A 57,671-nucleotide genomic window follows, 5' to 3' on the forward strand; every position below is an offset into this window, starting at 1 on the left:
TCGATGGAGGCCCTGGAGAAGTCGACCTTGCCTCGCAGGCCCAACTCGTCGAGCAGCCGCTCTTGCAGCTTCTCCCACACGCCTGCTCGGGTCCATTCCTCCAGTCGGCGCCAGGCCGTCATGCCCGACAGGCCGAACTGCTTGCGGGGCAACATCTCCCAGGGAATGCCGCTTCGGAGCACGAAGACGATGGCCTCCAGTGCCGCCCTGTCGTCAGCTCGAGGTCGACCCAGCTTCTTCTTGGGGCGAGGAGGAGGGAGCAAGGGAGCCACGCGCTGCCAGAAGGCGTCGGGGACGAGTTCGCGATCCATGCCCCTCAACCTGGGGCTGGTCCCCACCTGCGACCAGTCCATTCCTGACTTTCGTTAGGGGCTGTTACTTGTGTCTGGCTTGATTATGCCCGCCTCGATGGATGTAGCTTGGTGAAGGTCCAAATGATGGGGGCGAGGCTTGATAATGCCTCGCTCTGTCGGGTCGATGCCAGCAATGCGATGATGCATGGTGTGCGTGCGCGCGGAGCATGTCTTGATGATGCAGTGTTTGATGGTGCCGATATGTCGTCAATGGATTTGACTGGCGCTTTTCTCCGGCGAGCCCATCTCAGAGGCGTGAATCTGAGTCGGGCATCTCTTCAAAACGCTCAGCTCGAGGGGGCTGACTTAAGTCGAGCCGATCTGATTTATGCTCAATTCGAGTAGATCTTCTTTCAGGCCCTGATTGTTGTGCCTACTACGGTGCTCATGGCGGTTGATGCGGGTAGTCGCAGAAGGCGAACCAGGCCGCTGCGTCATGAATGAGACGGCGCTGGCCCGAGGACCCCATCACCGAGCACGGGTTCCAATCGCGGGACGCTCCCGCGTGTGTCGTGCATGTTGGCGACCGTCAAGAGATGGCGGCGAGGCTGATGGAGGATGCCTCGGAGGTGGAGGCGATGCGGTGGCGACTGCACGACCCTCCGCAGTTCAAGCACCTCTCGAAGTTCGAGAGCGGCGGCTGGCCGCAGGGGGGCTCGCGGAGTAGGGTGGGCGCATGCTCAAGGTCTACAGCTTCTCGCGAGTCAACAAGATGGCGCGCGGCAACACGCGTGACCTGCGCGTGCTCTGGGCACTCGAAGAGATCGGAGGACCGTACGAGATCGTCGGCATGGATCACCCCAACCACGATCTGGACTCGTCCGAGTTCCGCGCGAAGAACCCGTTCGGGCAGCTTCCCGTGATCGACGACGACGGCGTCGTGGTCACCGAGTCAGGCGCGATCCTGCTCTACCTCGCGCGCAAGAGCGGTAAGCTGATGCCGAGTGACCTCGCCGGCGAAGCGCAGGTCCTGCGCTGGTCCGTGGCCGCGCTGAATACGATCGAAGTGCCAGTGTTGACGCTGTGGTTCGTCGACCTGAACGGCGGCAAGGGAACCAAGCCGAGCGATGCGCTGAATCAATGGTCCGCGATGCGCCTTCAGCAACTCGATGGGTGGCTCGCGAACCGCACGTTCATCGCGACAGACGACTTCACTGTCGCGGACATCCTGATGACGCACGTCCTGGGCGGCGGCACCGATCCATCGCTGTTGGCACCGCACGCGAACATCCTCGCCTACCGCAAGCGCTGCACCGAGCGCCCGGCGTGGAAGAAGGCGTTCGACGCGTACTCCGAGCGCGTCGAGGCCGCCTAGGGGCTGTCCCTGATTAGTGCAGCCAGAGAAGCATGGCTGCGACGTGCTGGACGGCGAGGTAGCAGGTCGCCGTCTTGTCGTAGCGGGTGGCAACGGCGCGAAAGCGCTTGAGGTCGTGGAAGCAGCACTCGAGCCGATAGCGGAGCTGATAGAGGGGGCGGCCCAACGGCAACCGCCGCTTTCGGCCTGGGTGGGAGTGAATGACCGGCTTCATCTCGAGCTTCCGGACATCGGAGCGGATGTGGTCCGCGTCATAGGCCGTGTCCGCGATGAAGGCATCGCCCTCTGCATGCACGAGAAGCTCCTGGGCCATCGTGGACTCGTGCTGCTGCTGGACGGCGTGTTGACGTCTGAGCTGTTGTCCCGGGCGCCCGCCCATCAGCAGGAGACCGGTCAGAAGCTGGGCGAGTGCCTGGTGCGCCTGGGCGTGGACGAGACGCCGGTACTGCGGCTGCTGGCGCAGGAGTTCCAGACGCGCTTCGTGTCCACGGAGAAGCTGGCCCAGGCGAAGGTCGCTCGGAGTTGCTCGAGCAGGTGTCGGTCCGGCTGGCCGAGGGCTTCGACTTCATGGCTCCTGCGGCGTCCCCACGCAGATGAAGGACTTCCAGTGCACCCGGTGCGAGCTGCTCCTGGTGCGCCACGTGGAGGACCTGCCGCCTCGGGACAACGTCTCCCTGGTGCGCGCGCTGCTGACAGAGCCGGAGCCCCATGGGACGCCCCGCGCCAGGCCCACGGCGGAGGCCACGCGGGTAGCGCCGTCCTCAGCGCGCTCTACAACCGGCTGGGGATGATCGTCCTCAACCACCAGCGCGACTATGCGCGCGCCACCACGTTCTTCCAGAAGGTCTCGGACCTGGAGCCCGAGAACAGCCTCGGCACGATGAATCTGTACTCGGTGAGGTGCCTCATTGCGGACGCCACCAGCGCGGGCCAGAAGAAGGCTCAGCGCTGACAGTCACACACATTCATGCCTAAGCTGAAATTCGAAAATAATATGAAAGATTGACTTCGGTTGGAGCATTGCGCCACGCTCGCGGTACCTCGCCCGGGAGTGCCCCATGCGCAGAAGACTCGCCGCCGCCCTTGCCGGTGTGTTTCTCGGTCCAATGTCCGCCCTTGCCGGTGAGCGCGTCTCCGGCACGCCCGAGACGCTCACCGTCTGGAATTGGATCCACTACGGCTACTTCGACACGCTGGAGGAGTGCATCGCCGCGGGGGAGACCCGCGGTGACCCGCCGCTCATCTGGTGGATTCAATACAACTGTGGCCATGAGAGCGTCGGGGATCCGCGCTGGCTCCTTCAGGTGTACGCCACCTGGTAATCCTTTCTCACCGCAGTGAACCCGCGACATTTCACGTCTGTGGAGCGCACCATGAAACAACTCCTGCAGAGCATGCCCCTCGTGCTGGCGATGATGTTGTTCGGCTGTGGCGGCGAAGAGCTGTCTGCATCCTCGACGGACATGGAACCCACTCAGTCCGAACAGGTGGAAGTCGTGGAGACAGACGTCGAGCGCAATGCCCAGATGTGCATTCCCCTGGGCGCGCAGTGTCTGTACAACAGCTCGTGCTGCGCGCTCTACTGTCGCAAGGTCTCGGGAGCGTCGAGCGGCATCTGCTCCCGCTAGGGGCTGTCCCTGATTAGTGCAGCCAGAGAAGCATGGCTGCGACGTGTAGGACGGCGAGGTAGCAGGTCGCCGTCTTGTCGTAGTGGGTGGCAACGGCGCGAAAGCGCTTGAGGTCGTGGAAGCAGCACTCGAGCCGATAGAGGGGGCGGCCCAACGGCAACCGCCGCTTTCGGCCTGGGTGGGAGTGAATGACTGGCTTCATCCCAAGCTTCCGGACATCGGAGCGGATGTGGTCCGCGTCATAGGCCGTGTCCGCGATGAAGGCATCGCCCTCTGCATGCACGAGAAGCTCCTGGGCCATCGTGGACTCGTGCTGCTGCCCCTGTGTCAGGGCGAGGTGGAGCGGCTTACCGTTCGTCGTTGTGACGGCGTGAACTTTCGTTGAAAAGCCTCCTCGAGAACGCCCAAGAGCATTGCTTCGGAGCCCCCCTTTTCCGCCCGAGGCATCCTGGTGGGCCCGGACGACGGAGGCATCAGCCAGCGAGTCGACTACATCCACGTCGAGCTGAAGATCCTTGAAGATGGCCTCCCAGCGCCCAGTTCGCGCCCAACGGTGGAATCGATTGTAGAGGTCTTCCAGTTGCCGAACCGCTCTGGCAGGTCCCGCCACTGCACTCCCGTCTTCACGCGCCACACCACCGCATCGATGAAGTCACGGTCGCCCCTTCTTGAGGGAGGGCCAGTCCTGGAGCCCAAGACTGGCTTGATGTGGTTCCACTGGGCATCGCTCAGCTCATGTCGGCGCATGGCCCGTGTTCAGCAGGCAGGGCCCCGGCCGGCAATCGATGCATTTGCACCGCCGCGCGTCGAATCGAATCGCCGCGCGGCGGATAGCGGCCTCCTACGCGGCCTCGCGGCCCGTCGCCTCCGCCCCGTGCGCCAGGCGCTTCTGGATGGCGAGGAACAAGGCTTCGTGCGTGGCGGGGGAGGCCAGCTCCACCGGGCCTCCGGCCTTGCCGAACGCGCCCACCGCGTCGCGAAGCGCCTCGCGCACGGACAGCGCGAGCATCAGCGGCGGCTCACCCACGGCCTTGCTGCCGTGGATGACGTTGTGCTGCGTGGCGCGCTTCATCAGTTGCACCCGGAAGTCCACGGGCGCGTCGCTGAAGGCGGGCACCGCGTAGGTGCTGGCCGAGTGCGTGAGCAGCCGGCCCTGCGCATCCCACCGCAGGTCTTCCCCCGTCAGCCAGCCCATGCCCTGGACGAAGCCGCCTTCGATCTGCCCCCGATCCAGGCCCGGGTTGAGAGAGTCACCCACGTCCTCCAACACGTCCACGCGCAGCACGCGCTTCATGCCCGTGTGGCCATCCACCTCCACCTCCGTCACCGCCGCGCCGTACGTGAAGTACAGGAACGGGCGTCCCCGGCCCTTCACCCGGTCGTAGCCGATGCCCGGCGTCCGGTAGTAGCCCGTCACGGACAGGCCCACCCGCGCCGCGTACGCCGCCTCCACCACCTTGGCGAAGGGCGCGCAGACCGTGGGCGTGTCCCGCAGGCCCACGAGGCCGTCCTGGAACACCAGCGCCTCCGGTACCACTCCGATGCCGTGCTTCTCCGAGAGGAGCTTCACCGCCACGGGCACCAGCCGTTCGCGGATGCTGACGCAGGCCTCGCGCACGGCCGCGCCATTCAGGTCCGAGCCGCTGGAGGCCGCCGTCGCGGAGGTGTTGGGCACCTTGTCCGTCGCCGTCTTCGCGATGCGGATGGCGCTGGCCGGCAGCCCCAGCTCGCGCATCGCCACGCCCTGAATCTTCGTGTGCAGGCCCTGGCCCATCTCCGTGCCGCCATGCGACAGCAACACCGATCCGTCCCGATACACGTGCAGCAGCGCGCCCGCCTGGTTGAGCAGCGTCGCCGTGAAGGAGATGCCGAACTTCATGGGCGTCATCGCCAGTCCACGCTTGATGCGCGGAGAGCCGGCGTTGAACGCATCCACCTCCTGGCGCCGTCGCTCGAACTCGGACGACGTCTTCAGCTCCGTCCACAACTGCGGCAGGCGCTCGTCGTCCAACTCCTGGCCGTAGTGCGTGGTGTTCGTCTCTCCCTTGCCTCGGTAGAAGTTGCGCTCGCGCACCGCCTCCGGCGGCAGGCCGAGCGTGCGCGCCACCCGGTCGAGGATCTCCTCGCACACGAGCATGCCCTGGGGCCCGCCGAAGCCGCGGAACGCCGTGTTCGACACCAGGTGTGTCTTCGCCACCCGGCCCGAATAGCTCACCGTCGGTACGTAGTAGGCGTTGTCGAGGTGGAAGAGGGCGCGGTCGGTGATGGACTCGGACAGGTCCAGGGACCAGCCTCCGTTGGAGACCAACTGCGCGCGCAGCGCCAGCAGCCCCCCGCGCTCGTCGAAGCCGACCTCGAACGTCGCGTGGAAGGGGTGACGCTTGCCCGTCGTCGTCATGTCCACGTCGCGGTCGAGCATCCACCGCACCGGTCGCCCCGTCTTCCACGCGGCGAGCGCCACCAGCGCCGCGGGTGCATTGCCCTGGGTCTCCTTGCCGCCGAAGCCGCCGCCCATGCGCGGCGAGCGCACCACCACATGGCTGCGTGGCACGTCGAGGACATGCGAGATGATGGCCTGCACCTCGGAGGGGTGCTGCGTGGACGACGTCACGGTGACGTCGCCGTCGTCCCCCGGCTCGGCGAAGGCCGCGTGGGTCTCCAGGTAGAAGTGCTCCTGCCCACCCAGCGTGACGACGCCGGACAGCCGGTGGGGGCTCGCCGTCAGCGCGGCGTCCACGTCCCCTCGCCGGATGAGGTGCGGCTCGGTGTGGTAGCTGCCCTGGGCGATGGCGTCCTCCAGCGTGAGGACCGCGGGCCGCGGTTCGTACTCCACGACCACCTGCTTCGCGGCGGCGCGGCACGCCTCGATGGACTCACCCACCACCAGCGCGACCACCTGCCCGTGGAAGAGGACCTCGTCCTTCGCCAGCAGCGGCTCGTCGTGGCGGATGGGCCCCGTGTCGTTCGCCCCCGGGATGTCCTCCGCGAGCAGCACCGTCACCACCCCGGGCAGCGCCCGCGCCGCGGAGGCGTCCCGGCGGAGGATGCGCGCGTGCGCGTGGGGCGCGCAGACGGGCCAGACCTCCAGCATGGGCTGCTTCTGCGCGAGGTCGTCCACGTACTGCGCCGACCCGGTGACGTGCCCCAGGGCGCTCTCGTGGCGCAGCTCGCGCCCGGAGTCCGCCGCGGGCGGCGCCTCTCCCACCAGGAAGCGCGGCGCCGCGTCGATGGCCGGGCTGTGTTCGCCCGAGAAGAACTTCTCGAACAACCCCACGATGAGGCCCCGGCGGTACTCCGCGCCGCCGCGCAGGTCGCTGATGGGGGACAGCTCGCCCGCGAGCACCGGCAGCACCTCGGCCACCGTCTCGCGCGTCCAGGGCTTGCCGACGAGCAGCTCCTCCGTGCGGCGCGCGCGGATGGGCGTCGCCGCCACGCCGCCGTAGCCCAGCCGCGCCACGCGCACCACGTCGCCGGCATCCAGGTCCACCCGGAAGCCCGCCGCGACGATGCTGATGTCCAGCTCGCGCCGCTTCGACACCTTGAACGAGTCCGACACCCGCCGCAGGCCGCTGTCCTTCGCGGGCGGGTGGGGGATGACGATGGCGCGCACCACCTCGTCCGGCTGGAGCGCCGTCTTGCGGTAGCCGAGGAAGAAGTCCGACAGGGCCACCGTGCGCTCGCCCCGCACGGACGCGAGCACCATCCGCGCGTCCAGCGCCAGCAACACCGGCGCCATGTCGCCGATGGGCGACGCCGTCACCAGGTTGCCGGAGAGCGTGGCGCGCTGGCGGATCTGCCGGGAGGCGAAGACGTTGAGCATCTTCCCCAGTTCGGGATGCTCGCCACCGAGCGCGTCCTCCAGCTCCACCAGCGACGCGGCCCCGCCCACGTGCCAGCCGTCCGGCTCGCGTCGGATGTCGCGCAGCGACGGCACGCCCTCCGTCGAGAGGAGGAACGGATAGCGGCGGGACTTCTTGGTGATGTCCACGCCCAGCTCGGTCGCCCCGGCCACCAGGACGGCCTCCGGGTGCGCGGCCCTCAACCGGAGCAGCTCCTCCCAGGAGGTGGGGCGCAGGAACGTCTGGCCCCGGGCCTCGTAGCTCAGCGCGGGCAGCGGGGCCGCGGGGCCCCCGAGCGGCGCATGCGGGAGCGCCTTCAGCCCCACGGCCGCGTCGCGCGCGGCGAGCGCCTCCATCATCGCGTCTCGGATGGGGCGGTAGCCGGTGCAGCGACAGATGTTGCCGCACAATTGGTCCGCCACCGTCTCCGGGGAACAGACCGCCGGGCGCGAGTACGCCTCCGCCATGGAGACGATGAAGCCCGGCGTGCAGAAGCCACACTGCGAGCCGTAGTGCTTCACCATGGCCTGCTGCACGGGGTGGGGCTTCTCGCGCGTGCCCACGCCCTCCACCGTCACCAGCTCGCGCCCGGCCACCATGGGCAGCAGCGCGATGCAGCTGTTGAAGGCGCGCAGGACGCGCTCGCCGCGGGCGTCTCGGTCCACCATGGCCACGGTGCAGGCGCCACAGTCGCCCTCCGCGCAGCCCTGCTTCGTCCCCGTGGCGCCGCGCGCGCGCAGGAAGTCGAGCAGCGTGGTGTTGGGCGACGTGTCCTCGACGCGGACCAGGTCCCCGTTGAGCCGGAACTCGAACATGGTGCTCATTCTCCCGACGAAACCTCGCGCAGGCGAGGCGGCTCCGAGCGCGAGGGCCCGGCGTGGTTCTCGATGAAGGGTTGATGGTGGAGCTGGAGCAGGCCCGCGGCGATGCTCACCGCGACCTCCTGCGGCGACTTCCCGCCGATCTCCAGCCCCATGGGACACTGCACCCGGCCCAGCAGCGCGGCGGGCGTGCCGCGCGCCTCGAGCCGCTGCCGGAAGCGGGCCCACTTCGACTTGCTGCCAATCAGGCCGATGTAGCGCGCCGGCTTCTCCAGCGCGGCCGCGATGACGTCCTGGTCCAGGTCGTGCCGGTGCGTCATCACCGCCACGTACGTGCGGCGCGCATCCCAGGCGGCGGCGCCGAAGAACGTCTCCCAGGGCTCCTCGTGCCGCCGCACCGCCGCGGGGATGCGCTCGCCGTGCAGCCACTCCGGGCGCTCGTCGATGAGGTCGATGCGGAAGGGCGTCCCCTCCAGGATGCGGCACAGCGCCTGGCCCACGTGGCCGGCCCCGAACAGGTACAGCCGGGGCCCGTGATTCACGGGCTCCACGAACACGTCCACCACGCCTCCACAGCACTGGCCGAGCTTCGAGCCCAGCGGATAGCGGAACGCGCGAGACTCGCCCCGCTCGAGGCAGGCCCGCGCGTCCGCGAGGACGAGCTGCTCCAGGTGGCCGCCGCCCACCGTCCCGTGGAACGCCCCGTCCGCGCGCACGAGCAGCTTCGCCCCCGGCTCCGCGGGCGTGCTTCCCTGGCAGTTCGTGACGGTGGCCACGGCGAAGGGCGCCTCCTGCCGCGCCCACTCGCCCAACTGGCTGACCCAATCCCACATGGTCCGCGTAAGTCTGCCACACCCGGAGTCCGCCGTGGGTGGCCCTTACCCGGAGTGTGGGTTTCCCGGCGAGGTCCCGTCCCCCGGGGCGGCGGGCTCCGAGGCAGACCCCACGGGCCTTGGACGCGCCGGGGCGCTACGACGCCGGCACGGGGACCCCCGCCTCCGGGGCGCGGCGCATGGGCTGGGCCTTTCCGTAGGTCAGCGAGCGCCACAGCCACTCGGCCGGCCCGAAGCGGAACCGGGACAGCCACAGGTGGCTGAACACCCCCTGGACCGCGAAGACGCCCAGGCAATAGAGGATGCAGACGATGGGGGACAGCCGGGTGATGAGGCCCAGCCCGAACCCGTAGAAGACGAAGACGCTGATGACGGACTGCGACAGGTAGTTGGTCAGCGCCATGCGCCCCACCGGCGCGAGCACCGTCAGCACCCGCTGCCACGCCGCGCGGTGGAAGAGCAGGGTGATGGCCGACACATAGGCCGCGGCGACGCCCAGCTCCCCCAGGTTGCGCAGGGGCGACATCACCAGCCCGACCCAGGGCGGCAGCGTCTCCGGGTTCAGCACCTTCCGGATGATGAGCTGCTGCAGCACCACCGACGCGGAGCTCCCCACCAGCCCCAGCCCGACGCCCCACGCGAGCAGCTTGCGGAAGAAGCCCAGGTGCTGGGCCGCGTCATGGAACAGCCGGCGCCGCCCCGCGTAGAGGCCGAGCAGGAACCGCCCGAAGATGGCGAACGCGCCAATCCCAATCATGGGGAGGAAGTCCTTCAGGTAGAAGGTCGCCGCGCCCCGCACCACCTCCAGCCAACTGCCGTGTTGGAACGCCGCCAGGGTCACCGCCTTGCTCGCGTAGACCCGGTCCGTCTCCGCCTTGGCGATGGCCGCCGCGGCCTCCGGCGTGTCCGCCAGCAATTGGGGCAGCTTGAGCACCAGTTGTCCCAGGAGCGGCCACACGAAGACGAACACCGCCGCCCACACCAGCAGGGTCCGGTCCGTCCGCTTCCGGAACAGCAACAACCCGAAGCCGAGCAACGCGTAGTTGGTGAGGATGTCGCCGTACCAGATGAGGAACAGGTGGCACAGCCCCAGCAGGAACATCACCCCCAGCCGCCGCGAGTACACCCCGCCCACCTGGCCGCCCCGCGCCTCCGCCCGCCCCAACTGCACCGCGAACCCCAGCCCGAAGAGGAACGAGAAGATGGTGATGAACCGTCCGAAGACGAGCACCGTGACGGTGGGCAGCAGCAGCTTGTCCAGCAGCGACATGTTCGCCAGCAGGGCGTCCATCTGCTCTTTCGGCAGGAAGGCCCTGCCGCTGAACCACATGAAGACATTGGAGATGAACACGCCGCAGAGCGCGAAGCCTCGCAGCGTGTCCAGCAACACCAGGCGCTCACCCGCGTCGATGGGACGCGCCTCGGTGGAACCAACCGGCAGGGGGACAGGGGTCATGTCCTGGATTAGGATTGGCCCCAACCTGCGCGCGCGTCTCCGTATTTCCGGGTCAACGAAGGATTGTGGGGTGCCCGGGGATAGCGGGTAGGTCTACACGCCGATGCGTGGGCAGATGTCCTTCACGATACACGTGTCACAGTGTGGCTTCTTCGCGGTGCAGGTATACCGGCCGTGAAGGACCATGGCCGGCCCGAAGAAGGTCCACTGCTCCTTGGGCACCAGCTTCATCAGGTCTTCTTCAATCACGTCTGGTTTTTCATGTTTTGTCAGCCCCAGGCGGTGGCTGACGCGCGCGACGTGGGTGTCGACGATGATGCCGGACGGCAGGCCGAAGGCGGTGTTGAGGACGACATTGGCTGTCTTTCGCGCCACGCCGGGCAGCGTCACCAGCTCCTTGACGGTGCGCGGCACCTCCCCGCCGAAGTCCTCCAGGAGCGCGCGGCTCATGGCCTGCACGGACTTGGTCTTCTGTTTGTAGAAGCCGGTGGGCTTGAGGTCCTCCTCCAGCAGGGCGGTGTCCGCCTCCGCGAAGGCGCGGGGGCCCGGGTACTTGGGGAACACGGTGGCGGTGACGCGGTTGACGCGCTCGTCCGTGCACTGGGCCGCGAGGATGGTGGCGACGAGCAGCTCGAACGGCGTGGACCAGTTGAGCTCGTAGCGGGCATCCGGATGGGCCTCGCGCAGCCGCTCCAGGAGGATGGGGACTTTCTCGGCGGGTTTCATGGTGGCGTGGGCGTCACCCTACCTGGGATGTCTGACATCCGCCTCCGACTCCGGCGCGAGCCCGCGTCGTCCCGGAGGCGGGACGCCCACCGCCCCGCTGCGTGACGCACCCGGCCTCGTCAGCCGCGCGGCGTCAGGCGCTCCGGGCGCGCTCGACGGCGTCCAGGCGGGCCATGGTCTGGGCGTACAGGTGGTCCAGCTTGGCGTGGAGCTGGGTGACCTCCATGCCGGCGCGGATGTTGGCCTCGTACTCCACGTCGGAGCGGATGCGGTCCTTGGCGGCCTGCCGGCTCTGGCTGATGAGCACGAAGCACGACAGGAAGATGGCCTCCAGGCTCACCACCATGGTGAGCAGGCCGAAGGGGAACGGGTCGAAGGCGTGCAGCCCCGGCACCCAGTCCAGGTTGATGGCGATCCACGTCGCGAACCAGGCCGCGTGCAGCATCATGAAGGTGAAGGTGCCGCTGAAGGCGGCCAGGCCGTCCGCGAGCCGCTGGATGGGCGTCAGCCGCTCCTCCACCGTCTCGTTGGGGCTGAGCGACGGGCGGCTGTGCAGCATCTTGTCCGCCTCGCGCAGGCGCCGGCCGATGGCGGTGAGCACGTCCATGGCGCTGGAGGGGTGGCGCTGGAAGAGCATCTGGAGGTCGGCGCGGTCCACCTTGAGCGCGCTCGTGTCCTGGATGGCGCGGGCGTCCGCGCTGCGCGGGTCTCCGTCCAACAGGGATAGCTCGCCGAAGAAGTCCCCGCGCCGGGCCGTCTCGAAGACGATGACCTGGCCGGTGGTGTCCTCGACGGAGATCTGCACCTCCCCGGAGCTGACGATGTAGATGGCGCCCCCGGGGTCGCCCCGGCTGAAGACCTTCTGCCCGGCGGACAGGCGCACCTCCTCGAGCTGGGCGGCGAGCAGCGCGCGCTCCTCGTCATCCAGCGCGGCGAAGAGGGGGACTTCCTGGAGGAGGGAGACGTCGGCGGGCATGAGGCGGCGGACCTCGCGATGGGCGGCACCGTGCGGGCTCCACGCTGGCACCTTCCGGGCTCCACGCCCAGTCCCCTCGTGTGACACCCGCGTGCCCCTCCGGACTTCCGGGGCTGCCGTGCGCTGGGGCTGGATGGTTGAACCCGTGGACGCTCCTGGCCCGCCCCCGTATGGTCCGCGCCCTGACAACCCCCTTGCTCCCGAGTGCGAACGCCATGGTCTCGGCCCTCTTCAACCCCGACCGCTGGAAGCCCGTCGAGGGCTTCAAATTCAAGGACATCACCTTCCACCGCGCGGTGGACCAGGGCACGGTCCGCATCGCCTTCAACCGCCCGGAGGTCCGCAACGCCTTCCGGCCGCGCACGGTGGACGAGCTGGCCCGCGCGCTGGAGGCCACGCGCTTCATGACGGACGTGGGCTGTGTGCTCATCACCGGCAACGGCCCCTCGCCCAAGGACGGCGGCTGGGCGTTCTGCTCCGGTGGCGACCAGCGCATCCGCGGCAAGGACGGCTACCAGTACCAGGGCGAGGAGGGGGAGTCGGACCCGGCGCGGCTGGGCCGGCTGCACATCCTCGAGGTCCAGCGGCAGATCCGCTTCCTGCCCAAGGCGGTCATCGCCGTGGTGCCGGGCTGGGCGGTGGGCGGCGGGCACAGCCTGCACGTGGTCTGCGACATGACCATCGCGAGCAAGGAGCACGCGGTGTTCAAGCAGACGGACGCGGACGTGGCCAGCTTCGACGGCGGCTACGGCTCCGCGTTGCTGGCGCGGCAGGTGGGCCAGAAGCGCGCGCGGGAGATCTTCTTCGTCGGCGGCAACTACTCCGCGGAGGAGGCGTTCCAGATGGGCATGGTCAACGCCGTCGTGCCGCACGAGAAGCTGGAGGACTTCGCGCTGGAGTGGGCGGCGGAGATCAACACGAAGAGCCCCACCGCCATCAAGATGCTCAAGTACGCCTTCAACCTGCCCGACGACGGCATGGTGGGTCAGCAGCTCTTCGCGGGCGAGGCCACGCGCCTGGCGTACGGCACCGACGAGGCCCAGGAGGGCCGCGACGCGTTCGTGCAGAAGCGCAAGCGCGACTTCAAGCGCTTCCCCTGGTCCTACTGACCGGAGGCTTCGCGAGGCCGTCTCCGGCCTCGCGAGGGGGGACACCGCCGCTCCGGAAGTCGCCGGAGCGGGCGGAGCGAGGGCCGCGGCGGCCCCGGTCCCGCGCTTCGCGGGGGCGCGGGACTCCTTCGCGGGCATGAGGTCCTCCGACGCGGTGAGGTGCCCGCGCGGCGCTCACTCAGGCTGGCGTGATGACCACCGACGCGGCGGACTTGCGCGCCGGGCCGTGGTTCACCACCTCGATGTTGTTGCCGTCCGGATCCATCACGAACGCGGCGTAGTAGCCCGGGTGATAGGACCGTTCTCCCGGGCCGCCGTTGTCCGTCCCGCCCGCGGCGAGGGCGGCCGCGTGGAAGCGGTGGACGGTCTCCCGGTCGTCCGCCTGGAAGGCGAGGTGCACGCCCCGGCCCTCGGGCGCGCCCGGGTCGGCGGGAGAGATGAACAGCTCGTCGGCGGTGAAGAAATGCGCGTTCTCCGCGAAGACGGGGACGCCCACCACCTCCAGCACGGCCCGGTAGAAACGCTTGCTCGCGTCGAGGTCCTTGACGCGCAGGTGGACGTGGTCGAACAGTCGGCCTCGATGGAACTCCATGGTGCGTCTCCATGTGGGGGGCACCGTTTTCACGGCGCACGTATGGGGCGCGCGAGACTGCCATGAAACCCCATTTCCTGACCTTCTTCTGCGAGCTGGCCCCCGAGCCGCTGCGCGAACTGTTCGACACCGAAGGCGTGCTCGACGACCTGAAGGCGATGCGCGCCGGGGTGAGCCTGGGCCTCGTCGACCTGAGCCCCGAGCGCGCCGCGGTGATTCGTCGACTCAACCGCGAGGGCATCCCCGTCACCGCGTGGCTGCTGCTGCCTCCCGCGGAGGGCTACTGGTTCCACGCGGGCAACCTCCCGCAGGCGGCAGCCCGCTACGACGCGTTCCGCGCCTGGTCCGCGGAGCACGGCCTGACGTGGGCCGGCGTGGGGCTGGACATCGAGCCCGACATCCACGAGCTGCGCCGCTGGTCGGAGGCCCCGCTGCGCAGCCTGCCCGGGATGCTCTCCCGGCTCGTGCTCCGGGGCGGGCGCTCGCGCACGGCGCGGGCGGGCTATGCCGCGCTCGTGGAGCGCATCCGCGCGGACGGCCACCGCGTGGACACGTACCAGTTCCCGGTCATCGTCGACGAGCGGCAGGCGCGCTCGTCGGTGCTGCGGCGCGTGGCGGGCGTGCTCGACGTGCCCACGGACCGGGAGGTGCTGATGCTCTACACGAGCTTCCTGCGCCCCCACGGGCCGGCCTGGCTCTGGAGCTACGCGCCGGGCTCGACGGCCATCGCGGTGGGCAGCACGGGGGGCGGCGTGGAGCTGTCCGGCGTGCTCGGGACGCCGCCGCTCGACTGGAACGAGCTGTCGCGGGACCTGCGCCTGGCGGTCCGTTGGACGCACGACCTGTACATCTTCAGCCTGGAAGGATGCGTGCGGCAGGGCTTCCTGTCCCGATTGCGGACATTCGACTGGGATTCGCACGTGGATCCGCCCTGGGTGCCGGCGCGGCGCGTGGACGCGGTGCGCAGGGCGGCGCGGACGGCGCTCCGGGTGAGTGGTCGGGTGCTCCGCTGACGGGCATTCCCGCATCCGGGACGCCCCTCGCCATGACGCGCGGCGTTCCCACGACTCGGGGTTGACGCTCGGAGGGCGCGGCAGTGTCATGCGCCCCCGGCATTCCCCCGCGCCGAAGCCCGGACCCCGCCCGGGATGGGAACGACATGAACGACCAGCGTCTGACGTCGAAGCTCCTCGGAGCGCTCCTGCTGTCCGCGAGCGCGCTCCACGCGGCCCCCGCTTCGGCGGCCCCCGCATCCGTCTCCTCCACCGTGGTGCCCAACGGCGGCTTCGAGGTCGCCGGCGGCGCGTCGTCCGTGCCGGCGTTCTGGACCGCGAAGGGGCCGGGCAAGGTGACCGCCAGCTCGGAGAGCAAGGCGGAGGGCGCGCGCGGCCTGCTCATCGAGAGCCCCCAGGGCGGCGGTGAGACGAGCGTCGAGTCCGGCGAGCTGCGGCTGTCCGTGGGCCAGCTCTACCGGCTCAGCGCCTGGGTGCGCACCAAGGGCGTGCAGGCGGACCCCCAGGCCCGCTACCCCACGGCCCTGGGCGCGTGCCTGGCGATGAAGAGCTTCCCCTTCACCAACTGCGCGCCGGCCCAGGGCGTGGACGCCGGCAGCCGCGTCTCCGTCCTCTTCTTCGCGACGCAGTCCACCGACCGCGTCCAGCTCCACCTGGGGCGCAACGGCAAGGCCACCGGCTCCGTCTGGTACGACGACGTGCGCCTCGAGAAGGTGGACGACATCACCCAGTACGTGCCCATGGAGTCCGTCCGCTGGGCGGGCAAGGGCTTCCGCTACGACGACGGCGGGTGGATCTACGTCCACGTCGAGGGTGAGCCGTACGAGCGCGGACAGCAGTTCGGCCAGCTCGTCTCGGGGGAGATCGTCCGCTACATCGAGAAGCTCGGCATCCAGAAGGACAAGGCGGACGCGGCCAAGGGCTGGGCGCACCAGCGGCTGCTCGCGGACTCGCTGTTCCTGCGCAAGTTCGACGCGGAGTACCTGGAGGAGATGAAGGGCATCGCGGACGGCGCGAACAAGGCCGGCGCGAAGTTCAAGGACCGCGACCTGGACCTGCTCGACATCGTCACGCTCAACACCGCGGTGGACGCGGGGCAGTTGGAGGAGGCCAACCGCGCCACGTCCACGTCGCTGTCGGGCCGCACCTTCCTCAAGGCGGATGACGAGGCCGAGCGCGGAGGCAAGGGCGACCACTGCTCGTCCTTCGTGGCCACGAAGTCCGCGACGCCGGATGGACGCGCCATCATCGGGCAGATCTTCATGTGGAGCGGCTACACCGGTGTCCACTGGGACGTCATCCTCGACGTGCAGCCCACCAAGGGCCACCGCGTGGTGATGCAGACCTTCCCGGGCGGCATCCACAGCGGCGCGGACTGGTTCATCAACTCGGCGGGCATCGTCATCGGCGAGACGACGGTGGGCCAGACGCCGTTCGACCTCAACGGCACGCCCCAGAGCAACCGCATCCGCAAGGCCGCGCAGTACGCGTCGTCCATCGACGACGTGGCGCGCATCATGAAGGAGAACAACAACGGCCTGTACACGAACGACTGGACGCTCGCGGACACGAAGACGGACGAGGGCGCGTGCCTGCTGCTCGGGACGAAGAAGACGCGGCTGTGGCGCACCGGCAGCAAGGGCAACGCCGCCGACACCCCGGGCAACCTGAAGGACTTCATCTGGGCCAACAACAACAACCGGGACCTGGAGGTGCGCAAGGAGTCGGTGTCCAACCCGGACAACGCGCCCGCAGACCTGGCCTTCAACACCTGGAACCGGGACATCGCCTTCCAGGAGTACTACGCGCGCCACGCGAAGAAGGGCTTCGACCTGGACGCCGCCATCCGGATGATGGCCTCCAGCCCCATCAACCGGCCGCACGCGTGTGACGGCAAGGTCACCACGTCGGAGATGGCGGAGAAGATGATGTTCCTCGCGCACTACGGGAAGACGACGCTGCGCGAGAAGATGATCGGCAGCCGCTTCATGCCGGACCTGCCGGGCGCCACCCCGCACCTGTCGCTGGGCTACACGACCTTCAGCCCCCTCTTCGTCGCGGACAAGCTGAAGGAGGCGCGCAAGACGTGGAAGGCCCCCGAGGAGCCCGCGGCCCCCAAGCGCGACCTGGCGAAGGTGAAGGAGGCGGTGACGTTCGACGCGAAGCTGCTCTGGGCCAACACGCTGTTCCCCGCGTCGGACGCGGAGAACTGGCTCGTCAGCGGGACCTCGGCGTACTGGAAGCTGCTCAAGGACGTGGCCGCGCACGAGGACAAGCTGGACAAGGCCTTCGAGCAGCAGCGCGACGTGCTGGCGGACCTGAACGACCGCTACCTGTTCGTCTCCTCCCGCGAGGCGGACGTGGCGCCCGCGGCGGCGAAGACGGACTACGGCCGGTATGGCACCTACCTGGTGCCGCGCATCAAGGGGACCTTCGCGCTGCACCAGCTCCGGCTGCTGCTGGGCAACGCGGACTTCTCCAAGGTGATGAACGCGGTGCACTCGCGCTACGCGAACAAGGACGTCACCACGGCGGACTTCAAGCGCGTCGCGCAGGAGGTGTCGGGCAAGGACGTGGGCGCGTTCGTGGGCCAGTGGCTGGAGCGCACGGGCCTGCCCCAGCCGCGCTTCCGCGCGACCGCCTCGCAGGTGAAGGACGGATACGAGGTGACGCTGAAGGTGGAGCAGCCCGGCGGCAAGCCGTGGCACTTCGTCACCCTGGTGGAGGTGCGCACGGCCAAGGGCTCCACCTTCGAGCGGGTGGAGGTGAAGGGCGCGAGTGAGAGCGTCACGCTGCGCTCGGCGGAGGCGCCGGTGCGCGTGGTGTTCAACGCGGGCAACGACGTGCCCGTGGCGCGCGAGAAGTTCCAGGTGCTGGCGAACCAGACGGACGCCTGGGAGAAGCTGCTCATGGTGCACGGCACCGCGCGGCAGACGGAGTCGATGCGCACGCTGGTGCTGGGCTACCGCGAGCTCCTGGCGGACGTGTTCACCGAGCGGCTCGTCCCCGTGGCGCCGGACTCCGAGGTGACGGACGCCGTGCTGGCGGACCGGGACCTGGTCGTGTTCGGTGGCGCCGAGGACAACGCGCTGCTGACCCGGCTGGCCGAGGAGAAGAAGCTGCCGGTGGAGCTGGGCCGCCGCTACTTCCGCTGGCAGGGCAAGACGTATGGCCGGCCGGATGACGGCATCGCGCTGGCGCTGCCCAACCCCTGGAACCCGAAGCGGTCCATGTACCTCTTCGTCGCCAACAGCGGCATCCAGTTGTGGCAGATGACCCGGACCTATCAGCGCAACCTCCAGGGGTGGGCGTTGTTCCGGGGGGGGGACGTCACCACCAAGGGCTTCCATGACCTGGACGCGCTGTCACAGGACGTCGTGGTGACGCCCGCTCCGGCCGCGCCGGCGCAGCCGCCCGCGCCCGCGCCGGCGGCGCCCGTGCCCGCTCCGGTGCTCGGCATGCGGTGAAGGGGCAGGGGGCCGGGGCGCCCGTCACCTCGCCTTCCCTTCGGACCGGGGGGAAGGCGGGTGGACCGCGGGTTCACCGCGTGTCGCGGCGCGAGGTCTCCGACCCGAGGAATAGGCGCGCGGGGTGGTTGTTTTTCCTGCCTGGCCGGATGGACGACGACCGTTCGGGTCCGGCAGCATCCCCCGCTCACATTCCTTTCGGAGCCTCATGCGCCCCAAGAAGCCCTTCGCACACCGCGCCTTCGCCACCAGTGCCCTCGGCACCCTGCTGCTCACGGGCTGCGCCACGTCGCCGCCGCCCGCGCCCACGGCCGAGGCCCCGCCGCCCGCCGCCGTCCCCGAGAAGCCGGCCGAGCCCGCGCCCCTGGTGCTCTCCATCCCCGCGGTCGAGGAGGTCTCCGCGGAGACCGTCCGCTCGCTGGGCGTCGAGCTGAAGAACCTGGACCGCGCGGTGCGGCCCCAGGACGACTTCTACCAGTTCGTCAACGGCACCTGGCTGAAGACCACGTCCATCCCCGCGGACCGCGCGCGCTACGGCACCTTCATCGAGCTGGCGGACAAGGCCGAGCTGGCCCTGCGCGCCATCATCGAGGAGGCCTCCGCGGCGCAGAAGCCGGCCGCCGGCTCCAACACGCAGAAGGTGGGCGACCTCTACAAGAGCTTCATGGACACCCAGCGCATCGAGAAGCTGGGTCTCAAGCCGCTGAAGTCCGAGCTGGGCCTGGTGAAGGCGCTGAAGAGCAAGGACGGCCTGCCCGCGGTGTTCGCGGAGTTCCAGCGCGCCGGCCTCCAGACGCCGGCCGTGTTCTTCGTGGGCCAGGACGGCAAGCAGGCCACGCGCTACATCGCGTACCTCACGCAGGGCGGCCTGGGCCTGCCGGACCGTGACTACTACTCCAAGCAGGAGCCCAAGTTCGTCGAGACGCGCGCGGCCTACGTCGCGTACATCGAGAAGCTGCTGACGCTCTCGGGCGAGAAGGACGCGAAGAACGCGGCCCAGGCCATCCTCGCGCTGGAGACGGTGCTCGCGGACAAGAGCTGGGACCGGGTGAAGAACCGCGACCGCGAGGCCACCTACAACCTCAAGACGCTGGAGGAGGTGGACGCGCTCACGCCGGGCTTCAAGTGGACCGCGTTCCTCAAGGCGGCGGGCGCCTCGGCGACCCCGGGCGTCATCGTCCGCCAGCCGAGCTACTTCCAGGCGCTGGGCGAGGTGATCGAGGCGACGCCGCTGCCGGTCCTCAAGCAGTACCTGACGTTCAAGGTGCTGGACGCGCGCGCGCCGCTGCTCTCCAGCGCGTTCGAGCAGGCGAACTTCGAGTTCCGCGGCAAGACGCTCCAGGGCCTCCAGGAGAACCGCCCCCGCTGGAAGCGCGCGGTGGCGTCCGTCGAGGGCGCGCTCGGCGAGGCCGTGGGCCAGCTCTACGTGGAGCGCCACTTCAGCCCGTCGTCCAAGCAGCGCATGGAGGTGCTGGTCGCCAACCTCCGCGAGACGTTCCGTCAGGGCATCGACGGCCTGGACTGGATGAGCGCGGAGACCAAGGCGCAGGCCCAGGCGAAGCTGTCGAAGTTCAACGTGAAGATCGGCTACCCGGACAAGTGGATCGACTACGCGAAGCTCAAGGTCTCCGCGACGGACCTGGTGGGCAACGTGCAGCGGGCCGACCAGTTCGACTTCGCGCGGATGGTGGACAAGCTGGGCAAGCCCATCGACCGCGTGGAGTGGGGCATGACGCCGCAGACGGTGAATGCCTACTACAGCTCCACGATGAACGAGATCGTCTTCCCGGCCGCCATCCTCCAGCCTCCGTTCTTCAACCCGGACGCGGACGACGCGACGAACTACGGCGCCATCGGCGCGGTCATCGGGCATGAGATCAGCCACGGCTTCGACGACCAGGGCAGCCGCTCGGACGGCGACGGCAACCTGCGCAACTGGTGGACGGAGCAGGACCAGGCTGGCTTCAAGCAGCGCACGAACATGCTGGTGAACCAGTACAGCGGCTTCAGCCCGCTGGAGTCGATGAAGGTCAACGGCGAGCTGACGCTGGGCGAGAACATCGGCGACCTGAGCGGGCTCGCGGTGGCCTACAAGGCCTACCACCTGTCGCTCCAGGGCAAGGAGTCCCCGGCCATCGCCGGCTTCACGGGCAACCAGCGCTTCTTCCTCGGCTGGGCGCAGATCTGGCGCGGCCTGTACCGCGACGATGCCATGCGGCAGATGTTGCTGACCGACCCGCACTCGCCCCCGCAGTACCGCGTCAACGGCGTCGTGCGGAACATGCCGGAGTTCTACGAGGCGTTCGGCGTGCGCCAGGGTGACGCCACCTGGCTGCCGCCCGAGCAGCGCGTGAAGATCTGGTAGTCGTGCTCGAGCCCCACCGTTGCCTCGTGTGAGCGGTGGGGTGTCGGCCTCCGGAGCGCCGCTGGCCTCGAGGCCTCGTCACGGAGACTCGCGGGTGGCGGCCACGCTCCCGCGGGCATCTCGCGTCGGTCTCTCCCGGAAGAGCTGCGAGACGTAGATGCCCACCGGGAGGATGATGGCCGCGGCGATGGCGCGCCGAAGCCCCTTTGCCGCGATGGAGGCGTAGTCGGACGACAGGCCGTCGAGCGCGCAGGCGATGGTCGCCACCAGCAGGGGCGGGGTGGTCAGGAGGACGGCGAACGCGAAGGGGACGGTCTTCGAGTCGAAGGTCAGGGGCGAGACGGCGGCGAACCCCAAGCAGATGTTGCCGAGCACATAGCTGCGCTGCGCGTTCACGTCCGGGTTCGTGATGTAGATGGAGATGTTCCTGGGCATGCGCATGAGCAAGGCAAGCCTCATGCCGCCCATGCCGGACCGCGATTCCGCGACGTTGCCCGGGGCCCGACAACGTCGTTGTCGCGGGCTGTCACTGTTGGCGACACCCGCCTACGGGGAACCCACCGGGCCGTCGCGTGGGTGTCGATAGTCGCCTGCCTCCGCGGACGATGGCGTCCGCCTGATGCCGTGCGGAACGTGGCTCGCCTTTCAAAGGAGCCATGTGTTGCTGAATCAGGTGAAGAGGATGGGGGCTGTTGTCGGGTTGCTGTTCGCCGTGGGCTTCGGCGCCGTCGCCCAGGCCGAAGAGTCGGAGGCCCGTGACGTCGAGCCCGTCGCGTGTGCCGAGGAGGTCGATGCCATGGCGGCGGACCCCCAGAAGGCCTGCTATCGCCAGTGTGTCAAACAGGGGGCGGAGTGCGTCTACGCCTGCATCCAGGATGGGAGTCCCCACGAGTGCTACGACGCCTGTGGCATCGAACTCCAGTGGTGCATGGTGGGCTGTAGCCTGACCGACGCGACCGAGCAGCAGTGAGCCACGGACGTCGTCCCGTGCCAGCGGGATGACGGACCCGGTGCTCTCCCGGGACGTCTTCGTGTCGTCCCGGGGAGCATCGCTGGGGGTTTCCGTATCCGCGCGTCCAGCCTCGTGGCTAGATGGGGCAGCGGTGGGCGCCCCGAGCCATGTCCGCGCACGGACGACGATGGACGCGGACGACACCTCACAGCCCCGGACCCCGAGCATCCACCGGGGAGACATCTTCTGGCTGGCCCCGGACGACTCCCGGGGACCCGCGCCGGCGTACTCGCATCCTCACGTGGTGGTCCAGGAGGACGTCTTCAACCACTCGCGCATCACGACCGTCGTCGTGTGCGCCCTGACGTCGAATCTGCACCGGGCGAAGGAGCCCGGCAACGTCCTGCTCGACCTGGGAGAGGGCAGCCTCCCCAGGCAGAGCGTCGTGGTGGTGTCGCAGATCTCCTCGGTCGAGAAGCACCGGCTCGGTGAACGTGTGGGCACGTTGTCCAGCGCTCGTGTGGAGCAGATCCTCGCGGGCCTGCGCTTCCTCCAGGCGTCGTTCTTCCGGAGCACCCCCGGGGGCTGAGCGGACCCCGGACTCCATGATGAATTCATGATTGGCGCCGGGGTCGGAGGTTCCACCAGACTCCCGAGGCATGAACCGTCGACGGCTCTTCCTCGGGCTCGCCACCGCCACCGCGTTGACCGCCTGCTCGGCACGCGGTGGAAGGCTCACGCCGAAGCTGGGCCGCGTCGAGGACGTCCGCACGCAGAAGGGCGAGTACGACGGATACTCGGTGGAGCGCCATTTCGACTTCGCGGCGCCCATGCAGGGGAGCTACGGGCATCTGGCGCTGACGGGGACGGGACCTCGGCCCATCGTGGTCCAGAAGCGGACTCGGCGCGCGGACGGGATGCCGCTGTCGGGGGCCCCGGGCCTGCGCATCGACCCCATCATGATGCGCTCGGAGGACCCTCGTGGAGAGGACTTCTTCGTGGGGCGCATCGAGGGGCTCGACTACGAGTATCTGCGCCAGAAGGGATGGCTGTTCCCCTGCGATGCCTCCACCCAGTGGCTGTGCAAGGTCGAGGCACCGCAGCTCGTCACGCCGAGCTTCGAGTTCGTGGACCCGCTCGTCGACTACCTGGGCCGCTGGTTGAAGGCGGGGGGCTTCGGAGGCTCCCTCACCATTGCCGTGTGGCAGCCCCGCGGAACCCCCGCGGATGTCCGGACCTCCATGGGGCGCAAGGACGGCTTCACGGTGGAGTGGGCCCGAGGCCCTGACTACCCGGAGCGGTCAGCCATCGCGCTCACGGGGCATGGGACACAGCTGTTCCCGCCCGCGGTCGAAGGCCAGCCAGCGGAGTACGCGAAGCGCGGCAACACCGCGGTGGTGCTCGAGGGCCCAGGGCGAGCGCTCGTGAACCTCCTGTCGCGCTCCACGTCGTATCCCCCCTACATCGTCGACGTGCACCTCAGCTCCTACGCCTCCGTGGATGAGGCCATCGCCGAGTACGGTCACGCCCTCCGTGAGGGCCAGCTCCAGGGGACCATCGTCATCACCGTGGGCGGACCCTTCCTCTTCATCTCGAACTGAGGGGCGTGGGGCCGAGACGGGGCGAGGTCTCGGCCCGACGTCCGCGTCTCTCCCCGTGGCGAAGTGCACGCGGTCGCCAAGGCCCGGGGAAGGCACCCTCGTCGTCCACGTGAAAGGCCCCTTCCTCCGCGTCACGCATCGCGGCGGGAGCCAATCACCGCGACGGGCCTTGCTGTCAGGGCGCGTGCGTGCGGCCTCGTGTCCGAGCCTTTCACCGGCACGCCGAGAGGCCGCGTCACCAGTCGCCCTGAACGCCGACGCCGGTGGACGACCCACTCCCGTTGCTGGGAGCGGGCACATCCACCGGCGTCGAATCACAGACCGGCTAAGAGGCCTCGGCGGGCCTGGGCTCAGGCCTCCCGGCGCCGCGCCCGGCGACCGAGCATCGGCAGGGCGAGGAGCAGCAGCGCCAGCGGAGCGAAGGTCCCCGCGCCGCCCGTGCTGCAACCGTGACCGGAGATGACGAAGTCGTCGTTGGCGTCGAGCGGATTCGTCCCACCCGCGACCTCCTCACCGTCGCTGGCGCCACCCCCGTCGGTGTCCGCCTTGTTCGGGTCCGTCTCACCGGGGTCGAGCGCGCCGTTGTGGTTGGCGTCCTCCACACCGTCCTTCAGGCCGTCGCCGTCCGTGTCGGGGTTGAGGGGCTGGGTGGGGTTGGCACCCTTCACCTCGACGCCGTCCGACAGGCCGTCGTCATCCGTGTCCGCGTCGTTCGGGTCCGTCTCCGTGGCGTCGACGCGGCCGTTGTGGTCGGCATCCTCCTCGCCGTCCTTCAGCCCGTCGTTGTCGGTGTCGGGCCGCTTCGGGTCGGTGGTGGTGCTCGGGTCCGCGTCCGGGCGGAAGTTCGGCGAGGAGCGGTCCGTGTCCGCCGGAGCGGTCTCCGCCGTCACGCCCATCTCCGTGCCATCCAGCAGCCCGTCGTTGTCGCTGTCCGGGTCCAGCGCGTCGATGAGGCCGTCCCCGTCCGTGTCGGTGATGCCGTCCACGCCGTCCGGCACGCCGTCGGAGTCGGAGTCCGCGTTGTGCGGATCCATCCCCAGGGCGATTTCGGTCGCGTCGTCGACACCGTCGAGGTCGGCGTCCACGTCGTCCGCGGCGAGCAGCGGGTTGGTCTCGCCCGGGTCGACGCGGCCGTTGTGGTTGGCGTCCTCGATGCCGTCGCGCACGCTGCCGCCATCCGTGTCGGGGTTGAGCGGGTCCGTCACCGTCGACGGGTCCGCGTCCGGCGTGAAGCGCGTCATGTCCGTGCCGGTGCCCTGGGGCTGCGTCAGGCCCAGCTCCAGGCCGTCCGCGAGCAGATCGCCGTCGGTGTCCGCCTTCTTCGGGTCGGTCTCGCCCTCGTCGACGATGCCGTTGTGGTTGGCGTCCTCGTTGCCGTCCAGCAGGCCGTCGTCGTCCGTGTCGTCATCGAGCGGATCCGTCCCGGCGACCTTCACCTCGATACCGTCCGGCAGGCCGTCGCCGTCCGTGTCGGGGTCGTTCGGGTCGGTGCCCAGCGCGAGCTCCTCGGCGTCCGTGAGGCCGTCTCCGTCCGCGTCGGCGGTGACGACCCAGGCGTAGCTGGCCGGCGTGTCATCCACGTTGCCCGCGGCGTCCACCGCGCGGACGCTGAGGGTGTGTGCCCCCACCGCCAGGTCGGTGAAGGTGACCGGGTCCGTGCACGGCGCGTACGCCGCGCCGTCCAGGCTGCACTCGTAGGTGACGCCCGCCTCGTTGGAGTCGAAGTCGAACGTGGCCTGCGCGGGCGCGTCGGCCAGCGGAGGACCGCTCACGATCTGGGTCTCCGGCGCCGCCGTGTCCACCGTCCAGGTGAACGTGGCCGGCGTGGGGTCCACGTTGTCGTCCTCGTCCCGCGCGCGGACCGCCAGTGTGTGCTCACCGTCCGCCAGACCGGTCAGCTCGTGGGGGTTGTCGCACGAGGCGAAGGGCGCGCCGTCCAGGCTGCACTCGTACGTCACCGGCGACTCGTCCGAGGCGAAGCCGAACGTCGCGGAGGTCTGGCGCGCCACGATGGCGGGCGTCTGGGTGAAGGACGTCTCCGGGGGGAGCGCGTCCACGGAGAACGTGCGCGTGACGGGGGTGCTCGTGTTGCCGGCCTCGTCCGTCGCGGTGACGGAGACGGTGTGCTCCCCGTCCGCGAGCACCGTGCCGGCCGGGAACGTCCAGGTCCCGGAGCCATCCACCTCCACCGTGCCGAGCGTGACGCCGTCCACGACCACCGTCACCTGGCTGCCGGGCTCGGCGGTGCCGGTGTACGTCACGGCGTTGGTGTCCAGCTCGTCACCGCTGGCGGGGAAGGTGATGGCGACCGCCGGAGCGACGGTGTCCACCGTCCACGTGTGCTCGGCGGGCGTGGCGTCCACGTTGCCGGCGGCGTCCTTCGCGCGGACCGCGAGGGTGTGCTCGCCATCCGCCAGGGGACCGAACTCCGCCTGGGCACCACACGCCACGAAGGGCGCGCCGTCCAGGCTGCAGGTGTACGTCACCGGCGACTCGTTGGAGGAGAAGACGAAGGCCGCGGTGGCCACGTTCGTCAGGGGCGCGGGGCCGCTGTCGATGGCCGTGTCCGGAGCCGTGGTGTCCACCGTGAAGGTGACGCTCGCCGGCGCGCTCGTGTTGCCCGCGGCGTCCGTCGCCGTCACGACGGCGGTGTAGGGGCCGTCCGCCAGCGACACCGGCAGGGTGAACGACCAGCCGCCCGACCCGTCCACGGGGAAGGGGCCGTAGGTCGTACCGCCCACCGTCACCGTCACGCTGGTCGCGTCCGTCGCGGTCCCCGTCAGCGTCACGATGCTGGAGTCGAGCAGCGCGCCGTCGGTCGGCGAGGCGATGATGGGCGCGGCCGGCGGCGTCAGGTCCACCGTCCAGGTGTACTCGGCGGGCGTGCTGTCCACGTTGCCCGCCGCATCCACCGCGCGGACGGCCAGCGTGTGCTCACCCTCCGCGAAGCCCTCGAAGGTGACCGGGCTGGAGCAGGCCACCCAGGCCGCGCCATCCACGCTGCACTCGAAGGTGGAGCCGGGCTCGTTCGAGGCCAGCTCGAACGTCGCGTCGACCGCATGGGTCGGTGAGGCCGGGCCGGAGACGACGGCCGTATCGGGCTCCGTCGTGTCCACCGTCCAGGTGTACACCGCCGGCGTCGGGTCCACGTTGCCCACCGCGTCCACGGCGCGCACTCGCAGCTCGTGGTCGCCGTCCGCCAGGTTGGAGAGGGTCAGCGGCGTGTCGCAGGCGACGTACGCCGCGCCGTCCAGGCTGCACTGGTAGCCCACGGCGTCAGCGTCGGCGCTCAGCTCGAAGGTGGCCGACGTCTCGCGCGTGAGCTGCGCGGGGCCGGAGTCGATGGCGGTCTCGGGTCCGGTCAGGTCGATGGAGAAGCCATGCGACGTCGTGCCGGACGTGTTGCCCGCCGCGTCCACGCCCGTGGCGACCACGGAGACGGGACCCTCGGGCTGCGCCGTGGGGAGGGTGAACGTCCAGTCGCCGCCGGCGTTCACCGGGATGGGCCCGTACGTGGCCTCGCCCACCGTGAGGTAGACCTGCGTGTTCGGCTCGGCCGTGCCCGTGAGGGTCGGCGTCGCGGTGCCCACCACGGAGCCGTTGGCGGGAGAGGTGATGGTCGGCGCGCTGGGGGCCGTCCGGTCCACCGTCCAGGTGTGCGTCGCGGGGCTCGGGTCGAAGGTCCCCAGGGCGTTGGCCGAGCGGACCGCGAACTGGTGCGTGCCCTCGGACAGGTCGGAGTACGTCACCGGACTGACGCACGTCGTGAAGGCGGCGCCATCCAGGCTGCACTCGAAGCGGACGCCGCCGTTCTCCGTGCGCAGCGCGAAGGTGGCGGTCGTCTCGCGGGTGAACACGGCCGGAGCGGAGTCGATGAACGTCTCCGGCGTGGACAGGTCGATGACGAAGTCGTTGGAGGCCGCCTCGCTCGTGTTGCCCGCCGTGTCCGTCGCGGTGGCCTCCACGGTGTGCGGGCCCTCGGCCAGCGCGGCGGGGCTGGGGAGGCTCCAGTGGCCGTCGAGGTCCGCCGTCACGGTGCCCACCACGTCGCCGTCCACCTCCACCGTCACCTGGGCGAGCGGCTCGGCCGTGCCCGTGAAGACGGGCTGCGCGGTGGCGATGGTCGTTCCGTCGGCCGGAGCGGTGATGACCGGCGCGTCCGGAGCCACCGTGTCCACCGTGAACTGCGTGGGCGCGCTGGGCACGCTCACGTTGCCCGCGGCGTCCGTGGCGGTCGCCGTCACCGAGTGCGGTCCCTGGGCCAGGTCGACCGCGGGCGTGAAGGTCCACTCGCCCGTGGGGCTCACCGGGGCCGTGCCGAGCACCGTGCCATCCACCGTCACGGTGACCACCGTGCCCGGCTGCGCCGTGCCGGAGATGGCCGGGCGCTGCGTGGGCACCGTCACGCCCTGGGCGGGCGCGACGATTTCGGGCGCGTCCGGCGCCGTGGTGTCCACCGTCCAGGTGTACGTCGCGGGCGTCGGGTCCACGTTGCCCGCCGCGTCACGGGCGCGCACGGACAGGGTGTGGCTGCGCTCGGAGAGGCTCGAGAACGTCACCGGGTTGGTGCAACTGGAGTACGCCGCCCCATTGAGCGAGCACTCATACGTCACCCCCGTCGTGTCGCTGCTGAAGCCGAACGTGGCGCTGGTGGCGTTGGTGATGGAGGCCGGGTGCGTGGTGATGGTCGTGTCCGGAGGCGTCGTGTCCACCGTCCAGGAGCGGGTGGCGGGCGTGGCGTCCACGTTGCCGGCGGCGTCGCGCGCGCGGACCGACAGCGTGTGGTTGCCCTCCGCCAGGCTGGAGAACGTCACCGGGTTCGTGCAGGCCGCGTAGGCGCCGCCATCCAGCGAGCACTCGTACGTGACGCCGGACTCCGGGCTGCTGAACCCGAACGTCGCGTTGGCGGTGTTGGTCAGACCGGACGGCCCGCTGGTGATGGTCGTGTCCGGCGCCGTGGTGTCGATGCTCCAGGTGTACGTCGCGGGCGTGGGGTCCACGTTGCCGGCGGTGTCGCGGGCGCGCACGGACAGGGTGTGGCTGCCGTCCGCGAGCCCCGTGAAGGTCTGCGGGTCGGTGCAGGTCGCGAAGGCCGCGCCGTCGAGCGAGCACTCATACGTCACCGGCGACTCGGTGGCGTTGAAGTCGAACGTGGCCGACGAGGAGTTGGCGACCGGCGGCGGGGTGCTGGTGAACGTCGTGTTCGGAGGCGTGGTGTCCACGGTCCAGGTGCGGGTGGCGGGCGTGGGGTCCACGTTGCCCGCCGCGTCCACCGCGCGGACGCTGAAGGTGTGGGAGCCGTCCGCGAGCCCCGTGAGCGACCGGGGGCTGGTGCAGGCCGCGTAGGGCGCGCCATCGAGCGAGCACTCGAACGTCGCCGGGCTCTCCGTGGCGGTGAAGGTGAAGCTGGCGGTCGTGGCGGACGTCGTCCCCGTGGGGCCGCCCGACAGGACGGTGTCCGGAGGCGTCGTGTCGATGGACCACGTGTACGTCGCGGGCGTGGCGTCCACGTTGCCCGCGGCGTCGCGCGCGCGGACCTCCAGCGTGTGATTGCCCTGCGCCAGGCTGGTGAACGTCACCGGGTTGGTGCAGGCGACGAACGCCCCACCGTCCAGACGGCACTCGTACGTCACGTTGCTCTCGTTGGAGCCGAAGTTGAACGTGGCCGACGTCGAGTTGGTCGACGGGGGCGGGGTGCCGACGAAGGACGTGTCCGGCGCCACCGTGTCCACGGTCCAGGTGCGGGTGGCGGGCGTGGCGTCCACGTTGCCGGCGGCGTCGCGCGCGCGGACCTGGAGCGTGTGGCTGCCCTGCGCCAGGCTGGTGAACGTCACCGGGTTGGTGCAGGCCGCGAAGGCCGCGCCGTCGAGCGAGCACTCGTACGTCACCGGCGACTCGGTGGCGTCGAAGTCGAACGTGGCGCTGGTGGAGTTCGTCGCGCCGGAGGGGCCGCTGACGATGGAGGTGTCGGGGGCCGCCGTGTCCACGGTCCAGGTCCGGGTGGCGGGCGTGGCGTCCACGTTGCCCGCGGCGTCACGCGCGCGGACCGACAGGGTGTGGCTGCCCTGGCTCAGGCCGCTGAAGGTGGCCGGCGACGCGCAGGCGGTGTAGGCCGCGCCGTCGAGCGAGCACTCGTACGTCACTGGCGACTCGGTGGCGTTGAACGTGAAGGAGGCGCTGGTGGAGTTCGTCGCGCCGGAGGGGCCACTGACGATGGAGGTGTCGGGGGCCGCCGTGTCCACCGTCCAGGTGCGCGAGGCGGGCGTCGCGTCGATGTTGCCCGCGGCGTCGACGGCGCGCACCTGCAACGTGTGGCTGCCCTGGGCCAGGCCGGTGAACGCCGAGGGGTTCGCGCAGGCCGCGAAGGCCCCGCCGTCGAGCGAGCACTGGTAGCTCACCCCCGTCTCATTGGAGGAGAAGGTGAAGTTGGCGGTGGTGCTGTTCGTCGCCCCCGAAGGACCCGAGACGATGGTGGTGTCCGGAGCCACGGTGTCCACCGTCCAGGTGCGCGAGGCGGGCGTGGGGTCGATGTTGCCCGCGGTGTCCCGCGCGCGCACGTCGAACGTGTGGGAGCCCTGCGCGAGCGAAGTGAAGCTGACGGGGGGCGTGCAGGCGGTGAACGCCCCGCCGTCCAGCCGGCACTCGTAGGTGACCGGGGACTCGTTGGCGGTGAACGTGAAGGTCGCGCTGTTCGTGGCGACCGAGCCGGTGGGGCCGGAGGTGATGGTGGTGTCGGGCGCCACGGTGTCGACGCTGAAGGTCACCTGCGTGGCCGGGCCGGTGTTGCCCGCCGGGTCCGTGGCCGTGACGGAGGCCGTGTGGCTGCCCTCCGCCAGCGGCGTGGCGCCGATGCAGGTCCAGGCGCCGGTGCTCGCGTTGGCCGTCGTCGTGCAGACGACCGTGCCGCCGATCACCACCTTCACCGTGCTGCCGGGCTCCGCGGTGCCGGAGAAGACGGGCGTGTTGGTCGGCACGGTGCTGCCGTTCGCGGGCGTCGTCACCACGGGCGCGGCGGGGACCGTCACGTTGATGGTCGTCGGGCCGGTGGTGGAGGAGGACGGGGAGCTGTTCGAGGAGCTGGCGGGCGCGCCACGCTCGCCCGCGGCGGTGATGGTGGCCTGGTTGGCGATGACCCCGGAGGCGGAGGGGTTCACCACCGCGCGGAAGCGCACCGTGGTGCTCTGGTTGAGCTGGAGGGTGCCGCCCAGGGTCGCGGTCGCGCCGGTGCCGATGCGCACGGTGATGACGCCCGTGGGGCTGACCTCGCCCACGTCGTCGCCGGCGAAGTCCGTCAGCGGGCCCGCGTTCGGGCCGGAGACGATCTCCAGCGAGTTCGGCACGTAGGAGAGCTGGGCGGGGAGCGGGTCGGAGAAGACGGTCTCGATGCTGACGTCGTCGCCCGTGTTGGTGGTGACGATGGAGTACTCGATGAGGTCGCCGCCGCGCAGCGACCCGTCCGGCCGCGGGTTCACCGGCGCCGCCGTCTTGTAGGTGTTGGTGAAGTCCGGACGCACGGTGGCGATGGACGTCGCGAACGCGCCGAGGACGTAGGAGTCACCCGACGACGTCGCCGTCACCGTCATCGACGTGGCGCCGCCCGTCACGCGGTTGGTGATGTCCACCACGTCCAGGTCGATGCCGGACATGCTCGCCTGCGCGCCGGACAGCCGGGGCAGGTCGTTGGCGTGGCTGGCGGGCGTGCCGAGCACCGAGCGCGAGCTGTTGAAGAAGTTGTTCGCGGGGTTGGCGGCGTCGGAGATGCTCACGCCGTTGACGAGGAACTGGTCGCCGGTGCGCGTGGCGTCACCCTCGTAGGCCAGCACGCCCAGCTTGGCGTCGAAGCCGTTCGGGGGGACGTTGAAGCCGGACAGCGTCACCGTCTGGGGATTGCCGTTGCTGACGTAGTCCAGGCCGTCGAAGAGCGTCAGGTTGCGGATGGGCGAAGTCGGGTGCCGGTAGAACACCACCAGGGCCCACGCGCTGAACGTGTCGGTGTTGTTGAGGTTGGTGAGCGGCGCGGAGTCCACGTCGCTCACCTCGTAGACGCCCGTGCCATTCGCGGCCACCAGGCTGGTGACGTCCGCGGAGGACTCGTAGATGTAGCGGCCGTTCGGCGCGTAGCTGTGCGACACGTCCGCCGTCACCATCTGCGTGAACACGCCGGGGCGGCTGAACTCCGCGGTGGTGTCCGGGGTCCGCTGGTTCGTCGTGGTCGACAGGTGCGCGGCCCAGTACAGGCGCGCGTACGTCACGACGGCGCCCGTGGGAATCACCAGCGCGGCCCGGGTGCGGGCGTTGGTGGCCGTCACCGAGGTGTTCGCGAGCGCGACGCCCGACTCGATGGTCCAGTAGACGTCCACCGCGTCATCCGACGTGTTCGACCCGCAGGCGCCCACCGTGCCGATGAGGGGCGCGGGGACGCTCGCCGCGCAGTCGTGGGCCAGCGTGTTGCCCACCATCAGGATGTCGCCGCGTTGATCCACGGTGTGGCGCAGGACGGGCGCGGCCACCGCCTGACTCGCCCACGCGGCGAGCAGGAGGGCGAGCGCCCCCTGGAGACGCGCCGGAAAACGGCCGACACGACGGAAGAAGGTCGAGGACATGGAGGTACCAGGGCGTGCGGGAAGGAGAGCCGGGCGCGGGAGGTCGCAATCCACCTGGAGCCATGCGACAGCAGTCGAGGATTCGCCGGGGGGCGCGAAATCCCCGCGAGATGGCCGTCGCTGGGGGGAATGCTCGTCGGAGGAGGGCGTTCGCTCAGTCACGCCGCGTCCGAAAAGCAACACGGGTGCCAGCGTGAAACATCGCGATCACCCCATGGCTGTCTGGTTTTGATGCCGCTTCAGCCGGGGTCGGCGACACGCGTGTCCGAAGGCTGGATCCGGATTCTGGAATCCGGACGAGCGCCTGTCGTCGACGTCGCGCGGGCTCGACGAACGGTAGTCACGGATTGCTGATTTGAATCACGTCGGAGGAAGCGGCGCGTCGTCACACGGAGCGATGTCTCACTCGTACGTGGAGACGTCTCATGCGCCTTGTCTCGAGCAAGCGGGCGGGCTCGACACAGGGCTCGACCCAGGTCGGCGGCGACCGCGATGCCGCCGTCGCCGACCTGTCGAGGCCACCTCGCATCAGCGAATCATCGCGGGGACACGGTGAGCGACGAGACCTGGTCGTTCCAGGGCCCGTTGGGCGCGGCGTTGATGTCGCTCAGGCTCTGGGACGTGGTGAAGCAGCGCCCCGTCAGGTCGATGTGCTCGCACAGCGTGGCCTGGTAGGGGCCGAGCACGGTGACGGAGCTGGCGACGTCGTTGAAGCCCAGGTTGCCCAGGTGGGCCACGTACGAGGTGAGGTGGAGGACGTTGCCCTCGTAGCCGCCGTGCTCGTGGAGGTAGACACCGTCCGCGGCGGAGTAGCCCTGGACCGCGTAGGTGTAGTCCCCCGACGTCGTCTTGTAGCCCCGGCCGTAGTCGGAGTACGCCCAGTTGCTCAGGCCGCCCGGTGACTTCTTCACCACCACGGACCAGAGCTGGAACGGGAAGCGCGCGCTCAACCTCCCGTGCAGTTGCGTGGCCCGCTCGCCCGCGCCTCCGGACAGGCTCCCGAGCTGTCCGTTCACGAAGGAGGCCAGGTACGCGGGCCCCACCGTGCTCGTCACCGTGCGCGTGGTGAAGGCCAGGTGCGTGTAGTCATCCATGGAGTCGGATTGGAGGAAGTTGCCGTTGTAGTGCATCCACGCGCCCCAACTGCTCTTGAGGGCGAGGACGTGCCAGGAGCGGCCCGGCGCGGCGTTGTGGACGAAGCTCCGGATGCCGTACCAGCGCGCCTCCGCGTCCCCGCCCATCGTGTAGGCGGTGTTGCGGAAGATGGTGCCGAACTCGGACGGCAGCGTGCTGGCGGTGGGGAGCAGGCGGAAGTTCAGGGCGAGGATGGCGTCGATGAGCCCCGCGCCCGGGAAGTCCATCATCATGACGCCGGCGCGCTGGACGTTGCCGCCCACCAGGTGGTCGATGGCGTAGTCGTTCACGCCCCGCGTCTGGATGCCCAGGATGTTGATGCCCCCGGCCACGTGCAGCGGGTACGCGAGCGCGGAGGAGCCGCTCAGGAAGTTCACGAACAACGTTCCGGGCGCGCCCGTGTTCGTCCGCGTCAGGTGGTCCCTCACCTTGAACCACTTGTCGTCGATGTCGGCCAGCTCGTCCACGGTCCACGCGTCCTGGAGATCCAACGCGCCCCAGGGGATGCCGTAGGCGCCGCCGGCGAAGTCGTCCAGGATGACGATGCGTCCACGCACCTCGCCCAGCGTCGGGACGTGCGCGCCGCGCCAGATGTACGGGCTGTAGGCAGGCTGGTCGCGATACCACTCGAACGTCTGCGCGAAGCCTCGCGTGACGTTCTCCTCGGTGTGCTCCTTCTTCACGCGCATCACCACCGTCTCGGTGGGGTTCGCGTTCAGGAACTGGATGGTGGTGCGCAGCACGTCGTCGAAGTTGACGTGCAGGTAGACGACGCCGTGGTGGATGGTGAACGCGTTGTCGATGTGGCGGCAGCGGATGTCGAGCGCGCGGACGCCCGCGTCGAGCTGGCTGCGCAGGTCCAGCGACTGCGTCTGGGTGAGGTCCCCGCCGTACGACTGGTACGCCATGGTGTCGTGCGTGCCGGGGAGCGACAGGGCCGCGAGGCTCGTCGAGCCGGGGACCCAGCTCATCCAGGCCGGGTGGCTCGTCTCGATACTGCCGGAGTGGTTGTAGTAGCGCCCCCTCGCGGAGGCGGAGGTCGCGAACGCGAGGCACGCGAGCGCGAGCAGCAACGGGGCGCCCCTCGGGCGGGGCGTCGGGAGTGCGCGGTGGACCATCGACGGGCTCCTCGGCGACTACCAGGTCGCGTAGACCTGCAGGAGCCAGCGCGGATCGCCGACGCTCTCGTGCGAGCAGTTGTATTGCGTCCACCAGATGAGCGGCGGATCTCCCCGCGTCTCGCCCATGGCGATGCACTCCTCCAACGTGTCGTAGTAGCCGTAGTGGATCCAGTTCGCGATGGCGGACGGCGCCGGCACGTTCGGGGACGACTCACGGGCAGGGGCGGACTGGGGCCCGAGGAAGACTGCGACCAGCGCGGCTCCGAGGACGAGACGTCGGTGCATGAGACACCTCCTGTGTGGGGGGCTCGGAGCGTGAAACAGTCGCTCGCATCGGGTCAAGGAAATCGAAAATTCATTGAATTCCTTGCCGGTGCGCGGGCGGCGGTGCGCGGGGCCCTGGCGACCCCGAGGCCCGCCGTCGTCGTGACGCTCAGCGTCTGGCTTTCTTCTGGCCCGCGTTGGTGGCGTCCGCCGTGAGGCACATCACCGAATACAGGTTCATCGTGTAGAGGCTGTTCTCCGGCTCCAGGTCGGAGGCCTTCTGGAACAGCGCCGTGGCGCGCGTGTAGTCGCGCTGGTGGTTCAGGAGGATCATCCCCAGCCGGTTGTAGAGCGGCGCGGGAGAGGGCAGCAGGCCGATGCCGCGCTCCAGCAGCTCGACCGCCTCCGTCCAGCGGCCCGCCTGCTCCAGGCGGATGACGCGCTGGAGGAGGTCCTCGTTCGGGTCCTCCACGGGCGGGGACGTCACCGGTCGCACGGGCGGGACGACGGAGGCCGGGGGCGCGGGCGAGGTGGGCTCGGGCGTGGCGCGGGAGACGGGGGGCCCGGTCTCCACGCGCTCGTCCTTGACCGGCGCGGGACCCACGGTGGGGGCGGGGACCTCGTACAGCCGCGTCACGCCGCGCTCCTCCAGCGAGGCGAAGAGCGCGCGCAGCTCGACCTCCGTCAGTTGGGTGATGAGCGCCAGGTCCGCGAGCGAGGTGTGTCCGTCCACGAGGGACAACACGTAGGCCTCGAAGGGGCTGAGCTTCAGGTTCGTCACGCTCAGTCCACCCACGAGGAACGGGCGCGCGTTGGCGCCCCCGGTGGAGGCGCGGAACGGCGCCACGCGCGTGTCCTCCGCCTGGTGGGGGCGGGGCTTCACGCCCGAGGTGCCGTGCCGGTCCGGCTGCGTCAGCAGGGCCCGTACCAGGGACACGTTGTCGCGGGGCGGCAGGTCCTCCTCGTGGCGCACCAGGAGCAGCTCGCAGCGCGGACACTGGAAGTCGTTGGGCTGCGTGGGCGCGCCACAATGGGGGCAGGCGTCGTCCTCCGGAGGATGGTCGAAGGCGTCCGCGACCGCGTAGTAGTGCTTGCGGATGGCCGCGCGGATGGACCTGCGCACGGCGACGAAGGGCAGCACCTGCGCGACGCCGACGGTGCGCGAAATCTCCTCCAACGCGCGCTGGCGCTGCGGCTCCGCGATGGCGACGTACAACGCCGCCGGCGTCAACCGCAGGGGCATGAAGTCGAAGCCCTCCGCCAGCCGGACGGGCACCTTCTCGAGCAGCGACGACTCCACCTTGGCCTGGGCCAGCTTCTGCGTGGACACGAAGCGCGTCTGGAACTCCTGGGCCAGCAGCCGCAGGACGGGCGTCTCGTCCACGCCCAGCCGCACCAGGCACTCGCCCAGCTTCTGCCCCGTCTCCTGCTGATGGGCGAGCGCTCGGGACAACTGCTCCGGCGTCAGCGCGCCCTCCAGCACCAACCGCTCCCCGAGTCTCCGCGTCATGGCGTGATTCAAGGCGGGCGCCCGCACCTCCGTCTACCTCCAGTGAGTGCGGTGATTCCTGGGTTCGATAAGCAGGAGGAAAGGCCCGGTGTCCTCCTGTATTTCCAGGGCCTTATCGCCCCAGCCCGGTGGGTGGGGCGTCAGGGCGCGAGCACCGGGCCCGCGGCGGCACATCCCTTGGGGGCCGGTGGCACCCGGCAGGTCGGGATGCCGGGGGCTTTTCCGTGAAACTGCCGCCGCCCACCCACCTCCGCGCGCGGTGGGTCGTTCCGCGACCGGGGTGCAACTGTAGGCGCGTATCGCAGGTTCGCAGGCTAGGGGCTTCCCCGTATTCCGCCGGGTGTCGCGGATTCGCTATCCCCGGGGGGCTTCACCCACCAAGCAAAGGAGAGAGCGCCATGAAGCAGCTCTTCGTCGCCGTGCTGTTGGCCTGGGGTGTCGTGGGGTGCGGAGCGGGTGCCGTCGAGGAGTCGGCCTCGCTGGAGTCCACCGAGCAGGAGATCTGCCCGGCGGAGTGTCCCCCCGGGACGCAGTTCGGGCAGTACATCTGGCTGTGCACGGGGGAGACGTCGAGCGCCTGTGCGTCGGGTTACGAGCAGGAGTACGCCGCCTGCTACGACCCCGCGAGTGGCAGCTACGTGACGGGGACGACGACCTGTCGTCGCCGGTGTGGCTGCGCCATCAGCGAGTCCTGAGCCCTGGTCGAAGCGCGAGGGTCGGACACGGTCCATCCGGCCCTCGGGGCGCCAGGCGGGCATCCCCGGGCCGGGTGGACAGCGGCGCGGGGATGCTTACGCTGGGACGTCCCGTTCTCGAGGTCCCCCGCTTGAGCCCCATCCTGCTTCGGCTCGTCTGTGGTCTGTTGTTCTCCGCGCTGGCCCTGGGGGCCGTGGTGCATCCTCCCGCCAACTTCGCGCAGGGGCTGGGCATGTTGCTCCCGGCGGGGATGCTGCTGAGCGTGGCCCTCAAGGGGCCGCGGCGGAACCTCATCCCGAAGAAGCGGGGCGTCGCGGCGCCGGCGAGCGAGTCGCCCCCCAGCGCCTGAAGTCCGCGCCTCCACCCACGCCGACGCGCGCCGGCTCAGGTGGCCGCGAGGTCGCGCAGGGCGCGCCGGTCGAGCTTGCCGTTCGGTGTCCGGGGCAGCGCCGGCAGCACCCGCAGCTCGTCGAGGATCATGTAGCGGGGCAGTCGCTCCGCGCAGTGCTGCTTGAGCTGGAGGAGCGTGGGCGGTTTCGGCGCGGCGCTCACGACGAAGGCCACCAGCCGCGCCTCCAGGCCCGTCCCCGCGCCCACCACGCCCACGTCCCGCAGGTCCGGATGCGCGAGCAGCGCGGCCTCGATCTCCCCGGGCTCGATGCGCCGTCCCCGGACCTTGAGCATGTGGTCGCGGCGGCCCAGGTATTCGAAGCCGCCCTCCGGGAGCGCACGACACAGGTCCCCGGTCGCATAGGGCGCGGTGCCCTGGGGCGGGTGGCCCCAATAGCCCAGCATCACCGTGGGGCCCTCCACCATCAGCTCGCCCACGTCGCCTCGCTCGGGGGCCTCCCCGCCGCGTGTCTCCTCGTGGGAGAGCCAGACGCGGTCGCCGCAACTGGCGCGGCCGATGGGGACCGGCTCGGTGCGCGCCGGGTCGAGCGCCGTCACCTCGTGCCAGGTGCACACGTTCGTCTCGGTGGGGCCGTACAGGTTGAAGAGGCGCGCGGCGGGCAGGTGTTCGCGCAGCGGGCGCAGGTGGCGGATGGGGAAGGGCTCGCCGGCGAACAGCACGGCGCGGAACGGCAGGGGGCCGTGCTCCAGCAGGCCTCCCTCGGACATCATCAGGACGAGCGCCGAGGGCACCGAGTACCACACGGTGAAGCGCTCGCTCAGCACCTGTTCCACCAGTTGGCGCGGGGAGAAGGCCAGCGTCTCCGGGATGAGGGTGACGCTCGCGCCCCCGAGGAACGCCGCGTAGAGGTCCAGCACCGACAGGTCGAAGAAGAAGGGGGCGTGGTTGCTGAAGCGGTCCTCGGGCGTGGTCTCCAGGAGCCCATGGCACCACTCGATGAACGCCAGCGCGTTGCGGTGGCTGATGCAGACCCCCTTGGGGGTCCCGGTGGAGCCGGACGTGTAGAGGATGTACGCGAGCGCGTCCTCCTCCAGGCCGTGCGGTGGGAGGGGCGCGGAGGAGAGGCTGGCCAGCGCGGACCACGAGGGCCCCGGGCCCGCGTCGTCGTCCACGAGCAGGAAGCGCAGCCGCTCCAGGCCCTCGTCGCGCAGCCGCGCCGCGCGCGCCGACGTGGTCACCAGCACGTCGATGCGGCAGTCCTCGAGCATGCTCCGGGTCCTCCGGGCGGGGTTGAGCGGATCCAACGGGACATAGGCGGCGCCCAGCCGGAGGACGCCCTGCATCGCCGCCACCGCCCGCGTGGACTTCTCCGTCCACAGGCCCACGCGCGCTCCACTCCGCACCCCCAGCCCGAGCAGGGCGCGGGCCACCTGGTTGGCGAGCGCGTCGAGCTGTCCATAGGTGAGCGAGCCGTCCGGCCCCCGGAGGGCGGGCGCCTCCGGCGTCTTCGCCGCGCTTCGGATGACGATGTCGTCGAGCATCAGAGCCCCAGGTGGTTCGCGATGATGTCGCGTTGGATCTCCGAGGTGCCGGAGAACAGGGTGCTGGGGATGGCGTCGCGCAGCACGCGCTCGATGCCCGTCTCCACCACGTAGCCCATGCCGCCGTGGATCTGGATGGCGTCCAGGCCGCACTGGACCGCGGCCTCGCTGATGGCCAGCTTGGCGAGCGACACCTCCAGCTCCGCCTCCTGCCCCCGGTCCATCAACCAGCAGGCCCGGTAGAGGAGGAGGCGCGCGGAGTCGAGCCGCTGCTTCATGTCCGCCAGCCGGTGGGAGACGGCCTGGTTCTTCCCGATGGCGCGCTTGAACTGCTTGCGCTGCCGGGCGAAGTCCACCGTCTCTTCGAGCACCCGCTCCATCAGCCCGACGTAGGCGCCGAACAGGCACGCGCGCTCCCACTGCATGGAGCGCTTGAACACCGACGCGCCCTGGCCCTCGGCGCCCAGCCGCGCCGCCGCCGGGACACGACAGGACTCCAGGTAGAGGGGCGCGATGGGGGAGGTGGACAGCCCCATCTTCTGGAAGGGCCGCCCCACGCGAAGCCCCGGGGTGTCCTTCTCGACGAGGAACGCGCTCACGCCCATGTAGCCGTGCGTCGGGTCCGTGACGGCGTAGACGAGGAACACGTCCGCGTCCGGCCCGTTGGTGACGTAGCTCTTGCCGCCGTCGAGGACGTAGTGCTCGCCCTCACGGACGGCCCGCGTCTTGAGCGCGAAGACGTCCGAGCCCGCCTCGGGCTCCGTGATGGCGTTGGCGCCGACCCACTCTCCCGACGCGAGGCGCGGCAGGTAGCGGTCCTTCTGGCCGTCGCTCCCTCCCTCCAGCAACGGCATCACGCAGGCGAAGAGGTGGGCGCCCACGGAGAAGACCAGCCCGGTGTCCAGGCAGCCCCGTCCCAGCGCCTCCATCAGCCTCGCCGTCGTCAAGGTGTCCACACCCAGTCCGCCGTAGCGCTCCGGCACGGGCAGCCCCAGGAAGCCGAACTCCCCACAGCGCCGCCACGCCGCCCGGGGCAGGCCCGCGCCTTGCTCCGTCGCGCCGTTCAACTCCGCGCGCGCGAAGGCGCATGCGCGCTCGTACAAGGTCGCTTGTTCACTCGTCCAGCCAAAGTCCATGGAGCCTGTCTCCTCCGTCGTCGCGGTGAGCCCGTGGGCTGCCTTCCAGGGCACTATCGTTGTGCAGGGGTGAACACCGGTGCGGGTTTGCGTTTCTGCCCTTGTGTCTGGATTGTCGCGTCTGGTTGATTGTATTTGCTTGGCCAGAGGTGCGGGGGTGGATCGACAGTCTAATGCGAGGTGGTTCGAAGCCATAGCTGTCACAGGCCTGGGGATCCGCCTCCCAGGCGCCGAGTGTCCGCGTTCACTCTGGCGGATTCTTTGTGATGGCATTGATGTGACGGATGAAATCCCGGCGTCTCGCTGGGATATGGGATTGCTCCACGACTCGGCGCCGGAGCGGCCGGGGCGCATCCGACACCGTCGCGCGGGATTGCTGGCGGATGTGTCGTCGGTGGATGCCCAGGCGTTCCGTCTGTCGAAGCGGGAGTTGCGTCAGATGGACCCCCAGCACCGGGTGTTGTTCGAGTGTGCGTGGCGGGCCCTGGAGGATGCGGGCATCCCCTTCGACTCGGTGCGTGGGAGTCGCACGGGGGTCTTCGTGGGGACCAGCTTCAACGACTTCCAGCGGTTGCTCGCCCGGGACTGGGAGCGGCTGGACGGCTACGCGCTGCTGGGCTCGACGCCCTCGTTCGCGGCCAACCGCATCTCCCATGCGTTCGACCTGCGCGGCCCCAGCACCTGCTCGAGCGTGGGGTGCGCCTCCTCGACGACGGCGCTCCACGAGGCGTGTCGGAGCCTGCTCCTGGGCGAGGTGGACCTGGCGCTCGCGGGGGGCGTGGAGCTGATGCTCTCGCCGGACAGCAGCATCATGCTGTCGCAGGCGGGGGTGCTCTCGGCGGCGGGGCGGTGCCGCACGCTGGACGCCCAGGCGGATGGCTACGTCCGTGGAGAGGGCGCGGGCCTGGTCGTGCTCAAGCGCCTGTCCCAGGTGGACCCGACCGACCGCGTCTATGCGGTGATTCGCGGCGGCGCCGTCAACCACAATGGCCGCAACGAGTGGGTCATGGCGCCGAGTGTCGAGGCCCAGGCCGACGTCATCCGCCAGGCGTGTGAGCGGGGTGGCGTGGACCCGGCGGCGCTCGACTACGTGGAGCTGCACGGCTCGGCGTTCCTCAAGGGGGATGCGGCGGAGGCGCTCGCCATCGGACAGGCGCGGGGGCGCGCGGGCGACTCGGTGTGCCGGCTGGGGGCCATCAGCAACAACCTGGGCTACCTGGGCGCGGCGGCGGGCATCGCGCAGTTCATCAAGGTGTGCCTGGCCCTGCACCACCGGGCCCTGCCGCCCACGATCCACGTGACGACCCCCAGCCCCCACATCGCCTTCGGCGAGCTGGGCCTGGCCGTCCAGTCGGAGCTGACGCCATGGCCACGGCGCTCGCCCGAGCAGCCTCTCCGGGCCGGAGTCGTGTCCACCTCCCTGGGCGGCTCCAATGTCTTCCTCGTGCTGGAGTCTCCACCCGAGGTCGCGCGCGCCCCGGCGGCGAGCACCCCAGGGCATCTGCTGGCGTTCTCCGCGCTGTGTCCGGCCTCGCTGCGCCAGCGCGCGCTCCAGCTGCGCGACTTCCTCGCGGCGACGGGAGAGGCCGCGGCGCCCACCTCGGATGTGTGTTTCACGTCTGTGTTCAAGAGACAACATCATCGATATCGTGGCGCCGTCGTGGCCGCGAGCCGGGAGGGTTTGGGGCGGGGGTTGAATGCCTTTCTCCAGTCAGACATGACGACGCCCTGGGTTGAGCGGGAGGGGCTGACGTCTTGGGTATCTATCGCTCGTGAATATGTTGCGGGTAGTATGGTTTCACGGGATGCCTGGCCCGCGAGCGGTGGGGGGTGTGTGAGTCTTCCTGTCTATCCATTCCAGCGACAGCGTTTGTGGCCTGAATGGCTGTCGCCCGGCGAGGTGTCGCGTGCGCCATTGGGGGCGCGGCAGGGTCCCGCCCCGGCGCCCGGGGATGGGTTCCGGACCGGATCGACGGAGACACGCGAGTCGCGCCTGCTCGCGTTGCTCTGCGCCCACGTGGCGGAGCTGCTGGAGGTGGAGCCCTCGGCGGTGGAGACGCGGGAGCGGACCCTGTTCGAGATGGGCTTGAGCTCCGTCGGGCTCGTGGCGCTCCGTGGGCGCATCAGCCGCGAGCTGGGCCTGACGCTGCCCACGACCCTCTTCTTCGAGTACCCCCGGCTGGCGATGCTGGCGCCGCAGTTGCGGATGCTCCTCGACGCCCGGGCCAGTGACGCCCTGCAGGCCCCCGCTGTCGAGGAGGCCGCCCCGTCCGGCCAGGGAGACTCGGAGCGCGTGGCCCGAATCTCCTCGCTGACCGACGAGCAGGCGCGCGAGCGCATCGCGCGGACGCTGGAGGCGCTCGGCGTGGAGGTCGACTCATGAGTGGCAAGGGCGCCCCCGGCGTGGAGCTGACGCCGCTCCAGCAGGCATTGCTCACCATCGAGCGGCTCCAGGAGAAGCTCGCGGTCGCGACGCGCGCGGAGGATGAGCCGATCGCCATCATCGGCATGGGGTGTCGCTTCCCGGGAGGTGCCTCGGATCCAGAGCGGTTCCAGGCGTTGCTGTGGAGCGGACGCGAGGCGGTGGGAGAGGTCCCCTCGGAGCGGCGCGACCTCCGGGCGGCCCACGATCCCGAACCCTCCGTGCCGGGCCGGACGACGATGCGGCGCGGCGGCTTCGTGGAGGGCGTCGACCGGTTCGACGCGGAGTTCTTCCGCATCTCACGACGCGAGGCGGAGGGGATGGACCCCCAGCAGCGGTTCTTCCTCGAGGTGGGCTGGGAGGCCCTGGAGGACGCGGGGCTGTCGCCGAGGCGCCTGTCGGGGACACGGACCGGCGTCTTCGCGGGTGTGCATGCGCGGGACTACGCGCTGCTCGCCGAGGGCGGACTGGAGCGGGTGGGGGCCCACTACTCCACCGGCGTGGACGCGAGCTATGTGGCCGGGCGGCTGTCGTACCTGCTGGGACTGCACGGGCCCAGCATGGCCGTGGACACGGCGTGCTCGTCGTCGCTCGTCGCGGTGCACCTGGCCTGTCAGAGCCTGCGCTCCGGGGAGTCCACCGTCGCCCTCGCGGGGGGTGTGAAGCTGCTGCTGGCGCCACACCTGAGCGTGTTCCTCGCGAAGGCGGGGGCGCTCTCTCCGAGCCAGCGCTGTCGCGCCTTCGACCGGGACGCGGACGGCATGGTCCAGGGGGAGGGGTGTGGCGTCGTCGTGCTGAAGCGGCGGCGGGACGCGCTCCGCGACGGGGATCGGATCCTCGCCACGCTCCTGGCGACGTCGACGAACCACGACGGCGCCAGTGGCGGGCTCACCGTGCCGAACGTCCGGGCGCAGGAGGCGCTCTATCGGCTCGCGCTCCAGCGCGCGGGCATCGACCCGGCGCAGGTCGACTATCTGGAGGCCCATGGCACCGGGACGCGGCTGGGGGACCCCATCGAGCTGCAGGGCGTCGCGCGTGTCTATGGGGGCTCGCGTCCGCCGGAGCGACCGCTGTGGGTCGGCTCCGTCAAGCCGAACATCGGCCACGCCGAGGCGGCCGCCGGAATCGCGGGGTTGATCAAGGCCGTGCAGGTGCTCCGGGCGGCCGAGGTCCCTCCTGCCTTGCACTTCGAGCACCCGACCCCGGAGTTCTCCTGGGATGGGTCGGGCATCGCCGTGGCGCGTGAGCGCACCGCGCTGGCGCCGCGCGACCGTCCGCTGCGGGCCGCGGTGAGCTCCTTCGGAATGAGTGGAGTCAATGCGCACGCGCTGGTCGAGGCACATCCCGACGACGCGCCCGTGCTACGAGAGGAAGGCCCGTTCCTGTTGCCGCTGTCGGCGCGTCGGGAGCAGGCCTTGAGGGAGCTGGCGCGCGAGTGGCTGCGGCAGCTCTCCGAGGATCGCGCGGTCGCGCTCCGGGATGCCAGCTTCACGGCGGGGGTGGGGCGCGCGCACCACGAACAGCGGTGGGCGTTCGTCGCCAGGAGCCGGGAGGAGCTGTGCGCGCTGCTCCGCCGCGCCGTCGAGGCGAGGGCGGGGGAAGGCCTCTTCCAGGGACAGGTCCGGGGGACCTCCGGGCCTGGCGTCGTCCTCGCCCTGGGGGACTGCGCGTCGCCGCTCGAGTCGCGTGTGCTCGCGCTCCTCGAACGCGAGCCGCGCTTCCTCCAGCAGTTCTCGGCGCTGGACGCGCGCTTCGAGAAGGTGGCGGGCTGGTCCGTGGCGCGGCGTCTGCGTGAGCCCCGTGAGACGGAGCGGGAGGTCGGGGACACACGTTGGCGGCAGGCGCTGGGGCTCCTGTGGCAGCTCGCCCTCGTCGAGCTGTGGCAGGCCCATGGTGTCGAGGTCGCCGCGGTCGCGGGCGATGGGGTGGGGGCCTGGACCGCGGCCGTCGTCGCCGGGGGACTGACGATGGAGGCGGCGGTCGGGCGCGTCCTCGCGCTCGCGCCTGAGGAGCCCGTCGTGGACAAGCCCGCTCGGCTTCCGCGCTTCTCGTTCGAGGAGGAGCGCTGGTTGGAGCCCGGAGGGGCCGGGCCTTCGGGAGGGCTGGATGACGAGAGGCCTTCGGTGGCGGAGGGGGAAGGGACGCGCTGGGCCGACCGCATCGTGGAGCGTGGCGGCGTCGTCCTGGCGCTCGGTGACGCGCCGGACTGGGGCGTCGAGTTGACGTCGGCCGCGCGACGGATGGGGACGGAGACGACGGTGGTCGACGCCGCGCCGCCGCACGACCAGGACGTCCGTCATGCGCTGCTGGGCAGCGCGGCGCGCCTCTACTGCGCGGGAGTGACGCCGCGCTTCGAGTCCCTCCTGCCGCCCGGGCGGAAGGTCCATGCCCCGACGTACCCCTGGCAGCGAGAGCGGTACTGGTGGGATGGGCGCCGAGAGAGTCCGGGTGAGCCGCCTGGCCCGACGGAGCCCCGACGCGCCCCCGAGGGCCTGTTCTGGGACCTCGTGTGGCGTCCAGGAGAGGCGCGCTCCCTGTCCTCGAGGTTGGAGGGCGCGTGGCTGGTGGTCGCCACGACGACCGCCTCCGCCCAGGCCCTGCGTGAGCGGATGACGGGGGCCGGAGGCTCCGTCAGCGTGGCCGTCCCGGGTCCCTTCTTCGAGCGCACCTCCGCGCGTGACTACCAGGTGGACTTCAGCCGGTCGGAGTCCTTCGTCCGCTTGTTGGAGGACTGGGGCGCGACGGCAGGCGCCACCCGAGGTGTCGTCTTCCTGGGGGACGCGCCAGAGGTCGGGCCCGTCGAGCAAGACGTCTCCGTGGCCGGGCCGCGCGAGCTGCGTGTCGCGGTGGACGCGGAGCGGCGGGACTCGGACGTGGCGGTGGTTCGCGCCGTGCGCCATGTCTCGCTGGGGTTGACCTGTCTGGTCCAGGCGTTGGTCCGCGTTTCGCTGCCCATCCCGCCGCGCCTGCTCCTCCTCACGTCGCGAGGGCAGGGTGAGGACGCCGCGGTGTCGCTCGTGGGCGCCTCGCTCTGGGGGTTGGGGCGTGTCATCGCCTACGAGCATCCCGAGCTGGGCTGCCGCCGGATCGATGTCGGCGACACGTCGTCGGGGCCCTCGCTCGACGCGCTCGTCGCCGAGCTGGCTTCGTCGTCACCCACGGAGGTGGAGGAGGACGAGGTCCTGCTTCGTCGCGCGGAGCGCCGTGTCGCGAGGCTCGCCCGGTCCTCGCTTTTCCCGGAGGAAGGCGCGGGATTCCAGCCCCGGGAGGACCGCACGTATCTCGTCACCGGAGGTTCGGGGGGCATCGGGCTTCGCCTCTGTTCCTGGCTCGTGGAGCGAGGTGCTCGGCACCTCGCCATCTGTGGCCGGGCGGGAGAGACGCCGGCGGCAAGGCGGGCCCTGGCGCCGCTGCGAGCCGCCGGGGCGAAGGTCGGCGTCTTCCAGGTCGACGTGGGGCAGCGCCCGGCGCTCGCGGACCTGGTGGCGACCCTCCGTCGCGAGGGGCCCCCGCTGGGCGGCGTGTTCCATTGCGCCGGCGTGCTGGCCGATGGCGCGTTGGCGCAGTTGTCGTCCGAAGGCTTCGACACCGTCATGGGCCCCAAGGTGGACGGCGCGTGGAACCTCCATGCGCTCGTGACGGACCCGACCGTGGAGCACTTCGTCCTGTTCTCGTCGACGGCGTCGCTGCTGGGGTCTCCGGGGCAGGGCAACGATGCGGCGGCGAATGGCTTCCTGGACGGCCTGGCCCGGCTGCGGCGTTCCCAGGGGTTGCCCGCGGTGAGCCTCCAGTGGGGCAGTTGGGGCGAGGTGGGCATGGCCGCCGCCGATGCGCGGCGGGGCGCCCGGCTCGCGGAGCTGGGGCTGTCTCCCATGCCGTCCGAGGAGGCGCTGGCCGCGATGGCGAAGGCCTTGGTGTGTGGCGCCGAGGTCCAGGGGATCGCGCGCTTCGACCTGGCGCGTTGGCGGGAGCGGCATCCCGCGATGGCCAGTGCCTCGCTGTTCCGCGCCGCCCTGGATATGGCGCCGCCTTCCGTCGAGGTGGCCATCGCGCCGCGCAAGCTCCGTGACGTGCTGCTGTCCCTGGAGGGGAGGGCGCGGGCCCAGGCGCTGGAGGCCCGGCTCAAGGAGATGGTCGGTGAGGTCAGCCGGCTGTCACCCGAGCGGATTGCCCTCTCGGATTCGTTCGACGCGCTCGGGTTCGACTCCATCATGGCGCTGGAGCTGCGGGACCTGGTCCTGGGGGCCCTCGACGTGGGCCTGCCGCTCAACCGCTTCGTGGATGCCCGCTCCATCGCGCAGGTGGTCGAGGAGCTGCTGGAGAAGCTCGCGCTGGTCCAGGTCCTGGGCGGCGCCACCTCGGAGTCCGCCGGCACGAGGCGGGTCCTCCTATGAGCCTGGAACAGTTGCTCCATGCGCTGGCGGACCATGGCATCAAGCTCTCGGTGGAGGGGGACCACCTCGCGGTCGACGCCCCAGGCGGCGAGCTCCCCGCCCCGCTGCGCGAGGCGCTCCTCACCCACAAGGCCGCGCTGAAGCAATTGCTGGCGGAGCAGGGCGGAGAGGCGGTGTCGGGCCCGGCGGTCCTCGTCGCGCGTCCCGAGTCACGGCACGAGCCGTTCCCGATGACGGAGCTGCAACAGGCCTACAGCGTGGGGCGTCAGGCGGAGCTGTCCCTGAACGCGTCGATGCACGCGTACAACGAACTGGACTGTCACGCGTTCGACCCGGAGCGCTTCGAGGAGGCCTGGAACCAGGTCGTGGCCCGGCACGAGATGCTGCGCGCGGTGGAGGTGCCGGGCTTCCAGCAGCGCATCCTGCCGTCCGTGCCGCGCTACCTCGTGCCGGTGGAGGACCTGCGAGGCCGGGACGCCCAGGAGGTGGAGGCACGCCTGCTCGCCATCCGGGAGCGGCTCTCCCAGCAGGTGCATGCCCTGGACCGGTGGCCGTTGTTCGAACTGCGCGTGTGCCTCCTCGATGGCGACCGCTCGCGGCTCTTCATGAGCATCGACGGGACCTTCGTCGATGGGTACAGCTTCCAGATCCTCTACCGGGAGCTGGTCTACTGCTATCGGGACCCGGAGGGAGCCCGCTCGCTGCCGGTGCTCACGCTGTCCTACCGGGACTACGCGCTCGCCGTCCGGGAGGCTCGTGGCGCGCGCCATGCGCGTTCGCTCGAGTACTGGCGCTCACGGCTCGCGCAGTTGCCTCCCGCGCCGGACCTGCCGTTGGAGAAGGACCCCCGGACGCTCCTGCGTCCCCGCTTCCGGCGGTGGTTCTCCCGGGTCGAGGCGCCGGTGTGGCACCGGCTCAAGCAGCGCGCGCGCACGCACCGGCTGACGGAGCCCGAGTTGCTGCTGGCCGTCTACGCGGAGGTCATCGCGCGCTGGAGTCGCTCCCCACGCTTCACGCTCAACGTCCCGCACTTCAACCGGCTGCCCGTCCACCCCCAGGTCAACGACATCATCGGCACCTTCGCCAGCTTCACGCTCGTCGAGGTGGACCACCGGCCGGACCGCTCCTTCGTCCAGCGGGCCCTGGCCATCCGGGAGCAGCTCCTGCTGGCGCTCGAGCACCGCGAGGTGAGCGGCGTGGAGCTGTTGCGCGAGTTGTTCCGCGCGCAGGGGCGCATCTCCGCCGCCCTCATGCCCGTGGTGATGACGAGCTTCGCGTCGCACTCGCGCAGCGCTGACTCCCACTGGGTCGACTTCCTGGCGGACTCCTTCGGAGCGCTGGTCGAGGCGCTGACGCAGACGCCCCAGGTGTGGATCGACCTCCAGATCGTCTACCAGCACGGGGGCGTCTTCCTGAACTGGGACGTGGCCGAGGAGCTGTTCCCACCAGGGATGGTGGAGGACATGTTCGCGGCGTTCCGGGAGCTGCTCCAGCGGCTCGCGGACGACGCGACCGCGTGGACGCGCTCGGACCTGGACTTGTTGCCGGCCCATCAGCGCATGTTGCTCGCGCGCGTGAATGAAACGGCCCGGCCGTTGAGTGGAGAGCTGCTCCACACGGGCTTCTTCCGGAATGCCGCACGCAATCCGGAGGCGGTCGCCGTGGCCATGTCGGGAGGGACGCTGACCTACGGGGAGGTGTCTCGACGCGCCAGCCGCCTGGGACGTGTGCTGCGCGAGCGGGGCGCGGCTCCTGGCTGTGTCGTCGCGGTGGTGATGGAGAAGGGCTGGGAGCAGGTGGTCGCGGTGCTGGGCGTGCTGAGCGCTGGCGCCGCCTACCTGCCCATCGACGCGTCGCATCCCCTGGAGCGCCGGGCCTTCATGATGGAGAACGGGGGCGCCGCGCTGGCGGTGACCCAGCCCCGCTTCGCCGAAGCGCCGTGGCCCCCTTCCGTCGAGGTCCTGGTCCTCACGCCCGGCGCCTTCGCCGACCGCGAGGACACGCCCCTCGTGCCCAGCCAGCGACCGGAGGACCTGGCCCACATCCTCTACACGTCGGGGTCCACGGGACAGCCGAACGGGGCGATGCTCACACACGCGGGGATGGTCAACGCCATCGAGTGGACCCACCGGACGTTCGGCGTCGGTCCGGATGACCGGGTCATCGCGTTGAGCGCCCTGCACCACGACTTCTCCGTCTACGACATCCTCGGGACGCTGGCGGCGGGAGCGACCGTCGTGCTGCCGGACGCCGAGCGCCGGAGGGACCCCTCGCACTGGGCCGAGCTGATGGCCCGCCATGGCGTCACGATCTGGAGCACCGTCCCCGCGATGATGGAGATGCTGTTGACGTTCCTCGAAGGAGGAGACGTCTGGCGTCCATCGCCCCTGCGGCTCGCGATGCTGGGGGGCGACTGGATTCCCGTCACGCTGCCGGGGCGGCTCCGCGCCCGCTTCGGCGGCGTCAAGGTGGTGAGCGTCGGCGGTCCCACGGAGACCTCGCTGTGGAACATCACCCACCTCGTCGACGTGGCGGACGAGCGTCGGCGCAGCATCCCGTATGGGCGCCCCATCGCGAACACCCGTTACTACGTGCTGGACGAGCACCTGGAGGAGCGGCCCCTGTGGGTGCCCGGGGAGCTGTGCTGCGCGGGCATCGGCGTGGCCCAGGGGTACGTCGGCGCGGGCGCGGGTTCGGCGAAGTTCACCACCCATCCCCGGACCGGTGAGCGCATCTACCGGACGGGGGACCTGGGGCGCTACCTGCCGGACGGCACGCTCGAGTTCCTGGGGCGCGTCGACTTCCAGCTCTCCATCCGGGGTCAGCGCATCGAGCCGGGGGAGATCGAGGCCTCGCTCGTCCAGGCCCCCGGCGTCCGCGCGGCGGTGGTGGGCGCGGTCGGGGAGCACCATGAGCGGCGGCTCGTGGCCTACGTCGTCCTCGGGGAGGGCGTGGCGACACTCGACTCCGCGCGACTCCGCGAGTTCCTCTCGCGCAGGTTGCCGGAGCACATGGTGCCGGCGATCTATGTCGTCCTGGCGTCGCTACCGCTGACGGCCAACGCCAAGGTGGATCGTCGCGCGCTGCCCCACCCGGACGCCGTGGCCGCGGCGAAGTCGACGTCCGAGCCCCGCGATGGACGGGGCGGGGAGGTCGGTGGTCGGGTCCGCTCGCTCCAGGAGGCCCTGTCGAAGGTGGTGGGGGAGGTCCTCGGTGTCGAGGACGTGCACCCGGACCGCAACTTCTTCGAGCTGGGCGCGAACTCGGTCCATCTCATCCAGCTCCACGTGCGCATCAAGGAGTCGCTCGGCGCGACCATCCCGGTGGTCGAGTTGTTCGGTCACCCGACGGTCCGCGCGCTCGCCCGATACCTGGGCTCCGTCGACGCGCCGGCGGTGAACGTTCCCGCGTCCGCACCCGTCGACGCGCGAGTGAATCGCGGAGCGGGGAGGGACATCGCCATCATCGGGATGGGCGGTCGCTTCCCCGGCGCCCCGACGCTGGAGCGGTACTGGCGCAATCTGGTCGAGGGAGTGGAATCCGTCGACACCTTCACCGACGACGAGCTCGTGGCGTCCGGTGTCGGCGCGCCCGCGTTCCGCGCTCCACGCTATGTCCGCGCGTCGGCGGTGCTGGAGGGGTACGACACGTTCGATGCGGGGTTCTTCTCGCTCACGCCTCGCGAGGCGCGCGCGTTGGACCCCCAGCAGCGCGTGTTCCTGGAGTGCGCCTGGGAGGCGCTCGAGGACGCGGGCCACCCGCCCGGGAGTGGGGATGCCGTCGTCGGTGTCTATGCCGGCAAGAGCGTCAGCCACTATCGCTACCCGTATCCGGACCTGACGCGACCGCTGAACTTCTTCCAGGACCTGATGTCGCAGGACAAGGACTTCCTGGCCACGCAGACGTCCTACAAGCTCGACCTGCGGGGGCCGAGCGTGAACCTCCAGACGGCCTGCTCGACGTCGCTCGTCGCGGTGGCGGCGGCCTGCGACGCGCTGCTCGATGGTCGCTGTGACCTGGCCCTGGCCGGTGGGGTCGCCATCAAGGTGCCGCACAAGGTCGGCTATCTCTACGAAGAGGGGAGCATCTTCGCCAGCGACGGCCACTGCCGGCCGTTCGACGCGCGCGCCAGTGGCACCATTCCGGGCAGCGGCGCGGGCGTCGTGGTGCTCAAGCGACTGGAGCGCGCGCTCACGGATGGGGATCGCGTCCTCGCGGTCATCAAGGGCGCGGCCGTCAACAACGACGGGCATCGCAAGGTCGGCTTCATGGCCCCTGGGTTGGAGGGGCAGACGGACGTGGTGCGCCGGGCGCACCAGCGGGCGGACGTCGACCCGGGGACGATCTCCTACGTCGAGGCCCACGGGACCGGGACCGCGATGGGGGACCCCATCGAGGTCGCGGCACTGACCCGCGCGTTCGGTGGCAGGGCGGAGGCGCGGTCGGTCGGACTGGGGTCGGTGAAGAGCAACATCGGTCACCTCGACAGCGCCGCGGGCATCGCGGGGCTCATCAAGGTCGTCCTGGCGCTCCAGCACCGCACGTTGCCGCCCTCGCTCCACTTCGAGCAACCGAACCCGCGCATCGACTTCGGCGCGGGGCCGTTCTTCGTCGTGGACACGCCGAGACCCTGGACCTCGGCGCGAGGTGTCCTGCGCGCCGGAGTCAGCTCCTTCGGCATCGGCGGGACCAACGCCCACGTCGTGCTGGAGGAAGCGCCCGCTCCGCTCCCGCAGGCACCGGAGGCAGAGCGCTCGTGGCATGTCCTCACGCTCTCCGCGAAGGGTCCGGAGGCCCTGACCCAGTTCGCGGGGCGGTATCAGACCTTCCTGGCCTCCACGGAGGTGTCGCTCGCGGACGTGTGCTTCTCCGCGAACACCGGCCGCCTGGCCTTCGAGCACCGGCTCGCCATCGTCGCGGAGACACGCGAGTCGATGGGCCTGTTGCTCGGCGCCGCGGCGAGGGGCGAGCCCCGGCCGGGTATCGCGAGCGGCGTGAGCGATCCGAAGAAGGCCCCGCGCATCGCGTTCCTCTTCTCGGGCCAGGGTGCGCAGTACGTCGGTGTCGCGCGGGCGCTCGCGGTGGAACACCCCGGGTTCCGTCGGCGCCTCGAGGCGTTCGACTCCGTGCTTCGAAAGGAGTGGGGGACGTCCCTCTTCGACGTGCTGTACCCCGCGCCCGGGCAGGCGTCGCCCCTGGACCGGTTCGACTTCGCCCAGCCGCTGCTCTTCGCGCTGGAGTACGCGCTGGCGGAGCTGTGGCTGTCATGGGGCATCCGGCCCGAGGCGCTCCTGGGGCACAGCACGGGAGAGCTGGCGGCGGCGTGCATCGCGGGGGTGTTCAGTGTCGACGACGGCCTGAAGCTGGCCCTCCACCGTGGCAGGTTGATGCACCAGTTGGCGGAGGGCGCGAACCTCGCCGTCTCCGCCAGCGAGGAGGTCGTCCGGTCGTTCCTGGAGACGTCGGACTCCCGGTGCTCCATCGCCGCGCTGAACGGGCCGGACAACGTCGTCGTGTCGGGGCTCCCGGACGAAGTGGCCGAGGTCGCGAGCGCCATGGAGGTGCGGGGCTTCAAGACGCGGCGCCTGAACATCCCTCGCGCGGCCCACTCGGCCCTGGTCGACGCCATCCTCCCCGAGTTCCGCGCCGTCGCCGCGTCGCTCACGTACTCCCGCCCGACGATGCCCATCGTGTCGGGCATGACCGGCGCGCTGGTGGATGATGCCATCGCCACGCCGGACTATTGGTGCGCGCAGCTCCGCGACACGGTCCGGTTCTCCCGGGGCGTGGAGTGGCTGTATCGAGAGGGCGTGCGGGCCTTCGTCGAGGTCGGACCGAAGGCGACCTTGCTGGGCATGGCGGCGCGGTGCGTGCCCGAGGGCGAGTGCGCGTGGCTCCAGAGCCTGCGGCCGGACGACGGGGGTTGGCGGCAGCTCCTCGAGAGTCTGGCCTCCTTGTTCGTGCAAGGCGCCCCGGTGGATTGGGCGGCGTTCGATGCGGGCTTCGGTCGCCACAAGGTCGGGCTTCCCACCTATCCCTTCCAGCGCCAGCGCTACTGGGAGGAGGGGGCGGGGCTGCAACGTCCGCGCGGGGAGTCGTCGTCCGAGGACGTGCATCCGCTCCTGGGCAGCCCCGTCTCCCTCGCGCTGCTGGGGGCCGATACGCGCGTGTTCGAGTCGGTGCTCGCTCCGTCCACACGCGAGTTCCTGGGCCAGCATCGCGTCTTCGGTACGGCGACGCTGCCCGCGACCGCCTATGTCGAGCTGGCCCTCGCCGCTGGAGCGCGGCTGTTCGGCACGTCGCGACCGAGCCTGTCGAACCTCGCCCTCCTGAAGGCGATGACGTTCCCCGAAGACGCGGGGCGGCGGGTTCAATGCGCGGTGAGTCGGGAGGCGGATGGTTCGGCCTCCGTGCGTGTCTTCAGTCGGGCCGCGACCGACACGACGGGGGCGTGGGAACTCCACGCGACCGGGAGCCTGGTCGCGGAGGACGGCCGTGCGCCGACGGGGCCGGTGCTCGAGGAGGTGCTCGCCCACCTCCACGCGGCGGCGCCCATTCCCGACCCATACCTTCGCGCGCGGGAGTCGGGAGTCGACTTCGGTCCGGAGTTCCGTGGACTCTCCGAGCTGCGTCGGCAGGGCACACAGGTCGTGGCGCGAGTGGGGAGGCCCGCGGCGCTCACGGACGCGGAGCGCTACCTCGCGCATCCGGCCCTGTTGGACGCCTGCCTCCAGGTCGTGGGGGGCGCCTATCCGGCGCTGGACGTCTCGGAGGTCTACGTCCCCACGCGCATCGAGCGCGTGGTGATGGCGGGCGGGCTCGACGACCAGATGTGGAGCCACGCCGTGGTGCGCCCCCTCGACGATGGCTCGCGGCGGCTTCGGGCCGACGTCAGCGTCTTCGGGCCGGAGGGTCGCCTCTGCGTTCGCGTCGAGGGCCTCGAACTGCTGCGGACCCGGCAGGAGGCGCTGCGCCCCGTCACGCCCACCTCGTTGGAGGGGCTGCTCTACACACGTCGCTGGGAGTCGTGCGCGCTGGAGGCGGCGGCCCCCGCCCCACGCGATTCCGATGGAGGTCCCTGCCTGATTCTCTCGGACCGGACAGGTCTGGGTGAGCGGCTCGCGCGCACGCTCGAACGTGAGGGCAGGGCGTGCATGCTGGCCTTCCGAGGTGCCACGGCGCGGAAGCTCGATGAGCGGACCTTCGAGTTGCCGGAGTCCCCCGAGGCGCTCGCGGCGGCCATGGGTGTGTTGTCCCTGGCCGAGCCCCCTTCGGATGTCGTGCTGCTCTGGGGGCTCGACGGCCTCGAGGCGCAGCTCCTGGATGGCGCGAGCCTGGACACCGCGACGGCGCTCGGGTGCGGCGGTGGATTGGGCCTCCTTCGCGGGTTGATGGCGCGTGGCCACGCGGGGGCGGTGTGGCTCGTCACTCGGGGCGCCCAGCCCGTCGTTTCGGGAGACCCGCTGCCCGGTCTCGCCCAAGCCTCGCTCTGGGGGCTCGCCCGGCCCCTGGCCATCGAGGCGTCGGAGTTGAACTGCCGCTGCGTCGACCTGGATCCCGAGGCGGCGCTGGACCTCCAGGTGGAGGCATTGGCGCGCGAGCTGCGAGGCCAGTCCCAGGTGGCCGACAACCAGGTGGCCTTCCGTGGGGGCCGCTTCGTCGCGCGTCTCCGGAGGGTCGGGCCAGCGGACGTCGTTGGAGAAGGCGTGGCCCCGCTTCGTGCCGACGCGAGCTACCTCGTGGCGGGAGGGCTGGGACGGTTGGGGTTGCTGACGGCGGAGCACCTGGCGAGCCGGGGGGCGCGGACGCTGGTCCTGACAGGACGGAGCGTCATCGACGCGCGGAGCGCCGAGCGACTGGAGCGCCTGCGGGAGCAGGGAGTGCGCGTCGAGTACCGGCGGGTGGACCTGGGGGACGACGCCCGCGTCGAGCGGCTCTTCGAGGCGCTGGAGCGGGAGCTGCCGCCCCTGGCGGGGGTGTTCCATTCGGCGGGAGTGCTCGACGACGGCATCGTCCAGCAGCAGCGCTGGGAGCGCTTCGAGCGGGTGCTGCGTCCGAAGGTGAGGGGCGCCTGGAACCTGCACCGACTCACCGCGCGGCTCGCGCTGGACCACTTCGTGTTGTTCTCCTCCGTGGCGTCCCTGGTGGGCTCCGCGGGGCAGGCCAACCACTGCGCGGCGACGTCCTTCGAGGATGCGTTGGCCCACCATCGCCGAGCGCTCGGCCTTCCAGGGCTCAGCATCAACTGGGGGGTCTGGGCGGGTGAAGCGGGGGCCCGTGTGGAGGTCGGGACCTCGTCCCATACCCCTGGCTGGGGAACGCTCCCGGTCCACCAGGGGCTCCGGGCGCTCGACACCCTGCTGTCGAGCCGCCTGCCCCAGGTCGGGGTCGCGGAGATCGACTGGGCGGTGTTCGGTGGGGGGCGTGCCTCGCCATACGACGCGGACCTGCGTGAGCGCGCGCGAGGTGGGGCGGCGGCGCGCGCGGACTTCATGGACACCCTGACGCGCGCGCCCATCTCGGACCGGAGGGCGCTGCTGCTGGCCTACCTGCGTGAACAGGTGGCCTGGATTCGCGGCCTGGGGTCGGGCCTCGCGGTCGACACCTCGCAGGGCTTCGCGGACATGGGCGTCGACTCCCTCGCGGCGCTCCAACTCAAGAACCGTCTCCAGCGCGGCCTGGGTGTCTCGCTGCCGGCGACCCTCGTCTTCAACTACCCGACGGTGGAGACGCTCGCGGAGCAGCTCTCCTCCGCCTTCATCCCCTTGGAGTTCGCGTCGCGGGCCCCATCCCGGCCGGAGCGTTCCGGCTCGAGCGCGCCCGCCCTGGAGAACCTGACCGAAGCGAGCCTCGCCCACCTGCTCTCCGAGCAACTCTCGAAGATGAACTAGGGGACGCCATGGCCGCCCAGGAAGGCTACGGAGACCTGATGAAGCGTGCGCTCCTGAAGCTCCAGGAGGCGCAGGCGCAACTCGATGCCCACGCTCGCGAGCGACACGAGGGCATCGCCATCGTGGGCATGGGGTGCCGCTTCCCGGGCGGCGTCGATTCACCCGAGGGCTACTGGCGGCTGCTGCGAGAGGGCCGCGACACGCTCAGCGACGTCCCCGCCGACCGGTGGGACGCCGAGGCCTTCTTCCATCCCGACCCGGACCGGCTTGGGGCCATCTACTGCCGACGGGGCAACTTCCTGGAGGCCATCGACCGGTTCGAGCCCAGGTTCTTCGGCATCTCACCGCGTGAAGCGGCTCGGATGGATCCACAGCACCGCTTGCTGCTGGAGGTCGCGTGGGAGGCGCTGGAGTCGTCGGGGAGGGAGCCCACCTCGCTCCAGGGCAGCCGGACGGGCGTCTTCGTCGGGATGATGGGGCAGGACTACACGCAACTGGCCACCAGCGCCCCGGAGGTCATCGACGCCCACACCGGCGCGGGAAACAGCCCGAGCATCGCGTCGGGGCGCCTCGCGTACACGTTCGGATTCATGGGGCCGGGTCTCACCATCGACACGGCGTGTTCGTCGTCGCTCGTCGCCGTCCATCTCGCCGTCCGCGGCCTGCGACAGCGCGAGGTCGACTTCGCGTTGGCGGGCGGCGTGAACCTCGTCCTGTCGCCGGTGGCGACGCTCATCGAGTCGCGCGCCCGCATGCTCGCGCCGGATGGCCGCTGCAAGACGTTCGACGCCGCCGCGGATGGCATCGGGCGGGGAGAAGGGTGTGGCGTCCTCGTCCTGCGACGCCTCTCGGATGCGCTGGCGGCGGGTGACCCCATCATCGCGGTCATCCGGGGCTCGGCCATCAACCACGACGGGCGGACCAGCGGCCTCACGGTGCCGAACGGCCTCGCCCAGCAGTCGGTCATCCGGGACGCGTTGAAGGACGCGCGCGTCGAGGCGACGGACGTGGGGTACGTCGAGGCCCACGGGACGGGGACGTCGCTGGGGGACCCCATCGAGCTGGAGGCGCTCGGTGCGGTCTATGGCGACCGGCGCACGCGGACGCAGCCGCTGGTGGTCGGCTCGATGAAGACGAACCTGGGGCACCTCGAGGGCGCGGCGGGAGTCGCGGGCCTCATGAAGGCGGCGCTCTGCCTGGCACACGAGGAGATTCCTCCGCACCTCCACCTGGTGACGCCCACCCCCCATGTCGACTGGCGCCAGGTGTTCATCGAAGTGCCCACCGCGAGCCGCGCCTGGACGAGTCCCGGGTCGCGCTTCGCCGCGGTGAGCTCCTTCGGCTTCTCGGGGACGAACGCGCATCTCGTCCTCGAATCCGCGCCCCCCGTGCCGGCGTCCGTGGCGCGAGGGCCCGCGCGACCGTTGCACGTACTCACGCTGTCTGCGCGGACGGACGCCAGCCTCCGTCGGTTGTCGGAGTCGTTCGCGGACGTCCTCGACCGGGATGGAGGCGTGTGTCTCCCCGACCTCGTCCACACGGCGCACGTCGGACGGAGCGGGATGGAGGAGCGGGTGGCCGTCCTCGCGAAGTCCTCCGAGGAGATGGCGGAGGCGCTCCGGGACTTCAGCCGTGGGACTCCCGCCTCCCGTGGTGAATGGTTCCAGGGCCGACGGGGCGTCGAAGCGCCGCGGGTCGCCTGGCTCTTCTCGGGGCAGGGCGCCCAGTACGTGGGCATGGGGCGGGAGCTGTTCGAGACCGAGCGCTCCTTCCGCGAGGACCTCCTGCGCTTCGAGGCCGTGCTGCGTCCTCACCTGGACCGGCCTCTCACGGAGCTGCTCTTCCACGCCGATGAGGCGACGTTGCAGGAGACCCGCTACACACAGCCGGCGCTCGTCGCGCTCGAGGTGGCGGTGGCGGACCTCCTTCGCGCCTGGGGGCTGCGCGCCGATGCCGTCCTGGGGCACAGCGTGGGGGAGTACGCGGCCGCGGTCTTCGCGGGCGTCCTGACGGCGGAGGAGTGTCTCCCCCTGGTCGCCGAGCGCGCGCGGTTGATGCAGGACCTGCCCGAGCGCGGCGCGATGCTGGCTGTCTTCGCCGACGCGGCGCGAGTGGCTCCCCTCCTGTCCCGTGAGGGGCGCGTGTCCCTGGCCGCGCTGAACGGGCCGCGCAACACGGTGGTGTCCGGCGCGGAGTCCGAGGTCGAGGCGATCGCGCGAGCCCTGGAACGCGACGGCGTGAAGAGCCGGCGACTCAAGGTCTCCCACGCCTTCCACTCGCCGCTGATGGAGCCGATGGTGGCGGCCTTCGAGGCGCTGGCGACCCGGGTGCATCCCCAGGCCGCGGGCGTCACGCTCATCACGAACCACGACGGCGCGGAGGCAGGAGCGGACTTCGCGTGGCCGTCCTACTGGGCGCGCCACATCCGAGAGCCGGTCCGCTTCGAGGCCGGGGTTCGGACCCTCCTGGGACGTGGCATCCGGACGTTCCTCGAGGTGGGGCCCAAGCCCATGCTATCCGAGCTGGCGCGGGAGGTCGTCGGCGCCGAGGACGCGGTGTGG

Annotated in this window: 35 protein-coding genes (1 of these 35 running past the window's edge); 18 read left to right on the top strand and 17 right to left on the bottom strand. The window is 70.6% G+C overall.

The window, feature by feature from the left end; genetic code table 11:
* A partial coding sequence (locus LZ198_RS28340) for a transposase (protein ID WP_253975209.1) occupies positions 1-311 on the bottom strand: 311 nt, incomplete at its 3' end.
* Positions 312-422: 111 nt separating this feature from the next.
* Between LZ198_RS28340 and LZ198_RS43705 the strand changes: the two genes are divergently transcribed.
* Together LZ198_RS43705 and LZ198_RS28345 are read left to right on the top strand one after the other, a co-directional pair.
* Positions 423-698, top strand: a complete 276-nt coding sequence (locus LZ198_RS43705; protein WP_407667476.1) for a pentapeptide repeat-containing protein — start codon at positions 423-425, stop codon at positions 696-698.
* A 331-nt stretch (positions 699-1,029) separates the two neighbouring features.
* A complete protein-coding gene (locus tag LZ198_RS28345; RefSeq protein ID WP_253975210.1) occupies positions 1,030-1,668 on the top strand; it encodes a glutathione S-transferase family protein in 639 nt (212 codons plus the stop codon).
* Between the two features lie 13 nt (positions 1,669-1,681).
* Here the strand turns inward: LZ198_RS28345 and LZ198_RS28350 are convergent, their stop codons facing one another.
* Positions 1,682-1,981, bottom strand: a complete 300-nt coding sequence (locus LZ198_RS28350) for a transposase (protein WP_253975211.1) — start codon at positions 1,979-1,981, stop codon at positions 1,682-1,684.
* On the opposite strand from LZ198_RS28350, the gene LZ198_RS28355 reads away from it, so the two are divergent.
* From LZ198_RS28355 to LZ198_RS28365, 3 genes are all read left to right on the top strand, one after another.
* Positions 1,958-2,620, top strand: a complete 663-nt coding sequence (locus LZ198_RS28355) for a hypothetical protein (RefSeq protein ID WP_253975212.1) — start codon at positions 1,958-1,960, stop codon at positions 2,618-2,620. The genes LZ198_RS28350 and LZ198_RS28355 overlap by 24 nt on opposite strands.
* Positions 2,621-2,774: 154 nt before the next feature.
* Entirely contained in the window at positions 2,775-2,990 is a 216-nt protein-coding gene (locus LZ198_RS28360) for a hypothetical protein (RefSeq protein WP_253975213.1), read from the top strand.
* A gap of 51 nt (positions 2,991-3,041) precedes the next feature.
* Positions 3,042-3,296 carry a hypothetical protein gene (locus LZ198_RS28365; protein WP_253975214.1) on the top strand — a complete coding sequence of 85 codons (255 nt, stop codon included), beginning with the start codon at positions 3,042-3,044 and terminating at the stop codon, positions 3,294-3,296.
* A gap of 13 nt (positions 3,297-3,309) precedes the next feature.
* On the opposite strand, the gene LZ198_RS28370 is transcribed toward LZ198_RS28365, so the two are convergent.
* The 7 genes from LZ198_RS28370 to LZ198_RS28395 all read right to left on the bottom strand — a co-directional run bounded on the left by LZ198_RS28370 (position 3,310) and on the right by LZ198_RS28395 (position 11,947).
* Positions 3,310-3,876: an IS5 family transposase gene (locus LZ198_RS28370; protein WP_256559983.1), complete on the bottom strand. Its 567-nt coding sequence runs from the start codon at positions 3,874-3,876 to the stop codon at positions 3,310-3,312.
* Entirely contained in the window at positions 3,786-4,043 is a 258-nt protein-coding gene (locus tag LZ198_RS43710) for a transposase (protein ID WP_407667477.1), read from the bottom strand. Before LZ198_RS43710 ends, LZ198_RS28370 begins: the two co-directional genes overlap by 91 nt.
* Positions 4,044-4,137: 94 nt before the next feature.
* Positions 4,138-7,959: a xanthine dehydrogenase molybdopterin binding subunit gene (gene xdhB, locus LZ198_RS28375; RefSeq protein ID WP_253975215.1), complete on the bottom strand. Its 3,822-nt coding sequence runs from the start codon at positions 7,957-7,959 to the stop codon at positions 4,138-4,140.
* Positions 7,956-8,789 carry a xanthine dehydrogenase accessory protein XdhC gene (gene xdhC, locus LZ198_RS28380; RefSeq protein WP_253975216.1) on the bottom strand — a complete coding sequence of 278 codons (834 nt, stop codon included), beginning with the start codon at positions 8,787-8,789 and terminating at the stop codon, positions 7,956-7,958. Before xdhC ends, xdhB begins: the two co-directional genes overlap by 4 nt.
* Positions 8,790-8,925: 136 nt before the next feature.
* Positions 8,926-10,245, bottom strand: a complete 1,320-nt coding sequence (locus LZ198_RS28385) for a DUF418 domain-containing protein (RefSeq protein ID WP_253975217.1) — start codon at positions 10,243-10,245, stop codon at positions 8,926-8,928.
* 93 nt (positions 10,246-10,338) lie between these two features.
* Positions 10,339-10,971 (bottom strand): endonuclease III, encoded by a 633-nt coding sequence (gene nth, locus LZ198_RS28390; RefSeq protein ID WP_253975218.1) that lies wholly within the window; start codon positions 10,969-10,971, stop codon positions 10,339-10,341.
* A 133-nt stretch (positions 10,972-11,104) separates the two neighbouring features.
* The gene (locus LZ198_RS28395) at positions 11,105-11,947 is read right to left on the bottom strand and encodes a DUF1003 domain-containing protein (RefSeq protein ID WP_253975219.1); all 843 of its coding nucleotides are present in this window, start codon (positions 11,945-11,947) and stop codon (positions 11,105-11,107) included.
* A gap of 215 nt (positions 11,948-12,162) precedes the next feature.
* Here LZ198_RS28395 and LZ198_RS28400 point away from each other — a divergent pair, with 215 nt between their 5' ends.
* Positions 12,163-13,056, top strand: a complete 894-nt coding sequence (locus tag LZ198_RS28400) for a 1,4-dihydroxy-2-naphthoyl-CoA synthase (RefSeq protein WP_253975220.1) — start codon at positions 12,163-12,165, stop codon at positions 13,054-13,056.
* Positions 13,057-13,234: 178 nt separating this feature from the next.
* Here the strand turns inward: LZ198_RS28400 and LZ198_RS28405 are convergent, their stop codons facing one another.
* On the bottom strand, positions 13,235-13,648 hold the full coding sequence (locus LZ198_RS28405) for a VOC family protein (protein WP_253975221.1): 414 nt from the start codon (positions 13,646-13,648) through the stop codon (positions 13,235-13,237).
* Positions 13,649-13,710: 62 nt separating this feature from the next.
* Here LZ198_RS28405 and LZ198_RS28410 point away from each other — a divergent pair, with 62 nt between their 5' ends.
* The 3 genes from LZ198_RS28410 (at position 13,711) to LZ198_RS28420 (ending at position 20,493) form a co-directional block, all read left to right on the top strand.
* Positions 13,711-14,661 carry a hypothetical protein gene (locus LZ198_RS28410; protein WP_253975222.1) on the top strand — a complete coding sequence of 317 codons (951 nt, stop codon included), beginning with the start codon at positions 13,711-13,713 and terminating at the stop codon, positions 14,659-14,661.
* Positions 14,662-14,807: 146 nt separating this feature from the next.
* Entirely contained in the window at positions 14,808-18,128 is a 3,321-nt protein-coding gene (locus tag LZ198_RS28415; protein ID WP_253975223.1) for a C45 family autoproteolytic acyltransferase/hydolase, read from the top strand.
* Positions 18,129-18,336: 208 nt separating this feature from the next.
* A complete protein-coding gene (locus LZ198_RS28420) occupies positions 18,337-20,493 on the top strand; it encodes a M13 family metallopeptidase (protein WP_253975224.1) in 2,157 nt (718 codons plus the stop codon).
* A gap of 78 nt (positions 20,494-20,571) precedes the next feature.
* Here the strand turns inward: LZ198_RS28420 and LZ198_RS28425 are convergent, their stop codons facing one another.
* A complete protein-coding gene (locus tag LZ198_RS28425; protein WP_253975225.1) occupies positions 20,572-20,934 on the bottom strand; it encodes a hypothetical protein in 363 nt (120 codons plus the stop codon).
* A 241-nt stretch (positions 20,935-21,175) separates the two neighbouring features.
* On the opposite strand from LZ198_RS28425, the gene LZ198_RS28430 reads away from it, so the two are divergent.
* The 3 genes from LZ198_RS28430 (at position 21,176) to LZ198_RS28440 (ending at position 23,046) form a co-directional block, all read left to right on the top strand.
* Positions 21,176-21,463 carry a hypothetical protein gene (locus LZ198_RS28430; protein ID WP_253975226.1) on the top strand — a complete coding sequence of 96 codons (288 nt, stop codon included), beginning with the start codon at positions 21,176-21,178 and terminating at the stop codon, positions 21,461-21,463.
* A 169-nt stretch (positions 21,464-21,632) separates the two neighbouring features.
* Positions 21,633-22,034, top strand: a complete 402-nt coding sequence (locus LZ198_RS28435; RefSeq protein ID WP_253975285.1) for a type II toxin-antitoxin system PemK/MazF family toxin — start codon at positions 21,633-21,635, stop codon at positions 22,032-22,034.
* Between the two features lie 70 nt (positions 22,035-22,104).
* Positions 22,105-23,046 (top strand): hypothetical protein, encoded by a 942-nt coding sequence (locus LZ198_RS28440; protein ID WP_253975227.1) that lies wholly within the window; start codon positions 22,105-22,107, stop codon positions 23,044-23,046.
* Positions 23,047-23,396: 350 nt separating this feature from the next.
* Here the strand turns inward: LZ198_RS28440 and LZ198_RS28445 are convergent, their stop codons facing one another.
* The 4 genes from LZ198_RS28445 to LZ198_RS28460 form a co-directional block, all read right to left on the bottom strand.
* Positions 23,397-31,649, bottom strand: a complete 8,253-nt coding sequence (locus tag LZ198_RS28445) for an Ig-like domain-containing protein (RefSeq protein ID WP_253975228.1) — start codon at positions 31,647-31,649, stop codon at positions 23,397-23,399.
* A 536-nt stretch (positions 31,650-32,185) separates the two neighbouring features.
* Positions 32,186-33,901, bottom strand: a complete 1,716-nt coding sequence (locus LZ198_RS28450; protein ID WP_253975229.1) for a phosphatidylinositol-specific phospholipase C — start codon at positions 33,899-33,901, stop codon at positions 32,186-32,188.
* An 18-nt stretch (positions 33,902-33,919) separates the two neighbouring features.
* Positions 33,920-34,189, bottom strand: coding sequence for a hypothetical protein (locus LZ198_RS28455; protein WP_253975230.1), 270 nt, complete (start codon positions 34,187-34,189; stop codon positions 33,920-33,922).
* A 148-nt stretch (positions 34,190-34,337) separates the two neighbouring features.
* Positions 34,338-35,678 carry a GspE/PulE/PilB domain-containing protein gene (locus LZ198_RS28460; RefSeq protein WP_253975231.1) on the bottom strand — a complete coding sequence of 447 codons (1,341 nt, stop codon included), beginning with the start codon at positions 35,676-35,678 and terminating at the stop codon, positions 34,338-34,340.
* A 398-nt stretch (positions 35,679-36,076) separates the two neighbouring features.
* Here LZ198_RS28460 and LZ198_RS28465 point away from each other — a divergent pair, with 398 nt between their 5' ends.
* Together LZ198_RS28465 and LZ198_RS28470 are read left to right on the top strand one after the other, a co-directional pair.
* A complete protein-coding gene (locus LZ198_RS28465; protein ID WP_253975232.1) occupies positions 36,077-36,373 on the top strand; it encodes a hypothetical protein in 297 nt (98 codons plus the stop codon).
* 131 nt (positions 36,374-36,504) lie between these two features.
* Positions 36,505-36,723 carry a hypothetical protein gene (locus LZ198_RS28470; RefSeq protein ID WP_253975233.1) on the top strand — a complete coding sequence of 73 codons (219 nt, stop codon included), beginning with the start codon at positions 36,505-36,507 and terminating at the stop codon, positions 36,721-36,723.
* A gap of 35 nt (positions 36,724-36,758) precedes the next feature.
* Here the strand turns inward: LZ198_RS28470 and LZ198_RS28475 are convergent, their stop codons facing one another.
* Positions 36,759-38,270 carry an amino acid adenylation domain-containing protein gene (locus LZ198_RS28475; RefSeq protein WP_253975286.1) on the bottom strand — a complete coding sequence of 504 codons (1,512 nt, stop codon included), beginning with the start codon at positions 38,268-38,270 and terminating at the stop codon, positions 36,759-36,761.
* On the bottom strand, positions 38,267-39,403 hold the full coding sequence (locus tag LZ198_RS28480; protein ID WP_253975234.1) for an acyl-CoA dehydrogenase family protein: 1,137 nt from the start codon (positions 39,401-39,403) through the stop codon (positions 38,267-38,269). Before LZ198_RS28480 ends, LZ198_RS28475 begins: the two co-directional genes overlap by 4 nt.
* Positions 39,404-39,560: 157 nt before the next feature.
* On the opposite strand from LZ198_RS28480, the gene LZ198_RS28485 reads away from it, so the two are divergent.
* The 4 genes in view from LZ198_RS28485 to LZ198_RS28500 are tightly spaced (at most 8 nt apart) and all read left to right on the top strand, a layout consistent with a single transcriptional unit that may run on beyond the window.
* The gene (locus LZ198_RS28485) at positions 39,561-41,786 is read left to right on the top strand and encodes a beta-ketoacyl synthase N-terminal-like domain-containing protein (protein ID WP_323382986.1); all 2,226 of its coding nucleotides are present in this window, start codon (positions 39,561-39,563) and stop codon (positions 41,784-41,786) included.
* On the top strand, positions 41,783-46,219 hold the full coding sequence (locus LZ198_RS28490; protein ID WP_253975235.1) for a type I polyketide synthase: 4,437 nt from the start codon (positions 41,783-41,785) through the stop codon (positions 46,217-46,219). Before LZ198_RS28485 ends, LZ198_RS28490 begins: the two co-directional genes overlap by 4 nt.
* Positions 46,216-55,110 (top strand): non-ribosomal peptide synthetase/type I polyketide synthase, encoded by an 8,895-nt coding sequence (locus tag LZ198_RS28495; RefSeq protein ID WP_253975236.1) that lies wholly within the window; start codon positions 46,216-46,218, stop codon positions 55,108-55,110. Before LZ198_RS28490 ends, LZ198_RS28495 begins: the two co-directional genes overlap by 4 nt.
* Before the next feature lie 8 nt (positions 55,111-55,118).
* Positions 55,119-57,671, top strand: the 5' portion of a protein-coding gene (locus LZ198_RS28500) for a type I polyketide synthase (protein ID WP_253975237.1). The gene runs 2,982 nt beyond the window's last position; 2,553 of the gene's 5,535 nt are visible here — the first part of the coding sequence; its start codon is at positions 55,119-55,121; its stop codon lies off the right edge, out of view.

The sequence above is a fragment of the Myxococcus dinghuensis genome, from assembly GCF_024198235.1.
Lineage (GTDB): Bacteria > Myxococcota > Myxococcia > Myxococcales > Myxococcaceae > Myxococcus > Myxococcus dinghuensis.

Excerpts from the sequence above, each read along its gene's own strand:
- LZ198_RS28460 (WP_253975231.1), bottom strand. The coding sequence starts at position 35,678 with ATGACGCGGAGACTCGGGGAGCGGTTGGTGCTGGAGGGCGCGCTGACG.
- LZ198_RS28495 (WP_253975236.1), top strand. The coding sequence starts at position 46,216 with ATGAGCCTGGAACAGTTGCTCCATGCGCTGGCGGACCATGGCATCAAG.
- xdhB (WP_253975215.1), bottom strand. The coding sequence starts at position 7,959 with ATGAGCACCATGTTCGAGTTCCGGCTCAACGGGGACCTGGTCCGCGTC.
- LZ198_RS28345 (WP_253975210.1), top strand. The coding sequence starts at position 1,030 with ATGCTCAAGGTCTACAGCTTCTCGCGAGTCAACAAGATGGCGCGCGGC.
- LZ198_RS28350 (WP_253975211.1), bottom strand. The coding sequence starts at position 1,981 with ATGGCCCAGGAGCTTCTCGTGCATGCAGAGGGCGATGCCTTCATCGCG.
- LZ198_RS28410 (WP_253975222.1), top strand. The coding sequence starts at position 13,711 with ATGAAACCCCATTTCCTGACCTTCTTCTGCGAGCTGGCCCCCGAGCCG.
- LZ198_RS28445 (WP_253975228.1), bottom strand. The coding sequence starts at position 31,649 with ATGTCCTCGACCTTCTTCCGTCGTGTCGGCCGTTTTCCGGCGCGTCTC.
- LZ198_RS28400 (WP_253975220.1), top strand. The coding sequence starts at position 12,163 with ATGGTCTCGGCCCTCTTCAACCCCGACCGCTGGAAGCCCGTCGAGGGC.
- LZ198_RS28455 (WP_253975230.1), bottom strand. The coding sequence starts at position 34,189 with ATGCACCGACGTCTCGTCCTCGGAGCCGCGCTGGTCGCAGTCTTCCTC.
- LZ198_RS28385 (WP_253975217.1), bottom strand. The coding sequence starts at position 10,245 with ATGACCCCTGTCCCCCTGCCGGTTGGTTCCACCGAGGCGCGTCCCATC.
- LZ198_RS43710 (WP_407667477.1), bottom strand. The coding sequence starts at position 4,043 with ATGCGCCGACATGAGCTGAGCGATGCCCAGTGGAACCACATCAAGCCA.
- LZ198_RS28465 (WP_253975232.1), top strand. The coding sequence starts at position 36,077 with ATGAAGCAGCTCTTCGTCGCCGTGCTGTTGGCCTGGGGTGTCGTGGGG.
- LZ198_RS28435 (WP_253975285.1), top strand. The coding sequence starts at position 21,633 with ATGGACGCGGACGACACCTCACAGCCCCGGACCCCGAGCATCCACCGG.
- LZ198_RS28440 (WP_253975227.1), top strand. The coding sequence starts at position 22,105 with ATGAACCGTCGACGGCTCTTCCTCGGGCTCGCCACCGCCACCGCGTTG.
- LZ198_RS28405 (WP_253975221.1), bottom strand. The coding sequence starts at position 13,648 with ATGGAGTTCCATCGAGGCCGACTGTTCGACCACGTCCACCTGCGCGTC.
- LZ198_RS28420 (WP_253975224.1), top strand. The coding sequence starts at position 18,337 with ATGCGCCCCAAGAAGCCCTTCGCACACCGCGCCTTCGCCACCAGTGCC.
- LZ198_RS28360 (WP_253975213.1), top strand. The coding sequence starts at position 2,775 with ATGTCCGCCCTTGCCGGTGAGCGCGTCTCCGGCACGCCCGAGACGCTC.
- LZ198_RS28415 (WP_253975223.1), top strand. The coding sequence starts at position 14,808 with ATGAACGACCAGCGTCTGACGTCGAAGCTCCTCGGAGCGCTCCTGCTG.
- LZ198_RS28450 (WP_253975229.1), bottom strand. The coding sequence starts at position 33,901 with ATGGTCCACCGCGCACTCCCGACGCCCCGCCCGAGGGGCGCCCCGTTG.
- LZ198_RS28480 (WP_253975234.1), bottom strand. The coding sequence starts at position 39,403 with ATGGACTTTGGCTGGACGAGTGAACAAGCGACCTTGTACGAGCGCGCA.
- xdhC (WP_253975216.1), bottom strand. The coding sequence starts at position 8,789 with ATGTGGGATTGGGTCAGCCAGTTGGGCGAGTGGGCGCGGCAGGAGGCG.
- LZ198_RS28395 (WP_253975219.1), bottom strand. The coding sequence starts at position 11,947 with ATGCCCGCCGACGTCTCCCTCCTCCAGGAAGTCCCCCTCTTCGCCGCG.
- LZ198_RS28490 (WP_253975235.1), top strand. The coding sequence starts at position 41,783 with ATGAGTGGCAAGGGCGCCCCCGGCGTGGAGCTGACGCCGCTCCAGCAG.
- LZ198_RS28430 (WP_253975226.1), top strand. The coding sequence starts at position 21,176 with ATGGGGGCTGTTGTCGGGTTGCTGTTCGCCGTGGGCTTCGGCGCCGTC.
- LZ198_RS28365 (WP_253975214.1), top strand. The coding sequence starts at position 3,042 with ATGAAACAACTCCTGCAGAGCATGCCCCTCGTGCTGGCGATGATGTTG.
- LZ198_RS28425 (WP_253975225.1), bottom strand. The coding sequence starts at position 20,934 with ATGCGCATGCCCAGGAACATCTCCATCTACATCACGAACCCGGACGTG.
- nth (WP_253975218.1), bottom strand. The coding sequence starts at position 10,971 with ATGAAACCCGCCGAGAAAGTCCCCATCCTCCTGGAGCGGCTGCGCGAG.
- LZ198_RS28355 (WP_253975212.1), top strand. The coding sequence starts at position 1,958 with ATGCACGAGAAGCTCCTGGGCCATCGTGGACTCGTGCTGCTGCTGGAC.